The sequence below is a fragment of the Streptomyces sp. NPDC048473 genome, assembly GCF_043200155.1.
GTDB lineage: Bacteria > Actinomycetota > Actinomycetes > Streptomycetales > Streptomycetaceae > Streptomyces.
The window spans coordinates 1-55543 of record NZ_JBICXE010000027.1 but is presented as its reverse complement, the minus strand read 5'-3'; the positions used below and the strand labels follow the sequence as shown (position 1 = coordinate 55543).

Annotated in this window: 52 protein-coding genes and 2 pseudogenes (1 of these 54 cut by a window edge); 32 read left to right on the top strand and 22 right to left on the bottom strand. The window is 69.4% G+C overall.

The window, feature by feature from the left end:
* From ACGFU7_RS32835 to ACGFU7_RS32815, 5 genes are all read left to right on the top strand, one after another.
* Positions 1 to 396 carry the 3' portion of an SAM-dependent methyltransferase gene (locus ACGFU7_RS32835; RefSeq protein ID WP_393700702.1) on the top strand. The gene continues 342 nt to the left of window position 1, outside the view, so the window shows 396 of its 738 coding nt (coding positions 343-738); its start codon lies off the left edge, out of view; its stop codon occupies positions 394 to 396.
* Between the two features lie 197 nt (positions 397 to 593).
* Positions 594 to 932 carry an antibiotic biosynthesis monooxygenase family protein gene (locus ACGFU7_RS32830; protein ID WP_393700700.1) on the top strand — a complete coding sequence of 113 codons (339 nt, stop codon included), beginning with the start codon at positions 594 to 596 and terminating at the stop codon, positions 930 to 932.
* Positions 929 to 1816, top strand: a complete 888-nt coding sequence (locus ACGFU7_RS32825) for an NAD(P)-dependent oxidoreductase (RefSeq protein ID WP_393700698.1) — start codon at positions 929 to 931, stop codon at positions 1814 to 1816. Before ACGFU7_RS32830 ends, ACGFU7_RS32825 begins: the two co-directional genes overlap by 4 nt.
* The gene (locus ACGFU7_RS32820) at positions 1813 to 2769 is read left to right on the top strand and encodes an amidohydrolase family protein (RefSeq protein ID WP_393700697.1); all 957 of its coding nucleotides are present in this window, start codon (positions 1813 to 1815) and stop codon (positions 2767 to 2769) included. Before ACGFU7_RS32825 ends, ACGFU7_RS32820 begins: the two co-directional genes overlap by 4 nt.
* A complete protein-coding gene (locus tag ACGFU7_RS32815; protein ID WP_393700696.1) occupies positions 2766 to 4010 on the top strand; it encodes a cytochrome P450 in 1245 nt (414 codons plus the stop codon). Before ACGFU7_RS32820 ends, ACGFU7_RS32815 begins: the two co-directional genes overlap by 4 nt.
* A 135-nt stretch (positions 4011 to 4145) precedes the next feature.
* Here ACGFU7_RS32815 and ACGFU7_RS32810 read toward each other — a convergent pair whose 3' ends face one another.
* On the bottom strand, positions 4146 to 5354 hold the full coding sequence (locus ACGFU7_RS32810) for an MFS transporter (RefSeq protein WP_393700694.1): 1209 nt from the start codon (positions 5352 to 5354) through the stop codon (positions 4146 to 4148).
* A gap of 80 nt (positions 5355 to 5434) precedes the next feature.
* Positions 5435 to 5623: a hypothetical protein gene (locus ACGFU7_RS32805; RefSeq protein WP_393700693.1), complete on the bottom strand. Its 189-nt coding sequence runs from the start codon at positions 5621 to 5623 to the stop codon at positions 5435 to 5437.
* 509 nt (positions 5624 to 6132) lie between these two features.
* Here ACGFU7_RS32805 and ACGFU7_RS32800 point away from each other — a divergent pair.
* Positions 6133 to 7641: a glutamate synthase subunit beta gene (locus tag ACGFU7_RS32800; protein ID WP_393700691.1), complete on the top strand. Its 1509-nt coding sequence runs from the start codon at positions 6133 to 6135 to the stop codon at positions 7639 to 7641.
* A 143-nt stretch (positions 7642 to 7784) separates the two neighbouring features.
* On the opposite strand, the gene ACGFU7_RS32795 is transcribed toward ACGFU7_RS32800, so the two are convergent.
* From ACGFU7_RS32795 to ACGFU7_RS32780, 4 genes are all read right to left on the bottom strand, one after another.
* Entirely contained in the window at positions 7785 to 8252 is a 468-nt protein-coding gene (locus tag ACGFU7_RS32795; RefSeq protein WP_393700689.1) for a glycosyltransferase, read from the bottom strand.
* 701 nt (positions 8253 to 8953) lie between these two features.
* Complete coding sequence (locus ACGFU7_RS32790; RefSeq protein ID WP_393700687.1) at positions 8954 to 9775, bottom strand: hypothetical protein; 822 nt, start codon at positions 9773 to 9775, stop codon at positions 8954 to 8956.
* Between the two features lie 43 nt (positions 9776 to 9818).
* The gene (locus tag ACGFU7_RS32785; RefSeq protein WP_393700685.1) at positions 9819 to 10493 is read right to left on the bottom strand and encodes a UbiX family flavin prenyltransferase; all 675 of its coding nucleotides are present in this window, start codon (positions 10491 to 10493) and stop codon (positions 9819 to 9821) included.
* 136 nt (positions 10494 to 10629) lie between these two features.
* Positions 10630 to 12069 (bottom strand): UbiD family decarboxylase, encoded by a 1440-nt coding sequence (locus ACGFU7_RS32780; protein WP_393700683.1) that lies wholly within the window; start codon positions 12067 to 12069, stop codon positions 10630 to 10632.
* Positions 12070 to 12279: 210 nt separating this feature from the next.
* Between ACGFU7_RS32780 and ACGFU7_RS32775 the strand changes: the two genes are divergently transcribed.
* Positions 12280 to 13275 (top strand): Lrp/AsnC family transcriptional regulator, encoded by a 996-nt coding sequence (locus tag ACGFU7_RS32775; protein WP_393700681.1) that lies wholly within the window; start codon positions 12280 to 12282, stop codon positions 13273 to 13275.
* 42 nt (positions 13276 to 13317) lie between these two features.
* Here ACGFU7_RS32775 and ACGFU7_RS32770 read toward each other — a convergent pair whose 3' ends face one another.
* The gene (locus ACGFU7_RS32770) at positions 13318 to 14373 is read right to left on the bottom strand and encodes an alpha/beta hydrolase (RefSeq protein WP_393700679.1); all 1056 of its coding nucleotides are present in this window, start codon (positions 14371 to 14373) and stop codon (positions 13318 to 13320) included.
* Between the two features lie 132 nt (positions 14374 to 14505).
* On the opposite strand from ACGFU7_RS32770, the gene ACGFU7_RS32765 reads away from it, so the two are divergent.
* Together ACGFU7_RS32765 and ACGFU7_RS32760 are read left to right on the top strand one after the other, a co-directional pair.
* Positions 14506 to 15093, top strand: a complete 588-nt coding sequence (locus ACGFU7_RS32765; protein ID WP_393700677.1) for a TetR/AcrR family transcriptional regulator — start codon at positions 14506 to 14508, stop codon at positions 15091 to 15093.
* A gap of 89 nt (positions 15094 to 15182) precedes the next feature.
* Entirely contained in the window at positions 15183 to 16106 is a 924-nt protein-coding gene (locus ACGFU7_RS32760; protein ID WP_393700676.1) for a carbohydrate kinase family protein, read from the top strand.
* Between the two features lie 85 nt (positions 16107 to 16191).
* Here ACGFU7_RS32760 and ACGFU7_RS32755 read toward each other — a convergent pair whose 3' ends face one another.
* From ACGFU7_RS32755 to ACGFU7_RS32745, 3 genes are all read right to left on the bottom strand, one after another.
* A complete protein-coding gene (locus tag ACGFU7_RS32755; protein WP_393700674.1) occupies positions 16192 to 16707 on the bottom strand; it encodes a DUF6630 family protein in 516 nt (171 codons plus the stop codon).
* A gap of 336 nt (positions 16708 to 17043) precedes the next feature.
* Complete coding sequence (locus tag ACGFU7_RS32750) at positions 17044 to 17820, bottom strand: methyltransferase domain-containing protein (RefSeq protein ID WP_393700672.1); 777 nt, start codon at positions 17818 to 17820, stop codon at positions 17044 to 17046.
* A 9-nt stretch (positions 17821 to 17829) separates the two neighbouring features.
* Complete coding sequence (locus ACGFU7_RS32745) at positions 17830 to 20043, bottom strand: alpha-N-acetylglucosaminidase (RefSeq protein WP_393700671.1); 2214 nt, start codon at positions 20041 to 20043, stop codon at positions 17830 to 17832.
* A gap of 195 nt (positions 20044 to 20238) precedes the next feature.
* Here ACGFU7_RS32745 and ACGFU7_RS32740 point away from each other — a divergent pair, with 195 nt between their 5' ends.
* The 5 genes from ACGFU7_RS32740 (at position 20239) to ACGFU7_RS32720 (ending at position 26149) form a co-directional block, all read left to right on the top strand.
* Positions 20239 to 21492, top strand: a complete 1254-nt coding sequence (locus ACGFU7_RS32740) for an ROK family transcriptional regulator (protein ID WP_393700669.1) — start codon at positions 20239 to 20241, stop codon at positions 21490 to 21492.
* 201 nt (positions 21493 to 21693) lie between these two features.
* The gene (locus ACGFU7_RS32735; RefSeq protein WP_393700667.1) at positions 21694 to 22482 is read left to right on the top strand and encodes an SDR family NAD(P)-dependent oxidoreductase; all 789 of its coding nucleotides are present in this window, start codon (positions 21694 to 21696) and stop codon (positions 22480 to 22482) included.
* 141 nt (positions 22483 to 22623) lie between these two features.
* On the top strand, positions 22624 to 23589 hold the full coding sequence (locus ACGFU7_RS32730; RefSeq protein WP_393700666.1) for a hypothetical protein: 966 nt from the start codon (positions 22624 to 22626) through the stop codon (positions 23587 to 23589).
* A gap of 106 nt (positions 23590 to 23695) precedes the next feature.
* Entirely contained in the window at positions 23696 to 24847 is a 1152-nt protein-coding gene (locus tag ACGFU7_RS32725; RefSeq protein ID WP_393700664.1) for a glycosyltransferase, read from the top strand.
* Positions 24848 to 24943: 96 nt separating this feature from the next.
* Entirely contained in the window at positions 24944 to 26149 is a 1206-nt protein-coding gene (locus ACGFU7_RS32720; RefSeq protein WP_393700662.1) for an aromatic acid exporter family protein, read from the top strand.
* A gap of 20 nt (positions 26150 to 26169) precedes the next feature.
* Here the strand turns inward: ACGFU7_RS32720 and ACGFU7_RS32715 are convergent, their stop codons facing one another.
* On the bottom strand, positions 26170 to 27303 hold the full coding sequence (locus ACGFU7_RS32715; RefSeq protein WP_393700660.1) for a PP2C family protein-serine/threonine phosphatase: 1134 nt from the start codon (positions 27301 to 27303) through the stop codon (positions 26170 to 26172).
* 207 nt (positions 27304 to 27510) lie between these two features.
* Between ACGFU7_RS32715 and ACGFU7_RS32710 the strand changes: the two genes are divergently transcribed.
* Together ACGFU7_RS32710 and ACGFU7_RS32705 are read left to right on the top strand one after the other, a co-directional pair.
* Positions 27511 to 28110: an alpha/beta fold hydrolase gene (locus ACGFU7_RS32710; protein WP_393700659.1), complete on the top strand. Its 600-nt coding sequence runs from the start codon at positions 27511 to 27513 to the stop codon at positions 28108 to 28110.
* Positions 28110 to 28478: a hypothetical protein gene (locus ACGFU7_RS32705; RefSeq protein ID WP_393700657.1), complete on the top strand. Its 369-nt coding sequence runs from the start codon at positions 28110 to 28112 to the stop codon at positions 28476 to 28478. The genes ACGFU7_RS32710 and ACGFU7_RS32705 overlap by 1 nt, the downstream gene beginning before the upstream one ends.
* 8 nt (positions 28479 to 28486) lie before the next feature.
* Here the strand turns inward: ACGFU7_RS32705 and ACGFU7_RS32700 are convergent, their stop codons facing one another.
* Both ACGFU7_RS32700 and ACGFU7_RS32695 read right to left on the bottom strand, forming a co-directional pair.
* A complete protein-coding gene (locus ACGFU7_RS32700) occupies positions 28487 to 28840 on the bottom strand; it encodes a hypothetical protein (RefSeq protein WP_393700655.1) in 354 nt (117 codons plus the stop codon).
* A gap of 124 nt (positions 28841 to 28964) precedes the next feature.
* A complete protein-coding gene (locus ACGFU7_RS32695; protein ID WP_393700653.1) occupies positions 28965 to 30344 on the bottom strand; it encodes an FAD-binding oxidoreductase in 1380 nt (459 codons plus the stop codon).
* Positions 30345 to 30486: 142 nt separating this feature from the next.
* Between ACGFU7_RS32695 and ACGFU7_RS32690 the strand changes: the two genes are divergently transcribed.
* On the top strand, positions 30487 to 31047 hold the full coding sequence (locus tag ACGFU7_RS32690) for a zinc-binding dehydrogenase (RefSeq protein WP_393700651.1): 561 nt from the start codon (positions 30487 to 30489) through the stop codon (positions 31045 to 31047).
* Here the strand turns inward: ACGFU7_RS32690 and ACGFU7_RS32685 are convergent.
* Entirely contained in the window at positions 31044 to 32009 is a 966-nt protein-coding gene (locus ACGFU7_RS32685; protein ID WP_393700649.1) for an antibiotic biosynthesis monooxygenase, read from the bottom strand. The genes ACGFU7_RS32690 and ACGFU7_RS32685 overlap by 4 nt on opposite strands.
* Positions 32010 to 32089: 80 nt before the next feature.
* Between ACGFU7_RS32685 and ACGFU7_RS32680 the strand changes: the two genes are divergently transcribed.
* The gene (locus ACGFU7_RS32680) at positions 32090 to 32656 is read left to right on the top strand and encodes a nucleoside deaminase (protein WP_393700647.1); all 567 of its coding nucleotides are present in this window, start codon (positions 32090 to 32092) and stop codon (positions 32654 to 32656) included.
* A gap of 126 nt (positions 32657 to 32782) precedes the next feature.
* Here the strand turns inward: ACGFU7_RS32680 and ACGFU7_RS32675 are convergent, their stop codons facing one another.
* Positions 32783 to 32974 carry a DUF6381 family protein gene (locus ACGFU7_RS32675; RefSeq protein ID WP_393700795.1) on the bottom strand — a complete coding sequence of 64 codons (192 nt, stop codon included), beginning with the start codon at positions 32972 to 32974 and terminating at the stop codon, positions 32783 to 32785.
* A 132-nt stretch (positions 32975 to 33106) separates the two neighbouring features.
* Here ACGFU7_RS32675 and ACGFU7_RS32670 point away from each other — a divergent pair, with 132 nt between their 5' ends.
* Complete coding sequence (locus tag ACGFU7_RS32670; RefSeq protein WP_393700645.1) at positions 33107 to 33799, top strand: ribonuclease H; 693 nt, start codon at positions 33107 to 33109, stop codon at positions 33797 to 33799.
* Positions 33800 to 33973: 174 nt separating this feature from the next.
* The gene (locus ACGFU7_RS32665) at positions 33974 to 34705 is read left to right on the top strand and encodes a CDP-alcohol phosphatidyltransferase family protein (RefSeq protein WP_393700643.1); all 732 of its coding nucleotides are present in this window, start codon (positions 33974 to 33976) and stop codon (positions 34703 to 34705) included.
* Here ACGFU7_RS32665 and ACGFU7_RS32660 read toward each other — a convergent pair.
* Complete coding sequence (locus tag ACGFU7_RS32660; protein ID WP_114242908.1) at positions 34671 to 35120, bottom strand: adenylyltransferase/cytidyltransferase family protein; 450 nt, start codon at positions 35118 to 35120, stop codon at positions 34671 to 34673. The two genes, ACGFU7_RS32665 and ACGFU7_RS32660, sit on opposite strands and share 35 nt — an antisense overlap.
* 211 nt (positions 35121 to 35331) lie before the next feature.
* Between ACGFU7_RS32660 and ACGFU7_RS32655 the strand changes: the two genes are divergently transcribed.
* Genes ACGFU7_RS32655 through ACGFU7_RS32645 form a run of 3 tightly spaced genes read left to right on the top strand, consistent with a single transcriptional unit; the run spans position 35332 to position 39529 of the window.
* Positions 35332 to 36597, top strand: coding sequence for a glycosyltransferase (locus ACGFU7_RS32655; RefSeq protein WP_393700642.1), 1266 nt, complete (start codon positions 35332 to 35334; stop codon positions 36595 to 36597).
* On the top strand, positions 36594 to 38288 hold the full coding sequence (locus ACGFU7_RS32650; RefSeq protein WP_393700640.1) for a lipopolysaccharide biosynthesis protein: 1695 nt from the start codon (positions 36594 to 36596) through the stop codon (positions 38286 to 38288). The genes ACGFU7_RS32655 and ACGFU7_RS32650 overlap by 4 nt, the downstream gene beginning before the upstream one ends.
* Positions 38285 to 39529, top strand: a complete 1245-nt coding sequence (locus ACGFU7_RS32645; protein ID WP_393700638.1) for a hypothetical protein — start codon at positions 38285 to 38287, stop codon at positions 39527 to 39529. The genes ACGFU7_RS32650 and ACGFU7_RS32645 overlap by 4 nt, the downstream gene beginning before the upstream one ends.
* Here ACGFU7_RS32645 and ACGFU7_RS32640 read toward each other — a convergent pair.
* Entirely contained in the window at positions 39498 to 41012 is a 1515-nt protein-coding gene (locus ACGFU7_RS32640) for a hypothetical protein (protein ID WP_393700636.1), read from the bottom strand. The genes ACGFU7_RS32645 and ACGFU7_RS32640 overlap by 32 nt on opposite strands.
* 105 nt (positions 41013 to 41117) lie before the next feature.
* On the opposite strand from ACGFU7_RS32640, the gene ACGFU7_RS32635 reads away from it, so the two are divergent.
* The gene (locus ACGFU7_RS32635; RefSeq protein WP_393700634.1) at positions 41118 to 42278 is read left to right on the top strand and encodes a glycosyltransferase; all 1161 of its coding nucleotides are present in this window, start codon (positions 41118 to 41120) and stop codon (positions 42276 to 42278) included.
* A 1-nt stretch (position 42279) separates the two neighbouring features.
* Here ACGFU7_RS32635 and ACGFU7_RS32630 read toward each other — a convergent pair whose 3' ends face one another.
* The 4 genes from ACGFU7_RS32630 to gmd all read right to left on the bottom strand — a co-directional run bounded on the left by ACGFU7_RS32630 (position 42280) and on the right by gmd (position 47372).
* A complete protein-coding gene (locus ACGFU7_RS32630; protein WP_351197243.1) occupies positions 42280 to 43107 on the bottom strand; it encodes a glycosyltransferase family 2 protein in 828 nt (275 codons plus the stop codon).
* Positions 43104 to 43799, bottom strand: a complete 696-nt coding sequence (locus ACGFU7_RS32625) for a hypothetical protein (RefSeq protein ID WP_393700632.1) — start codon at positions 43797 to 43799, stop codon at positions 43104 to 43106. Before ACGFU7_RS32625 ends, ACGFU7_RS32630 begins: the two co-directional genes overlap by 4 nt.
* Entirely contained in the window at positions 43796 to 46057 is a 2262-nt protein-coding gene (locus ACGFU7_RS32620) for a LamG-like jellyroll fold domain-containing protein (protein ID WP_393700630.1), read from the bottom strand. The genes ACGFU7_RS32625 and ACGFU7_RS32620 overlap by 4 nt, the downstream gene beginning before the upstream one ends.
* A gap of 301 nt (positions 46058 to 46358) precedes the next feature.
* Positions 46359 to 47372 (bottom strand): GDP-mannose 4,6-dehydratase, encoded by a 1014-nt coding sequence (gene gmd / locus ACGFU7_RS32615; RefSeq protein ID WP_393700628.1) that lies wholly within the window; start codon positions 47370 to 47372, stop codon positions 46359 to 46361.
* Positions 47373 to 47486: 114 nt separating this feature from the next.
* Here gmd and ACGFU7_RS32610 point away from each other — a divergent pair, with 114 nt between their 5' ends.
* Complete coding sequence (locus tag ACGFU7_RS32610; RefSeq protein ID WP_393700626.1) at positions 47487 to 48470, top strand: GDP-L-fucose synthase family protein; 984 nt, start codon at positions 47487 to 47489, stop codon at positions 48468 to 48470.
* A gap of 114 nt (positions 48471 to 48584) precedes the next feature.
* On the opposite strand, the gene ACGFU7_RS32605 is transcribed toward ACGFU7_RS32610, so the two are convergent.
* Positions 48585 to 50132 (bottom strand): sugar transferase, encoded by a 1548-nt coding sequence (locus tag ACGFU7_RS32605; protein ID WP_393700625.1) that lies wholly within the window; start codon positions 50130 to 50132, stop codon positions 48585 to 48587.
* 335 nt (positions 50133 to 50467) lie between these two features.
* Here ACGFU7_RS32605 and ACGFU7_RS32600 point away from each other — a divergent pair, with 335 nt between their 5' ends.
* The 7 genes and pseudogenes from ACGFU7_RS32600 to ACGFU7_RS32570 form a co-directional block, all read left to right on the top strand.
* The gene (locus ACGFU7_RS32600; RefSeq protein WP_393700623.1) at positions 50468 to 51727 is read left to right on the top strand and encodes a D-arabinono-1,4-lactone oxidase; all 1260 of its coding nucleotides are present in this window, start codon (positions 50468 to 50470) and stop codon (positions 51725 to 51727) included.
* A gap of 163 nt (positions 51728 to 51890) precedes the next feature.
* Positions 51891 to 52190 (top strand): DUF1876 domain-containing protein, encoded by a 300-nt coding sequence (locus tag ACGFU7_RS32595; protein WP_393700621.1) that lies wholly within the window; start codon positions 51891 to 51893, stop codon positions 52188 to 52190.
* Positions 52169 to 52369 carry a hypothetical protein gene (locus tag ACGFU7_RS32590; RefSeq protein ID WP_393700620.1) on the top strand — a complete coding sequence of 67 codons (201 nt, stop codon included), beginning with the start codon at positions 52169 to 52171 and terminating at the stop codon, positions 52367 to 52369. The genes ACGFU7_RS32595 and ACGFU7_RS32590 overlap by 22 nt, the downstream gene beginning before the upstream one ends.
* Positions 52370 to 52426: 57 nt before the next feature.
* Positions 52427 to 52798 (top strand): annotated as a pseudogene (locus ACGFU7_RS32585) (hypothetical protein); the annotation flags it as partial.
* The gene (locus tag ACGFU7_RS32580; RefSeq protein ID WP_393700619.1) at positions 52791 to 53903 is read left to right on the top strand and encodes an XdhC family protein; all 1113 of its coding nucleotides are present in this window, start codon (positions 52791 to 52793) and stop codon (positions 53901 to 53903) included. The pseudogene ACGFU7_RS32585 and the gene ACGFU7_RS32580, both read left to right, overlap by 8 nt.
* Positions 53904 to 53966: 63 nt before the next feature.
* The gene (locus tag ACGFU7_RS32575; RefSeq protein WP_393700618.1) at positions 53967 to 54419 is read left to right on the top strand and encodes a hypothetical protein; all 453 of its coding nucleotides are present in this window, start codon (positions 53967 to 53969) and stop codon (positions 54417 to 54419) included.
* Between the two features lie 137 nt (positions 54420 to 54556).
* Positions 54557 to 55165 (top strand): annotated as a pseudogene (locus ACGFU7_RS32570) (DUF6629 family protein); the annotation flags it as partial.
* Positions 55166 to 55543 lie beyond the last annotated feature (378 nt).

Genomic DNA, 55543 nt, shown 5'->3' with positions numbered 1-55543 from the left:
CATGCCTTCGGCGGCCTGCTGTCCACCCTCGCGGCGGCGCGCAAGCACCTGGCTCCCGGCGGACGCGTCCTGATCGGTGAGGGCTTCTGGGAACGTGAACCGTCACCGGAGGCCGTCGAGATGCTCGGGGACTTCACCGGCCTGGCGACGACCTTGGACCGCGTCGTCGCCGACGGGTGGACTCCCGTCCACGGGCATATCAGCACGCGCCGTGAGCTGGACGACTACGAGTGGGCCTGCTGGGGAGCACTGGCCTCCTGGGCCCTGGACCACCCCGCCGACCCGGACAGCTCGCAGGTACGTGAGACGGCGGCGACCCGCCGCACCGAATGGCTGCGCGTCTACCGGGACATGTGGGGTTTCGTCGGTCTGGTGCTGCGTCGGACATCCGACTGACCCGGGACAAGCCCCGGTCGATCGTGCAGGCACTCCCGGGCCCCCGGGCAGGCCCTTCGGATCTCACCCGACCGGGCCAGCAAACGTGAGGGCTGCCCTCTCTCCATTGGGCTGTGGCCACGCCGGAGTTGCGTGGCCACAGGAGCCATGACTCTGTGGAGTCGTGCTCTGACAGATCTCAGCCCTCAGGAGGAGACATGCACACCGAGCAGAACGGCCGCTCGGCCGACAAGCTTTCCGTGGTGTACACGGTCCACGTCATCGAGGGCGGTGAGCAGGGGTTTCTGGACGCGTACGAGCGAATACGGAATTCCGTCGCCAGCGTCCCGGGACACATCATCGACCGGCTGGGAGAACCCATCGACGACTCCCGCCAGTGGGTGATCACCAGCGAGTGGGAGACGCCCGACCACTTCTTCGCCTGGCAACAGGGCGAGGACCATCGCGAACTGCTGGCTCCGCTGCGCGACTGGGTCGACCGGACCCAGTCGCTGCGATACCGGGTCATTCAGGAGACCGTGGGGGTGAAGTCATGACGCCCCCCACCACTGGCCCCGTCGCCGTCCTCGGGCTCGGCACGATGGGCACCGGCCTGGCTACCCGCCTTCTCGAGAAGGGCGTTCAGGTACGGGTCTGGAACCGCACCGCGGGGCGGACCGAACCGCTCGCGCAGGCCGGCGCCGTCGCCGCAGCCCATCCGGCCGATGCCGTCGAGGGCACGAGCGCGGCCATCTGCACCGTGACCGACGGCGAAGCCCTCGCCGCCGTGCTCCACGGACCGGACGGGATTCAGACCAGGGGCCCGTACCCCGGAGCCCTGGTCTGCGCCAGCACGGTCGCCCCCGAAGAGGTCGTCCGCCTCACCGGCGACATGCACTCCGTTCTGGACGTCGGCATGCTCGGCAACCGGGAGCACGCCCGCAGCGGAGAGCTGCGGCTGTTCGTCGGCGGCGAGGAACGGGTCTTCGCCGCGGGGCGCCCGCTGCTCGAACTGCTGAGCAAGGAGGTCATCCACCTCGGCGAACTCGGTTCCGGCATGCGGATGAAGCTGATCCTCAACCTGCTGATGGGCATCGAGGTGCAGGCTCTGGCCGAGGCCGTCGAACTGGCGGCGGCCACCGGACTCGACCGGCAGCTCGTCCTCGGCACGATCGCCGGCAGCGGCTTCGCCTCGCCCGTCATGGCGTTCAAGTCCAAGCGGCTGGCAGCCGGGCGCTTCGACAAGCCCGACTTCCGGCTGAGCCTGATGGCCAAGGACCTCCTGCTCGCTGCCGACCAGGCCGCGGTGGCCGGACTGCGGCTCCCTCTCGTCGCCGCAGCCGCCCAGACCCACATCCGCGCCACCGACCAGGGGCACGGCGACGAGGACTGTGTCGCGGTCGCCCACGCACTCACACCGAACCCGGGAACCCACACGTGATCATCGACATCCACGGACATCTGTCCCCACCGGAGGCCGCCCGACGCTTCCCCATGCCTCCCAGCCTGACCGACGTCGACGGAATGCTGGCCGCCCGCGCCCAGGCCGGGATCGACCTCACCATCATCGGCAGCCCGGTCGGCGCCGGCGCCATGGCGCGAGTCCCGGGCGTCGACAACTACGCCCAACCGCGAGACCGGCTCCGTGGCTTCCACGCCTGGATGTCGGGCCTGATCGCCACCTTCCCCGACCAGTTGCGCGGTTACGTGTACGCCAACCCGTTCGGCGACGACGATCATCTGGAGGGAGTCCGGGAGACGCTGGCGGATCCCGCCTTCGTCGGCCTGATCACCACCTCCAGCGTCCACGGCGAACTGGTCGGCTCCCCGCGAGCCGACTCCTTCTTCGCACTGGCCGCCGAGACGGGGGTGCCGGTCCTGGTGCACGCCCCGGCCGAACCGATCGGCACGGACCGGGTCGACGACTTCGGCTTCGTCGAGCAGATCGGCCGGTTCGGCGACGTGACCATGGGCATGGCCATGATCGCGTTCGCGGGGTGGCTGGACAAATATCCGGATCTGCGGCTGATCGGTGCCACCGGCGGCGGCGCTCTGGCGCTGCTGCCGGAACGCCTGCAGACGGCGGCGCGTCCCCGGCACTGGGGCGGGGGCAAGCCGCCGGCACCGTCCTCCACCCCGCCGGCGGCCGACCCGGGCGGCGCGCTGCAGCGCATGTATGTCGACACCAGCACGTTCAGCCCGGCGCACCTGGGCCTCAACGCAGAGGTGCTGGGGCCGGAGCGGATGCTGTTCGGCACCGACTCGCCGCCGATGTCCGTGCCCCTGGAGGAGTTCATGCACATGATCGAGAAGCTGCCGATCGACAAGGCGTCCCAGCAGCTCATCCTCGGCGGCAACGCCGAGGCCCTCTTCGACCTCAGGAGCCGTCCGTGACCACAGTGGACGATCCGGCCGCCGCAGCCGAGCGGTGCACCGCCGAGTTCCGACGGAACCCGCACCCGGTCTACGCGAGCCTCAGGGATACGGCGCCCGTCTGCCCCATGCGGCCGCCGCACGGCATCGACACGTACCTGATCACGCGGTACGAGGACGCGAGGGCGGCCCTGGCGGATCCGCGGCTGAGCAAGGACATGTACGGGGCCATGGACGCCTACCGAAGGATCTTCGGTGACTCGTCCGTATCTCTGGACGACCACATGCTCAACTCCGACCCGCCCAAGCACACCCGGCTGCGCAAGTTGGTCAGCTCCACGTTCACCCCGCGCCGCGTGGAGTCGCTGCGACCGCGGATCCAGGACGTCGTCGACACGCTGCTGGACAACTGCGCAACCCGCGAACCGGTCGACCTGCTGCCCGCGTTCGCGTTCCCGCTGCCGATCATCGTGATCTGCGAACTGCTCGGCGTACCGCCGGACGAACGGTCCGAGCTGCAACGCCTGTCCACCACGGTGGCGCAGACAGGATTCAGCAAGGAATCCAAGCTGGCCCAGCAGGAAGCGGAGGAGAACCTGTACGCGTACTTCGCGGATCTCCTCGCGCGCAAGCGCAGCCACCCCGGTGAGGACCTGCTCAGCGCGCTCACCGCGGCCGGCGACGAAAACGGCGGACTCACCGAGCAGGAGCTGATCTCGACAGCGTTTCTGCTGATGTTCGCGGGTCACAAGACAACCGCCTACCTCATCGGCAACGCCGTCCACCATCTCCTCACCCATCCTGCGCAGCTCCGCGCCGTGCAGGAGAACCCGGAGCTGATGGGACACGCGGTGGAGGAGCTGCTGCGCTACGACGGCTCGGTGGAGAGCGCGACGTTCCGCTTCGCGACCGAGGACGTACTGATCGCCGGGACGCTGATTCCGAAGGGATCCCTCGTCCAGATCGCGCTCAGTTCGGCCAACCGCGACCCGCTGAAATTCGACTCTCCGGACGAGTTCGATGTGACCCGGCCGGAAAATGCGCAAAGTGCCCATCTGGGGTTCGGGCACGGCATCCACTACTGTCTGGGAGCGCCTCTGGCCAGACTGGAGACGCAACTCGCTCTCACGGGTCTGTTCAGCCGTTTCCCGAGGGTGGCTCTGGCAGACCCCGCGCGTGAGGCGCCCTGGATGGAGGTTCCGTTCCCGGCCTTCCGCGGCCTCGCGGAGCTGCCTGTCGTGCTCAAGCCCGCTGTGCCGTGACCGGCAGCGGGAGACCGCCGACATCCCGACGTCCTGTCCGGGCCGCCTCGGAGACCCCGGGGCGGCCCGGACGCGCTCGGGGCATTGGTTCCGGACGCGGTGGGTGTCCGACGTCCCGATCGCCGCCGTGACCGGTTACGCCTCCGCCGGCAGCCTGCGCGCAGAGTACGTTCCCGCGCCCACCGCCAGCAGCATCACACAGCCCGTGAAGATCAGCCCGGCCTGGCGCAGCCCGAGCCATGTGGCCATGGCGCCGACCCCCACCACCGGCACCGAGATCCCGGTGTAGGCGACGACGAAGAACGCCGAAATGGTGCCGCCGCGATGCTGTGCCGGGGCCGCACCGCTGACCAGGGTGAGTGCCGCGCGAAAGGCCAGTCCCTGGCCGGCACCGCCGCACAGGGCCCCCAGGACGAGCAGGAGCATGGATTCGGCGATCAGTGATGACGCCACCAGCAGCAGGCCCACGACGAGGATGCCGCACCCCACGGGGAGCGCGAGGCGCGCGCCGATCCGTTGCGTCAAGGACTGCCCGACGGTCGAAGCGAGGAACACGGAGAACACCACGGCGCCCGAAACAGCCAGGTTGCGCACACCCAGCGTCTGCGCGGCAAAACTCGGCGCGACCGCCGTGAACAGCCCGAGAAGCGCGAAGCCGGCGAACGCCGCCAGCGAGGCGGGCGTGAACACACCCTTCACCTCGGGAGGCACCGAGACTCCCTGCGGCGTCAGAGGAGGCCATCGCTTCGGCTCCGCCACGGTCTCCGGCAGGAACCACGTGATCCCACAGGCCACAGCGACCAACCCCAGGTGGACCCAGAACGGCAGCATCAGCGGCCAGGGCGTGTACTGCGCGAGGAGGCCGGAGAGCAGCGGCCCGCAGCCCAGACCACCCATGTTCGCCGCGGTGGCGGCGAACCCGGCCCGCGCCTTCTGACCCGGACCGGCCAGCTCGATGACGGCCGCTGTCGCCGCGCCGCTCAGCAGGCCGGCCGCGCAGCCGGACAGCAGCCGCCCCACGAAGAGCAGAGGCAGACCGCTCTGCAGGAGGAAGCAGCCCGCACTCGCGGCCGACAATGCCATGGCGCACAGGAGCACCGGTCTGCGGCCGACCACGTCGGAGTAGTTTCCCGCCACCAGAAGCACGGTGATGACCGCGACGGCATACACGGCGAACACAACGGTCACTATCAGCTCGGAGAACCCGATCTGTTTCTGGTAGAGCCCGTACAACGGCGTGGGCAGAGTGGTCCCGGCCATCCCGATGGCGAAAACCACTGCCGCGGCCGGATAGCCCGGTCGCCGACCACCGCCTGCGTTCACTGCGCCCTCGCGAACGATCACACATGTCACCTTACGAGTGGCCCCCACCGCAGAGGCACCCGGCACGAGGTGGCGAGACGGACCGGGGGACGTGAGGTTCGTCAGTCCCAGAGCTTGTAAGTCACGTCCCGCGGCGTCTGCGATGGCCTGCCGCCGGTGTAGGTGAGTTGCAGCCGGGTGAAGTGTTTCAGCTCAGGGTGCTTCTTCCAGGACTCCGGGCGGTCGAGCCTCACGATGACGGGGTAGGAGTGGAACCTGCCTGCGGCACAGAAGGGCTGACAGTCATTCACCGCGTCGAGTCCTCTGCCCACAGCGGATGTGTGTCCCCAATCGGACCATCGAAGAGCGATGAGGTGGTTGTTGCCATCCCCGCAGGCGAGCAAGAAGTCGCCGGGGCGTACCTGCGAATTCAAGAAACAGTCGACGGCCACTACGCGAGCGGGCCCGCGTGACCCTGCGGATGCGGATGCCGGCACTACTGCTGCTGCGAGCGCTGTGGCAGCACACAGCAGGACCGCCGCTCTGAACTTGTCTCTTTGCATATCGGCTCCCCAGCTGCCTCTTCTTCGAGCCCGGGTGGCCCTCCGGGTACGCCTGACTCGCCCCGCGCTGCGGTCTGCGCGCCAGAAGCACTCGTCGGTGGTGGTGGGCGCCCTTCTTTGAGCAGTTGTTCCTGAATCGACGCTACGACCGTGCCCAGGGATGCACCACCCGTACAGGCGACAGGTGGTCGTAGTGATAGGGAGGCGTAGTCTGGCCGTAACGCCTGTGCACCGCGAGTGAGCGACGGAGGCGGCGCATGACCGACCCCTACGGCTTCCTCAAGACTCCCCGTCGGCCCGTCCCGGCGCGCCCCGTCCAGGAACGGCTGAGCGACTGGAACGAGGTCTACGCGGGGCAGGCGCGGCTTCCACTCGTGTCCGAGCAGGCGGGGCGTTGCATGGACTGCGGCATACCGTTCTGCCACAGCGGCTGCCCGCTGGGAAACCTCATCCCCGAGTGGAACGCGTACGCGAGGAAGGGCGACTGGTGGGCAGCGGCCGAGCGACTGCACGCGACGAACAACTTCCCGGAGTTCACCGGACGGCTGTGCCCGGCACCGTGTGAGGACGCCTGCGTGCTCACGATCAACGCCGATCCGGTGACGATCAAGAATGTCGAACAGACGATCGCCGACCAGATCTGGGCGCGCGGATACGCGACACCGCAACCGCCCGGGCGGCTCAGCGGCAAGACCGTCGCCGTCGTCGGCTCCGGCCCCGCGGGGCTGGCGGCAGCACAACAGCTCACCCGCGTCGGTCACACGGTCGCCGTCTACGAGCGCGCCGACCGCATCGGCGGACTGCTGCGCTACGGCATCCCCGCGTTCAAGATGGAGAAGCGCCACCTGGACCGCCGTATCGAGCAGATGCGGGCGGAGGGCACCAAGTTCCGCACAGGTGTGGACGTCGGCAGCGATCTCGACGCCACCGAGCTCGCTGAGCGACATGATGCGGTCGTCATCGCCGTCGGAGCCACGGGCCAACGGGAGCTGCCCGTCCCGGGCAGCGAGCTGTACGGCATCCACCAGGCCATGGACTACCTGACCCTGGCCAACCGGGTCGCGGAGGGCGACCACGACGTGCCTGTCGTCACCGCCGAGGGCAGACATGTGGTGATCATCGGTGGCGGGGACACGGGCTCGGACTGTCTGGGCACCGTGCTGCGTCAGGGCGCCGCCTCCGTCGTGCAGTTGGACATCAATCCGGAGCCCGGTGACACCCGACGGGACACCGAGCCCTGGCCCGTGTATCCGAAGGTCTATCGGATATCGCATGCTCATGAAGAGGCCCGGGGGCGAGAGGGCGAGGATCCGCGAGTCTTCGCCTCCGCCACCCTCAGCTTCGAAGGGGACCGGTCCGGCCGGGTGCGCGCGCTGCGCCTGGCAGAAGTGGAGCCCGAGGGCAGAAGGCCGCGGCTGGAGACGGAACAGGTGATCCCGGCGGATCTGGTCCTGCTCGCCCTCGGCTTCTTCGGCCCCGAACGGGGCACCGGCCTGATGCGGCAGCTCGGGCTCACGCTGGACGACCGGGGAAACTTCGCCCGGAATGCTGCCTTCGCGGCCGAAACGGCGGAGTCGGCCGAGCGGACATCCCGCACCGGGACCGGCGGGGTGTTCATCGCCGGTGACGCGGGACGCGGCCAGTCCCTCGTGGTGTGGGCCATCGCCGAGGGACGGTCCGCCGCGGCCGCGACGGACCGCTATCTGAACGGCTCCACGGTGCTTCCGGCGCCCATCGCCCCACAGGACCGGCCCCTGGTCGCCTGAGCACCTCCAGGACACCAATGCCGACCTGAGGATTCCGTCACGAGAGCACGAGAGCACGAGAGCACGAGAGCACGAGAGCACGAGAGATCGAGAGATCGAGAGATCGATGGTGAATTCTGACCACGGGCAGCGGCGCATTTTCCTCAATGGGCGAGCTGAGCAATACGGTCGGCCAGCCGTTCGAGACCATCGGAGGGTGGCGCCACTGTCTTTCTTCGGCCGGCGCCGAGCGCTCTGCCGATCTGCTCTCCCAGCACTGCCGGGTCAAGGCTCGCAATCATCTCGCACACTCCCCGCTCCGCGAACTGGCCGACCCGTTCCGCCTGATCGTCAATGCCACGGTCCGCCGGATACGCCAGCACCCGTGCACCGCTCGCTGCGGTCTCATTCATCGAACCGTAACCGCCCCGGCACAGCACCACATCGGCGCAGCCGAGCAGATCCGGGACACCGATGCCGCCACGCTGCACTTGAAGAGCATGCGGGAACCGGCCAGGAATACTCACCTGCCCCTGCATGAGCGGACCCACCACCAGAACCACCAGCAGAGATCCGGCCTCGACGCGCTGAAATGCTTTGAGGCATGCCTGAATGAATTCCTGCGAATCCATCCCGCTTCCGCCGCCCCGACATCACTACACAGACGTTCGTATCGGCCTCGGCGCCGAGCCGCACCCTCGCCTCCCCTTCTGTGAGAACAGGCTGCCGATGCACCGGCCCGGTCCAGATCACCTCCGAACCGGTCTCCTCCAGCATCGCGCGCAGCTCCGGATGCTCGTCAGGAAACTCCGGCACATAGATCAAGTCCATGTAGGGGGCCGGAGACTCCTGCCCGAAGTGGAAAGTCTCGGGATCCCGTCGGGGGCGCAGACACAGCACCTGCGAGATCCCCTGCGCATCGGCCACCTTCCGCAACGCGGGCCACGCAATGTGGTCGTACACCAGAACTGCGGGCTGAAGTGCCGCAAGAGCGGATCCAATGGCCTCATCCACCGCCCGTGAAATCCGGGCCGGAAACATACGGACATCGGGAATGCAGGGAAGTGCCAGGCTCGGAAGATCATCAGCAACTTCCCTGAGCGCCGCACATGGGCTCATGACCACGGGCGTGATATCCGCGTGCCGTTGCCGCACGTACCGTGCGAGCGCCGTCTGTCGAGAAACATGCCCGATGCCCGTGTAGTTCACAGCATGAAATGCCACCACCGGTCCGCCATTGTCGATCATTTCCCGGATACTACGCACGGGCTCCCGTGGCGAGCTGTGAACTCGCGGGCCGTTGTGTCTGTGTGAGGAGTAATCACAGGCCGGGTCAGCGGTCTTCGTCACCCCGTGGGATGCGCGACAGGGGGATCCAGTAGCGGGATTCCTGCTGGACCACGCCCTGACAGTGTGCGCGCAGCCGCCGGGGCCACCGGTCCTGCCATGCCTGCCAGATGAAGAAGTGCAACGCCACCAGGACGATCACGGAGAGCACAGCGGTGGCCAGCGTCGCCGCCATCACACCGACGACACTCTCGGGGCCCTGTTCGGGACCGGTGTCGCGCTCGCCGAAGACGCTCCACGCCAGCAGCAGGCAGGTGCTGAGCGTGACCCATCCCGCCACGATCAGACCTGCGGCGCGCGGCGCGCGCCGGGCGCGGTTGTCGTGTCGCGTGCGGTAGGACGGCAGGTAGCCGGACAGCCGCTCCGCATGGGCCGCACAGGCTGTCCTGAAAGCGGGATGAGCGGCGAGCGCCCACACCGTCACAGCGTGTCCGGCGGACCACGAACCGAAGGCGAACTGCCACGCCTCCAGGACCAGCGGATGCTCCGCAGACTGCACACCCTCCTGGTCCGCCTCGGTGGACGGTACGAGCCGTGCGTCCTGGTCGAGCCGTAGCAGCCCTGCCGCGGTCAGTGACCGCAAGGCCGTCTCGGCCGCTTCACGCTCCCTTCCCCAGGACGTCGACTGTTCGTATCCGGGCCCGATCAGCCATGTCGCGTGATACACATCCAGCTCTCCCGACACGATCAGCAGCTCCGTCGCCCGCAGACCGCCGCGGTGACTCCACAGCGCCAGGGCGCCTATGCCCAGGTTGAGAATCACCAGGAGCCCGCTCGTGCTCAGGACGAGCCACCACACACCATCCATGTGGACAGGAATAGACGATGCTTCCAAGCCTGACCAGAGCGCGTCAGTAAGTCCCGTGCAGCCGTGACCGGTTCTGCGCAGCACCCACTCCGCTTTCTCGATGTCGATGGACCACCCGGTCGCGGGCGTCGGACAGGCCCGGCCACCGCTCCGCGATGTCCGCAGTGGCGGCCGGGAGCGGGAACTGGTCGAGGATCCGCATGACGATGTGGTCCACGAGGTCGCCGATGCTGCTCGGGGTGTCGTAGAAGGAGGGCATCGGCGGGACGATGCGGGCTCCCATGCGGGAGAGGGCGAGCATGTTCTCCAGATGGATCTCGTTCAGTGGCGTTTCCCGGGGTACGAGCACCAGCGGGCGCCGCTCCTTGAGAGTGACGTCGGCTGCGCGGGAGATGAGATTGTCGGCGAGGCCGTGCCGTACTGCCGAGAGTGTCTTCATGCTGCACGGGACGATGACCATGCCGGCGGCCGGATAGGAGCCGGACGAGATCGTGGCTCCCAACTCGCCGAACTTGTGGGTCACATCGGCAAGTTCGGTGAACTGCCTGCTGGTATAGGGAGTCTCCACCTCGATGGTGGAGCGTGCCCAGGTGCTCAGAACGAGATGGGTTTCCACCTCCGGCACCTCCCGCAGGACTTCCAGCAGACGGACGGCGATCGGTGCCCCTGTGGCGCCGGTGACTCCGACGACGAGGCGAGTGGGTGGTGCGGCTGTCACAGCGGACTCCTGTTGCGGCGGGACGAGGACGGACCGGCCGGGAGGGGACGCGGCCACGCCTCCCCGCGATGGGACGGCCGCCTCCCGGTGGCGGGGGAGAGGGGGCAGCGCTGCCTCCCCTCCCGGTGCTGTCGGCTCAAAGCGACAGGACGCCCTCCCAGCGCCTGCGCAACCCCGCGCGGGCCTCCTCGTCGAAGCGGTTGGCCGCGGGGTACCGGTCCTTCCACGCGAACGGCTTGGTCGCGTCGATCAGCACGATGCCCATCGACAGGTCACCGGCGGCACGGCGATCGGGCGAGAGCCGCGGATCGATGGCAGTGGTGGGCGCGCGCAGTACCTGGAGGGACTCGGACGGGTCGACGCGGGTGAACATCGCCCACAGAACGTGGTTGATGTCGGTGATATCGATGTCCTCGTCGACCACGACGAAGTACCGCTCCATGCCGCCGGTGCGTTTGCGCCCGGCCGCCGCGAGCAGCGCGTGCATGGCGTCCCCCGCGCCGGTCTGCTCGATGGAGACGACCATCAGGAGCTGCCGGGCGTAGGCCCACACCCCTTTGATGTTCTGCACACCGGAGGCCTCCAGGTGGTCCCAGGTCACCGATGCCGAGTACAGGGGTACGGCCTGGTCGCCGGCCGGGACGGTCGGGAGCATCGGCGGGGCACCCAGGATGATCGGATCGTTCCGGTGCAGGATCCGGGTCACCCGGACGACGGTCTCCTGGCCCGAGTGCGTGTAGTAGCCGGTCCACTCCCCGAAGGGGCCCTCCAGCACGGACTCCTCGTGGAGCGGCGGCATCTCGCCCTCGATCACGATCTCCGCGTGCGCCGGGACGGGAAGGCTGCTGCCCTCGGGGTACAGGACCTCGACCCCCTGTCCACGGAGTCCGCCGGCCAGGTCGTACTCCGACATCCCCGAAGGTGCGGCGATCGCTGCGGCGGTCGAGAGGATCGGGTCCTGGCCCACCACCACCGCGATCGGGCAGGACCGGCCGCTCTCCCAGTACTTCTCGGCGATGGCCCTGGCGTGCCGGTTGCCGAGCATCCACAGTGAGAGCCGGTCGCGGCCCTGGACGCAGGCCCGGTACGTGCCGATGTTCACCCAGCCGCTGTCGGGGTCGCGGGCGATGACCATGCAGGCGGTACCGATGTAGCGGCCGCCGTCCGCGTCGTGCCACTGGGGTGCCGGGAAGATACCGAGATCCACGTCGTCGCCGGTCAGGACGTTCTCCAGGACCGGGCCGGTGGTGACCTCGACCGGAGGGATCGGTTCGATCCGCTTGCTCAGGTCTTTCCAGGCCCGCACGATGTCCAGCTTCGCAGTGCCGGGCGGCAGCCCGAGTGCCACTGCGGTACGGGCGGCGGTCCCCATGAAGTTGGTGAACACCCGGTACCCCGCCGGAAAGCCGGGAATGTTGTCGAACATCAGGGCGGGGCCTTCCTTCTCCGCCATCAGTTCGGTGATGCCTCCGATGTCCAGATCCCGGTCCGCGCCGTCGATCCGGAGGACCTCGTCCTTCCCGAGCGTCTCGGCCATGTGGTCGATGTAGTGCCGAAGGTCACGGAATGCGCTCATGTGCCGTCGGGGGGCGGGCGATGCGCCCACGCCTCCCGTCCTCCTCTTCGTTGACGGCGGCAGCTGCACCTGGAGCAGCGCCGCAGGGGGTGCAGTTCCGCGCGGACGGTGACCGCGCGGCCTGCACACCGAGGATCCGGATCGGCCTGGACCGGGTGCAACGAGTCCACTCCCGCATGCCGGTTTTCACGCTGGTTAGACTCTGAATGCATGGAATCCCTCGATCTGCAGCTCATCCATGCACTGAAGATTGACGGCCGTGCGCCGCTGCGCCGGATTGCCTCGGTCCTGGGCGTCTCGGACCAGATGATCGCCCGCCGCTACGCCGGTCTGCGCGAAACGGCCGGTCTGCGCGTCGTGGGCCGGCTCAACCCCAGGCCCGTCGGGCAGTCCGTGTGGGTGCTGCGGCTCCAGTGCGTCCCCAGCGCTTCGCTCGGTCTCGCCGAGGCTCTGGCCCGGCGGGAGGACACGCGATGGGTCAAGCTGGCCTCCGGCGGAACCGAGATCATCTGCCACCTCGCGGTGCACAGCGACCGTGACCGGGACGCGCTGCTGATGGACCGGATCCCCGCGAGCCGCCGGGTCACCTCGGTCACCGCGCATCGCCTGCTGAGGCTGTTCAAGGGCGGCCCGACCACGTGGGACGGCCCCGCATCGGTCCTGAACCAGGAACAGAAGGACGCACTCACCCCCTCGTACCCACCACCCGACGCCCGGTCAACGTCGGTGGAACTCACGGACCTCGACCACGTCCTGCTTGCCGTGCTGGCCCGCGACGGCCGCACCTCGCATGCCGCGCTCGCCGTCGAGGCCCGCTGCCACGAGTCGACGGTGCGCCGCCGCATCGCGCACCTGCGTACAGCCGGAGCGCTCTTCTTCGTCCTGGACATCGACGAGCGCACCCTCGGCAACCCCGCCGGTACCGCCCTGTGGATGTCGGTGCGGCCCTCGCAGCTCGCGGCTGCCGGCGCCGCACTGGCTGACCACCCAGAAGTGGCGTACGCCGCCGCCACGACGGGACCTGCCAACCTTCTCGCCACCGTCCTGTGCCACGACGACGAGCACCTCTACGACTACCTCACCGACCGCATCGGAACACTCCCGGGCATCGACACGGTCGAGACGGCCCCGATCATCCGCACCCTCAAACACACCGGAACCGTCGCACGGAAACGGGGTCGGCCGGACGCAGGAGCGTACGAATGAACGCTCCTGCGCGCGGCGTGCCGGAGCGCTCATTCTTACGGTTCAGGTGGTCAGGGTCTGCCTGAGCCAGTCGACCATCGTGGGCAGGACTTCGGGGAGCTTGGAGATGGCGCAGTGTCCCGTGCCGGGGACGAGTTCGACCCGGGTGTCACGGCGGCCCTGGAAAACGAGGGTGTCGTGCTGGGGGACATGGACGTCGTCGGTGCCGTTGATGACGAGCATCGGGGCGTGAACGTCCTGGTCGAGCAGCGGGCGCAGGTTGAAGCGGGCGAATGCGTCGGACTGCTCCTCCGGGTTCGGGGGCCGGTCGAAGCCGAGCGCGTTGCCGACGATTCCCTCCATGCCGAATGCGAACCCGCGGCCGGGTGCGAACGAAGCCTCCACGGGGCCGCCGAGTACCACGGAGGCGTCCACCGCGCCCGAGAGGCCGGTGCGGGCCGAGTAGTAGCCGCCCATGGAGATGCCGAGGTGCGCCACCTTGCCGTTGCCGAGCCTGCGGGCCTCGGTGATCAGGCCCTCGATGATTTCGGTGCCGCCGTCGTGAGTCATGGGGAGGTGGCTGGTCTCGCCCGTGCCGGCGAGGTCGAAGGTGACGATCCGGGTACGGGACTGAAGTGCGAGTGGCACCCACAGCGGATGGAGGTCCATCTTCCAGGAGTCCACTCCTCCGCTCGCGAGTGTGACGGGTGCGTCGGCGGGCAGGCCGGGTGCGGCCAGGACATGAATCGCGACCCGGGCCGTGCCGCCCTGGTGGGGGACTGTGAGGACCCGGCGCTCGAAGTCCACCGGGAAGCCGGTCGAGGCCAGTTCGTACTGCTCGGCCTGCCGGGCCAGCGCGGTGCGCTTGGGCTCGTCGGCCAGCGTGGGGAACTTCGCCCAGCCGTAGGCGAGCGCCGTCAGGTCGTGCCGGCCTGCGGCGGCGTAGCGGGCGGCGAGCTGCGACCACTCGTGGACCCAGCCGGCCGGTGCGTCCGGCCACATGTCCTTGATCGTGGCGCGGGTCGCGTCGACGTCCTGGGCGGGCAGTCCGAAGCCGAGCATCTGCGGATAGCGCTCGGTGAACAGATCACGCGGATCCAGCGGCCATACGTACGACATGTCGAACTCCTAACGCGGCAGCGTCACCGCGGGTGAAGCTAAAAGCATGAAATCTTGCGTTAAGAACCATGACTCACGCCGACGATAAAAGCAAGAAACTTGGCGTTAATATGGATGTGAGGAGTGATGCACATGACCGAGGACGAGATCCGGCGCCGCCCTGGCGGCCGGGGCGCACGTGTCCGCCAAGCCGTGCTCGACGCTGCTGTGGAGGCACTGGTCGAGAACGGCGTGAACAGGCTCAGCTTTGCCGATGTCGCCGCTCGGGCCGAGGTGAACGAGACCTCCGTCTACCGGCGTTGGCGCACGCGGGAGAATCTGATCACCGACGCGCTGCTCGCCGTCAGCGACCGGCGTGTACCGGTGCCGGACACCGGTTCGGTGCGCGAGGACCTGTACCTCTTCGCCACCTCGGTGGTGGAGTACCTCAACAGCCCCCTCGGCAGAGCCCTCGCCCGCGCGGCCGTGATCACGGTGGAGGATCCGGAACTGGCCGCGGCCCGCGAAGTGTTCTGGCAGTCGAGGATCCAGTTGGCGGCCACGATGATCGAACGCGGAATCGACCGGGGGGAACTCCGGACCGGGGTGAATCCGCGCGTGGCCCTCGAAGCCCTGATCGCCCCCCTTCACAGCAGGGTGCTGCTGACCCGGGAGCCCCTTGACGAAGATCTGCCGCGCGTCCTGGCCGACCTGGTCCTGGACGGGCTGGGGGCTCCATGACCCTGGTCGTCGGCAGTCGCTGACTCCTCGCCCGGCTCAGGTAGCCACGCCATACTGGGCCGCGGCGGGAACAGAGAGGCGGAACGGTGATGCAACAGCACGCGGATTACGACGTCTTGGTCGTCGGAGGCAGCGGGGTGGACACCATTGTCCGCGTCGACTCCCTGCCGGTTCCGCTCGCCGACTCGGTCCATGTCGGGCCGATCGAGGAGTGGCCCGGCCATACCGGAGGGAATGTGGCCCTCGGGACCCGGGCGCTCGGCCTGAACGTCGCGCTGCTCGACTGCATCGGCGACGACTGGACGGGCGCGCAGGTGCGTGAGCGGCTGGCCGCGGGGGATGTGGAGTTCGCCCCGCTGACTTCCTCAGCGGGCACCCGCCGCGCGGTCAATCTGGTGGACGCGACCGGACGCCGGATGTCCTTCTACGACGCCCGCGACCCGGCCGACCTGCGGATGCCCCGGGACTTCTACCTTCCCCGGCTGCGGCGCACCCGCCACGTCCACCTCTCCATCATGAATTTCGCGCGCTTCCTCTACGACGACATCGAGGATCTCGGCGTCCCCGTCTCCACGGATCTGCACGACTGGGACGGGCTGGCCGAACACCACCGGGAGTTCGCGCTCCGCTCCGACCTCGTGTTCCTCAGCGCGGCGGGCGCGAGCGAGGATGCCACCGCCCTGATGCTCGAGATCTTCCGCAAGGGCCGCGCGGACACCGTCGTCGTCACGGCGGGGGCAGACGGCTCCTACGTCCTCACCCGGGACGGTGGCTCGGTCCCGCACCACATCCCGGCAGCCGTTCCACCCGCACCGGTGGTGGACTCCAACGGCGCGGGTGACGCCTTCGTCTGCGGCTTCCTCTACGGGAGACTCGCGGGCCGGGACGCCCTGGAATGTGCCCGACTGGGCGCCGTAGCAGGTGCTCACGCCTGCACGGCTCCTGGTTCCACCGCCCTCATTGACCAGGAAACCCTTCTGGCGTCGGATCAGGTCCGGAGCAGGAGTCGGTAGACCTCCGGGCGGGCCCGGACGCCGCGGGCAGCGACCCACCCCACGCGTTGCCCGCGGCGGCAGCCGAAACGATGAAGCGGAAAGCCTAGGTTCCGAGACTCCGGGCGGTGAAGCCCGCGCGATGCGCGAGTGCTGTCAGCTCCTCGGCCCGCGCAGTACGCAGACACACCACCGGATAGCAGTCCGAATCGATGTCGAGAACGGCAAGCGTCGCGCCGACGTCGCGGTAGTGCCGACCGCAGACCTCCAGGAACTCATGGGTCGGCAGGAACATGTCGTCGGCGTCGAACAGCACCCAGGGATCCACGGACGGGCGGGAGGCGAGCCTCCCCAGCTGGGCCCGGATCTCGTCCGGTCCCTCTTTCCAGTCGAACTCCGCGAGCAGCTGGTGCTCGTCGAGGGCATCGACGAGCGCAATCCAGGCGAGGTCCGGGATGGGCTCGTCGATGCCCCGGTCCGCCAGTCGGTCCGCATGGGTTCGCACATAGCGCCCGGGATCGTCGTGGGCGTGCAGTACCCGCTCGGCGACGGCCGGATGTGCAGGCGCCAGAAGCGAGGCCGTTGCTGCCAGAGACGTGCGGACAGCGTCGGTTCCGGACATGGTGTGCACTCCTTCAGCAGCCGTGCGGCTGCGGCCGATAACGGGGTGAGAGCGCGCACTTCGGCGCCCGTGATGAAGCCTGACACAGGGGTATGACAACGGACCTTCCGCAGATCACGCCGACGAGGCGTGATCGGAGCGTGGAGAGACGGGGAGACGGACTGTCAGTGGCTTCGCAGAGAATGTCTTCCATGCTGCAAACGCTGCCCTTGCCATTGCCCGACTCGCTCGTGGACCACCACGGCATCGACCTGTGCGCGCTCTACTCAAAAAGGGTGGGGAGTTCAGGCGTACGACGTTGCGGCCGACGTCCGCCATCAGGGCGATGACGGCGGCTCACGACTCGGCCACCACGATGTAGAGCGTCACCGCCGCAAGGAATGGGCCGCCTGCGAGGTGGTCCAGCCAGCTTCGTGCGCCTTCCTCGGTGAAGTATCCGGCGGCGACGGCGCGTTGTGTGGTGCGCTCCAGACCGAGGACCCTGTCGGCGGCCTGGGCATCTCGGAAGACGGAGGTGACCGGCAGAACCGTGGGTACGGTGAATCCGGCTTCTGCCGACAGCCGGGCGAGCTGCCTGCCGATGCGGGCGTTACGGATGACCTCGTCCGTGACGTACTGGGTGTAGGCGCGCGAGAGACCGCTGTCCGGATGGTCGACAGTGAGGGTGTCCCAGTCGGGCTCGCCCATCACGAGCCGTCCGCCCGGCCGTAGCACGCGGCGGATTTCGTGGAGCGCTTGGACGGGGTCTGTGATGTGTTGCAGTACGCGGTCGGTGCGGGCACGGTCGGCGGTGCGGTCCGGCAGCGGCAGGTCGTGGATGTCGCCGCGCCGAACCGTGACGGTGTGCAGGTCGCGGGTACGTTGCTCGGCGGTGTCGACCGTGGCCTGGTCGTGGTCGACACCGATCACCTGGCCTGTCGCGGTGACGGCCCCGGCGAGCGCGCCGAGATCGGTGCCGGGACCGCAGCCGAGGTCGAGGACCGTGTGCCCGGGCCGGAGTTCGAGTGCGTCGAGCATGCGGCTCTTGTAGGCGCGGCCCAGGTCGGTCGCTGCAAGCCGGTCGAGGTAGACGACGGAGTCGGGGGCGAGGGTCTCGAATGCCGATGACGTCATGGGTGCCAGTCAATCAGTCGCCGGCAGGGATGTGCGGACGGTGTCGGCCAGCGCCACCGGGTCGCCCGTGGGCTTCACCGGGTAGCTCCTGCGCTCCAGGTTCCAGGCGTTGTCCCGCTCGAACCAGTCGATCGCGGCCGGCGGCTGCCCGGTCACCAGGGCCGTGTCGAGGGAGTCGAGGTAGAGCGTCCAGCGCTTGGCATAGAAGTCGCGGACCAGGCCGGACCATTCGCGGTTCGCGTAGTCGCGCAGCCCGCCGGACTCGCTGCCGGACCGATGGCCCCAGGTGGTGAGGATCGAGCGGGCGTCGAATTCCGCGGCGGCCCGCTCGGTATCGGTGCTGCCCCAGGACCTGGCGTCCTTGAGCCAGGGCCCCAGCATGAACCGCCGGTCGGTGGCCAGCAGCCGGTCGAGCAGGGCGAGGTCCTGCTTCCACTCCGTGGTCCGCTGCCGGTACAGGGCGAGGTCCTTCCCCTCGTACGCGGACTTGATCTGTGGCAGCAGCGTACGGCTGCGGTTGGCCAGGGCCTGTCGGGCCACATCCACCACATCGAAGCGGTACGCATCCGACTTCCTCAGACCGGGGGCGACTTGGAGCAGCTCCGTGAGCGCCTGCTGCACCGTCGACGCGTCGTACCGCATCGACGACGGGCTCCAGCTGGCCGCCGTGCCGACGGTCAGTCCGGGGCGTGCGGTGAAGAGGCTGTCCTGGGACTCGCTCCAGGTGCCGGACGGAGTGCTGTAGGGGCCGGTCCGCAACAGTTCCCACGCCTTGGCGGCATGCGGGTCGGCGCCTCCGTAACGTCGTTCGGCGTAGTCGGCGAACCAGGCCGAGTGGTCCAACGGGGCTTTGCGCCAGGCGAGTTCGGTGAAGAGCTCGTACGCGACGGGGTTGCCGCCGGTGCCTTCCGGCAGATACGCGATTCCCCGGAGCGCACTGTCCGGTTTTGTACGCCACTCATTGAACCGGGCTGTCCAGACAGCGGTGTTGGCCCCGATCGTGGTGTGGCCGCCGAAGTTGGGGATCGTCCCGAAGGCATAGGGGGCGCCGTGCCAGGCGGCCTCGCGGTCCAGGCCGTTGTAGCGGTCGGCGAGGCCGTCGACGATGAAGAGCTTGCTCTTGTCGACCGCGTCGATGAGCTGCGTGGAGGGGTTGTTCTGCCAGCCGAGCAGGACCCAGGTGGCACCCGGGTGGGCGGTCTGCAGGGCGTTCATGACGGCCTTGGCCGCGTCCCCGATGGGCACGTTGCCCGGCCTGCCGCCTTCGTGCAGCAGATCCATCTTGTACATGGCGGAGTCCCCGAACAGCTTGCGCTGGTGACGGTAGAAGGCCTCGGCGACCTTCGGGAACATCTCGCTGCGCGGGTCCAGCCAGTCCGGCCGTTCGAAACCGACCCAGCCGCCCTGCGGGACCACGGGGCCGGTGGGGTTGCGGTCCGTGAACCCGGGCGGGACCGTGCCGTAATAGCCGGGCAGGACCGGCGTCATGCCGAGTCGGCGCAGCCGGTCGGCGATCCTGCGGCCGAGAGCGGCGCGCTGATCCAGCAGCTTCTCGCTGACCGGGCCGCCGAACCCGGACATGTTCTGCATCAGCCACCACGGCTGGTGCGCCGGGCCCGGAATCCAGGACGTGAGCTCCTTCTTCGCGTATCCGAACTCCTGGAAGGTGTCGTAGTACACGGCGTCCGCGCCCATCTGCACGAACACCTCGTTGACACCGTGCAGTGCGAGGACGTCGATCTGCTTCTCGTACGAGGCCCAGTTCCGGTACGCACCGGAGTAGCCGTCGTCCGTGTCGTTGAGGGCGAACCGGTGCGGCACCGAAGCGTCCTGGCGGACCGTGCCGGCGGGCGCCGGGAGCCTCCTCGGAAGCTTCGACGTGCTGTCGCCGGGCCAGCCGATGTCCACCTTGGCCGTGTACTTCAGGTACCAGTTGACGCCGCTGAGGAGCACTGCGGGACTGGTGCCCTGGATGCGCACGTGGCCCGTGGTGCCGGAGACGGCGAAGTAGTCACCGGATGCGGGGCGGCTCACCGGCACGAGGTCGAACTGCCCGGCCTGCTGGGGGAGAAGGCGGCGCAGCGCTGCCTCTGCCGGTCCGGAGGCGAAGGCGGGCCTTTGTCCGGGGGCGGCTTCTGCGGGAGCGGCAGGAGTGCTCAGCACCGCGGCCGGCACAGCGAGGGCGGCCGTGCACGCGGCGAACCAGGATCTGAGGCTTCTCAAGGTTTGACCTCGTCCGATGAAGGGATGCGGGGGCTTGCCGGAGGACATGGTGCGGACGCGCATGAGACTTACTAACGGAGCATTCGTTAATATGGGTGGCGTCTGCCGCGGTCGTCAAGAGCGCCGACAGCCCGGCTTCTCGAAGCGCTGGGTACAGTGCCGACAGCACGGTCGGGCAAGGGAGTTGACGCACATATGCCAGTCCGGAAATCAGCGGCCACCGGTCCGCACGTCCTGCGCCGGATGAACGTCGCCGCGGTCCTGGCCGCACTGCGGGAGGGGGACGCGCCCACCGCCCGCGTCACCGACCTGGCCTCACGCACCGGACTCTCACGGCCCGCGGTGACCAGGGCCCTGACCGAACTGAGGGACTGCGGCCTGGTGGAGTTCACCGCGGCCGCCGGGCCGCAGCAACTCGGCCGTCCCGCTCAGTACGCCAGGTTCCGTGCCGAGTCGGGACATGTCGCCGGCGTCGACATCGGTCCGCACAAGGTGCTGGTGATGATCGCGGACCTGGCAGGTCAGGTGGTGGCCACCCATCGTGCAGCCGTGGACGGGGGAGCGGCCGGGCCGCAGCTCTTCGCCACCGTCCGCGCCGCACTGACGGCGGCAGCGGCCGAGGCGGGCGTGCCGCTGTCGAGCCTGTGGGCGGTGAGTACGGGCACCCCGGGCATCGTCGACCGTGAGCGGGGCGAGGTGCTGCTCGCTCCCAGCATTCCCGACTGGGCCGGGCTGCCCGCGGTTTCGCTGCTGCGCGACTGGCTGCACTGCCCGGTGTCCATCGACAACGACGTCAACCTCGCAGTGCTCGCCGAGCGCTGGCGCGGAGCCGCGGCCCCCGCCGAAGCGGGCAGCGGCGATGACACCGGTGTGTGCACCGACTGCCTGGTCTTCGTCCAGTGGGGGCGGCGTATCGGCACCGGCATCGTCATCAACGGCCGGCCCTACCGGGGGAATTCGGCCGCCGCCGGTGAACTGGGCTTCGTCGACCTCGTCAGTGACCCCGAACCCCCTTCCGGACCGCGACCGGCCGACGGCATGGGGCCTTTCGAGCGGCTCGTCGGCGCCGAGGCCATTCACCGGATGGCCCTGGAGGCCGGCGCTCCCGTCGGCGACGCCCATGACGTTGCGCCGCTCTTCGCAGCGGCCGAGGCGGGGGACCGGGTCGCCGTCGAGGTGGTGGAGCGCGTGGCCGCCCGGTTCGCCCGAGGGCTCGCCGTACTTCTGCTGGTTCTCGATCCGGGCCGGGTCATCATCGGCGGCGGGGTGTCGCGAGCGGGGGAGGTCCTGCTCGGCGCTGTGCGCAGGCATCTGCGATCGCACACCCTGGTGCCGGTCGAGCTGAACGCATCGGTGCTCGGCGAACGAGCCGTTGCGATGGGCGCGGTGCGCCATGCCCTGGACGTCGCTGAAGAACGCGTGACAAGAACACACCAAGGTGTCACGTAGCAGCGAGGGGGGGTGGTGTACCGCGAGGGCCGGGATCACGTCAACAGCCTCGTTCACCCGGACGGCAGGCCTGCGTCACTCTGCTGCTGTCCGGGCCGCGACATCACTGCCGGCCCCGGAAACGCTGAGTCCGGCGTCTCTCCCTCGCGCGGGGCGCCTGATCTCGCCGCCGCCGGTGCCGTTCGTTGCCAGGAGACCGTGATGGATCTGTATCTGACAGACAAAGTGGCCGTGGTCACCGGCGCCGGCAGGGGCATCGGCTTCGCCGTGACGCAGGCGCTCGCCGACGAAGGCGTGCGTGTGGTCGCCGCATCCCGCACCCCCACCGAACCCCTGTCCGACCTGGCGGCGCGCAAGGACGTTCACTTCGTGCAGGTGGACCTCACCGATCCCGACGGCCCCGCGCTACCGGTCGCGGAAGCGGTCGCCCGGTTCGGCGGGCTGGACATCCTGGTCAACAACGTCGGGGCCGTACGCCCGCGAGCGGGCGGCTTCCTGTCCGTCGGCGACGACGACTGGACCTGGGCCCTGACGGTCAACTTCCTCACCGCGGTCCGCACCACGCGCGCCGCCCTGCCACACCTGGTCAAGAGCGGCTCGGGCTCCATCGTCACGGTCAGCTCGGTCACCGCCTCCCTGCCCGACCCCTCGGTCATCGACTACTGCGCGAGCAAGGCCGCGCTGACCAACTTCTCCAAGGCCCTGTCCAAGGAGGCCGGCCCGCACGGGGTACGGGTGAACACCGTCAGCCCCGGACCCGTTGCTACGGATCTCTGGCTGGGGGAGGGAGGCATCGCGGCCACCGTCGCAGCGGCCGACGGCACCGCACCGGACGCCGTCGCCCAGGGGTTCGCGGCTCAGGCGGTGACAGGGAGGTTCACCCGGCCGGAAGAAGTCGCCGATCTGGTACTGCTGCTGGCGAGCAGCCGTTCGGGCAACGTCACCGGATCGGACTTCGTCATCGACGGAGGGCTGATCACGACCTTGTGACGGGAGTCCCCGGCCCGGTACCGATGCCCTTCACTTGCGACGGTGTCACCGAATTGATGAAGCTATTCATGCCTGACCACCGAAATCTGTACGGGTCCGGGTTTTCGTGGACGAGGCCCCTGAACGGGAACGGGGCATCGCATGCGACAACCACTCGGCCGACGCGCCCTGCTGCTCGGCACCGGTGGACTGCTCGCGGGATCCACAGGCTGCTCGGCAACCTCCCGGACAGCCGCCGGCTCGTCCACGTCCGTATCCCCGTCCGCGCCGCTGTCCCCGCTCGCGTCCTTGCCCGCGACCAAGGCATGGCGCCCCGACCGCGGCGACGTGGACCCCGCCGTGAAGCTGCGCGCCGTACAGGTGGTGGAGGCGATCGGTGCGTGGCCCGCCGGGCAGGGCGGTGCGGCGGCGGCGAGAAGACGGGTGGCCGCGCTGGGGGCGGCCCCGTCGCTGGTGGACCGGGCGGGTCCGCTGCGGCCCGACGCGGGCGAGGCCGCGCTCCAGGTGATCGACGCGCAGTACGGCGGGATTCTGGCGGACACTGCCAGTGTGCTGGTGGTGTGCCGGCAATGGACCCCCGGGCATGCGGGCGGAACGACCGTCGACGTACGGCTGAGCCGGGCGCGGCCCCGCTGGGAGGTCACCGCGCTCCACCCAGGCCGTCCCGGCGCCGCCGCGGCGGCGCTGCCCACGGCGGCGCGGCGGGTGCTGGACAACCCGCGGATCGGCCTGCCGCCCGCGGCGGAGGCGGACATCCGCAGTGGGCGCATCCATCCGGCCGTGCTAAGGGCCCTGCTGCGACTGGCCGGTACGTACAGGATGGACGTCACCGTGTTCCGCTCCGGGCATCCGTTGTACGTGTTCGGCACCGACCGGCCCAGTGATCATCCACCCGGCCGGGCCTTCGACGTATGGCGGATCGACGGGCACAAGGTCGTCGATCCGGCCACTCCGCACCGGTTGACCGAGTCGTTCATGCGGGATGCGGCGGCGGCCGGCTCGTACAACGTCGGCGGACCGATCCAGCTCTCCGGGGGTGCGACGGCGAATCAGTTCTTCACCGACAACACCCATCACGACCATGTGCACGTGGGATTCGCGAGCTGACGCCCTGTTTCCGGCGCCCTGCCGGTGTACGTACCCCGGCAAGGTGCCGGAATCAGGCGGAAAGTGGGGCTGTGGGCAGGGGGCGGGCCTGCCTAGGCTCGACCCTATGCGTGTACTTTTCGCCTCGACCAGCGGATCGGGCCACTTCCACCCACTCGTCCCCTTCATCGACACGTGCACGGCACGGGGCGACGACGTCCTCGTCGTCGCGCCGCCGGGACTCGAAGCCTTACTGGCGGCCCGGGAACAGCCGTACCGCATCGGAGGGGAGCCGCCCGACGAGGAGCTCGGGCCGGTGACGGCGCGCGTGCTGGAGCAGCCCCCGGGCGACGGCGTGTCCATGATGGTCAGCGAGGTGTTCGGCCGGCTGTGCACCGCTGCGATGCTTCCCGCCCTGGAGGAGACCTGCCGCGAGTGGCGGCCCGACCTCGTGCTGCACGAGGCGTACGAGTTCGCGTCGGTCGTGGCCGCCGAGCGTCATGGAATCCCGCACGCCCAGGTCGCCGTCTCCGCTGCGCAGTTCACCCGGTCCACTGACGCACTGCTGAGACCCGTGCTCGACTCGTACGGCCCCGGCATCGCGGAACGGCTCCGCGCGTCCCCGTATCTGACGCGCCTGCCGGCTTCCCTGGACCCCTCGCCCTATGCCGTGACCCACCGCTACCACGAACCCTTTCGGCCGGGAGTACTGCCGGACTGGTGGGGCGGAGTCGAGGAACCGCTCGTCTACCTCACCCTCGGCACCGCGGCGGGCGCCATGCCGTCCGCCACCGGCCTGTACCGGGCGGTGCTGGAGGCGGTGAGCGCACTGCCGGTGCGCGTACTGCTCACGACGGGGCACGGCACCGATGTGTCGGGGCTCGGGCCGATTCCGCCCAACGTCCATGTGGAGGCGTGGGTGCCGCAGGCCGATGTCCTGGGCAGCGCCGCCGTCGTGGTCTGCCACGGCGGGTCGGGGACGGTCTTCGGCGCCCTGGCGGCAGGCGTCCCGGTGGTCTGCGTCCCCCTCTTCGCCGACCAGCCCGTGAACGCCCGGCTGGTGACCGAGGCAGGCGCGGGGAGAACCGTCATCCCGGCCGTGGGACCGGCGTACGAGCCGGCGGTGCTCGGACCCGATGAAGTTTCCCGTATCCGGTCGGCCGTCGAACCGGTACTCAAGGAACCCTCGTACCGGGCGCGGGCCGAGAGCCTGGCCGACGAGATGCGGGCCACTGCCACGGGCAGGGAACTGATCGGCACCCTCGAACCGCGTTCCTGAGCCACAACAGCCACAGCTCCGCCATCGGCACGTCCGTACGGTGGGGTTCGGTGCGCCGAGGCGCTGTGGCGGCGTACAGGCGGGCATGGGAAGGAGATGGCACGAGTATCCGAACCCGTGATCAAGCTCGTCCGGCGTACGACCGAGCCTGTCGGAGCGCAGACCCTGCGTTCCACGGCAGCGTCCGTCATCGCCTACGTCGTGGCAGTGTGGACCCTTCCGCATCCGGCACCGCTCACGGCACCGCTCACCGCACTCCTCGTCGTACAGGTCACCCTCTACGCGACCCTCACCACGGGGATTCGCCGGGTGAACTCCGTCATCGTCGGGGTGCTCATCGCCAGTGCGCTCAGCTCCCTGGTGGGACTCAGCTGGTGGAGCCTCGGACTGACGATCTTCGCCTCGCTGATCATCGGGCGGCTGGTGCGGGTCGACGAGTTCGTACCCGAGGTGGCGATCAGCGCGATGCTCGTACTGGGCGTCTCGCAGGTCGCCTCCACAGCCTGGGACCGCGTGCTGGAGACACTGATCGGCGCGGGCGTGGGACTGCTGTTCAACCTGCTCTTCGCGCCACCCGTGTGGGTGCAGTCGGCGGGCGCCTCCATCGACAGTCTGGCCCGCGCAATGGGACAGATGTTCCGTGCGATGGGAGAGGACGTGGGCGGTCACATCTCCGTCCAGCGGGCGGCCGACCGGCTCCACGAAGCGCGCCGGCTGGACCATGACATCGTGGAGGTCGACGCCTCGCTGCGGCAGGCCGAAGAAGGCCTCACCCTCAACCCGAGGGTCCGGCAAGGGCTGCTGTACCGCGTCGTGCTGCGTACCGGTCTGGACACCCTGGAGATCTGCGCCGTGGTGCTGCGGGTGCTGTCACGCACCCTGACGGACCTGGCCAAGGCCCGTACCGAGGAGACGCTGTTCCCCGCCGACGTGGCCGAATCCCTCACGGAGCTGTTCGGACAGATGGCCGGTGCCATCGAGAGCTTCTCGGAGTTGATCACCACCCCGGTCGCGGAGAACGGCGAGGAGGCGGAGGACCGGCTCGCCCGCGCACTCTCCGGCAGCCGCGCGACCAGGGACCGGGTGGCGCACCTGCTCCTCGAAGACGTTCAGGAACATCCAAGACAGTGGCAGTTGCACGGTGCGCTGCTGGCCGAGGTCGACCGGATTCTGGACGAGCTCGACATCGACAAGCGCACGGAACGCCTGGGCAAGGAGCTCGACCGGCGCTCGGCGCAACTGCACGAACGCCATCCCTGGCTGCGTGCCGTATCGCGCCGGCTGCGAGGCGGCCGGACCTGAAGCGGAGCGGGCCGATGGCGTCACCCGGGGGCCGGAAGCCGTTCGATGGCGACCAGCGCCGCATCGTCGCCCAGGCGGCCGCCGGCGTGGCGGACAAGGTCGGCACACAGAGATTCCAGCAGGGAGTTTGGAGCCTGCCCGCACCGCGATGCGGCCCGTTCCGGGAGCGGATAGAAAGCCCCTGACCGGTCCCGGGACTCGATGACACCGTCGGTGTACAGAAGCAGGGTGTCGCCGACGTCGAAGGCGAACGTCTCCGCCGTGTGTTCGGTGACCAGCAGGTGCGTCAGACCGAGCGGCGGGGCGGGCGCTCGTACTTTGAGCGGGATCGCCTCTCCCGCGCGCAGCAGGAGCGGCGGTGGATGACCACAGCTGACCAGCTGGAGCTCGCCGACGGTATCGGGGATATCGAGAAAGGCCGCGGTGACGAAGGACTCCGCAAGGTCCTGATCGTCGTCGCCGTCCCCGCCTTCGTGAACGGTGCCGTTCTCGTCCAGCGCGATACTCGCCTCCAGATGCGCCACCAGATCGGGCAGCTGCGACTCCTGGCGGGAAAGAGCGTGGAAGGCGCCCAGGACGCTGGCTGCCTCGCCGATCGCGGCCAGTCCCTTACCGCGTACATCACCGATGATCATGCGGGTTCCGTCGGTGGTGCGGGCGGCCGCGTACAGGTCGCCCCCGATCTGCGCCTCCGCCTCCGCAGCCAGATAGACCGAGGCGATGCGCAGGGGGCCACTGCGCCTGGGCAGCGGCCGCAGCACCACTCGTTGCGCCGCCTCGGCCACCGAACGCAGCTGGGTCACCGCCTGCTCGTTCTGTTGTCTCAGATGGGCGAAGAAGGTGACGAAGACGGAGATGATGACGAGCGCGATGATCTGGTAGGTGTGATTGAGGTCGTTGAGACTGGTGCGCGTGATGGCCACCACGGACTGGGCCAGCACGGCGACCGCACAGACGAAAGCGGTCATGCGCGGCCCGGTGAACGAGGCCGCCACCGCGGGCGCCGCCACCAGGAACGGGCCGAGATGGACCTCCGGTGGCGCCATGATGTCCACGGCCGTGACGAGGGCGATCAGCGCGAACGGTATCGCCACGAGTGTGTTCCTGCGCTTTCGGGACTCGCGGAACGACTGCAGCAACCACCGGGAAGCCATGCTTCCGGGATACCTCAACCGGTCCGCCACCGCTCCTCGTGCGGCTGATCGGCCCCGACCGGCACATCCGCCCCGTCACTCTGTGTTGCGCAGCACCCACTCGGACAGTCGGCCGTTTTCACTGCCCCGCTTCTCGTGTCGCGCTGTTCGGGCCGGGCCTGGCAACGCTGAGCCCACCAACCGCTCACTCGACGAAGAGAGAACAGCATGACGGGCTCAGCCTTCCTCACCCCGCGGGTACGGATACGTGGGCGTCGCGCGCGGACCGTCGCCGTGGTGCTCACCACGGCCGCCCTTGCCGCGGCCGCCGGACCCGCCACGGCCGACGGCGGTGCCGAGCCGGCCGGCGCCAGGCCCACGGTGGTGGTAGTACACGGCGCGTTCGCCGATGCCTCGGGCTGGAACGGTGTGGTGGAACGCGTGCAGCGTGACGGGTACAAGGTCATGGCCCCGGCCAATCCGCTGCGCGGGCTCGCCGGTGACTCCGCGTACATAGCCAGCGTGCTGACGAGCATCAGGGGCCCGATCGTGCCGGCCGGGCATTCCTACGGCGGTGCGGTGATCAGCAGCGCTGCCGCGGGGAACCCGCAAGTGAAGTCGCTGGTGTTCGTGTCCGCGCTCATGCCGGACAAGGGGGAGAGGCTGTCGGATCTGAGCGCGAAGTTCGCGGGAAGCGAGCTGAATACGGCTCTGAAGCAGGTGCCGTTCCCGGAGGCCGGCGGCAAGGAGGGGGCCGACCCGTACATCCAGCCCGCCAAATTCCACGACGTCTCGCGGCGGACGTGCCGTCGGGCACCACAGCCCTGATGGCCGCCACCCAGCGCCCCGTCAACGGAGCCGCGTTCATGGCCACGGCGGCTGTTTCGGCGGCCTGGAAGCCCATTCCGTCGGTCGCCACCCGGGACAAGGCCATCGCCCCGGATCTCGAACGTTTCGAGGCCAAGCGCGCCAAGTCGCACACCGTCGAGGCCGACTCCTCCCACGTCGCGATGCTGACGCACCCCGATGTCGTCGCCGACCTCATCCGGCAGGCCGCCGGAGACGGAACACCCGCGAAGTCGGCCATGGCCCCGACGGGCACCAGCACCCTCGTCATGGCCTGCCTCGGCGGCCTCGCGGGCGTAACCGTCCTGGCGGGCGCGGGCCTCGTGGCGACGGTCCGGAGGCGCCGGTAACGGCACGTCTACGGAACCAGCCGGGACTCCGACAGGCGGGGCGACGGCGGTGCCGCGCCGTCCAGCGTCGCGGAGTGCAGGGCGGCGTGCTCCTCGCGGGACACGACCGACCGGCCGCCGCGCAGAGTGAGCCGGCGCCCCTGCGGGGTCGTCCAGCGCACCTCGGCGCAGTCGCCGACCACAAGCACCTCGGGATCCGGCACCGGCTCCCCACTCTGCTCCGTATCCACCTCGGGATCCGGTACCGGCTCCCCGCCCGCTTCCGCGCGGTAGACGTAGCTGATCAGATCGATGCCGCCCCGCTCCTCCGTGACCGTGATCCGGTCCCCGTGGGCGTGCGTGACGCGCAGTGGACTGCTCATGTCCCAAGTCTCCCGGGTACGGCTGGAAAGCGCTTACCGCAACCGCGGTCCTGCGCCGGACGAACGTCAACAAGAAGAAGACGCAGAGTGAGTGACGAGGCATTCCTCCGCTGAGCGGAGCGCCTCATGGGGTGAGGTAGGTGTGGAAGACGCCCTCCGGGTCGTACCGCGCCCGCAGACTCTGCAGCCGTCGCCAGTCGCGCGCCGTGTACGACCGCTCCGCGCGGGCGGGACCGGCGCCGAGGTCGGCCTCGGCGATGTAATGACCCGTCCCGAGGGGCTCCACGGCACGCATCGCCTCGTGCAGCCAGCGGGCGTTGATGTCATCCTCCGCGGGGTCGTCCCAGATGGCGTACGGGACGACGTAGCTCGATCCGAGCACCGAGAACGCCATGTCGCGCAGCAGTTCCTCATTGTGCGACGCGGGCGATATGGGTGCCAGGACGAGGGAATTGCCGGAGGGAGCCGTCGCCACCGCTTCGCTGAGCCTGGACAACAGCGTTCCGAAGTCCGACTGCGACCACAGGGTGTCGGCCGCGTAGCGGTGATCCGCGGGCCATATGTCGCCGGAGGCTTTGTAGAGGGAATCGGGGGAAATCGGCTCGTCCACCTCACGGAAAAGGGCTCGATCGGCGAAGGGGCAGTTCCGGAGCGGTCCGAGGGTCTGGACGGCCTGCTCGCGCGAATCCGCGAAAGCGGTGGCGGCGACGGTGATCACCTTCGGCCGCGGCCTCGTTCTCGTCATGGGCGGGGCGGCCGTTGCGAGTACGAGGCTCAATTCCACGGTCGGCTTGAGTTCATGCGCTGTTTCGGTGGCCCAGTTCGTCACCTCTTCGAGATCCGCCAGGGGAAAGGCATACGTGGTTGACATGATCGCCCCGGGAAGCCGGTGCAGACGAAGGCGAAAGCGGGTGACGACGGCGAAGAAACCCGGACCCGCCCCGCGCGCCGCCCAGAGCAGGTCGGGATTCTCGTCCTTGTTGCACCGGACCGTTTCACCGTCCGCCGTCACGGCTTCGATTTCGTAGACGCTCCGACAGGCCGGCCCCAGGGCACCGGAATTCCACCCGAGACCTCCGCTGAGGAGATAACCGCCGACGGCGACCGACCCGCAATGCCCCGTGGGAAAGGAAAAGCCGTGCTTTGCGAGTTCCGGAGCGAGTTCGCTGCCGGTTACGCCGGGCTGCACGGTCGCCGTCGCGGAAGCCACGTCGATGTCGCACCGCCGGAGCCGGGAGAGGTCGATGAGCATGCCGTCGGAACGGACGGAGGACCCGCACCAGCTGTGCCCGCCCGCCCGTACCGCGATGCGGAGTCCGCGGGAACGAGCCAGCCCGATGGCCTCGGGAACATCCCGCTCCGAAGCGGCACGGACGATCAGCTCCGGGAATCGCTCGGGCTTGAGTCCGTTCCACACCATGCCTGCCCGGAGCGCTTCGTAATCGGAATCGCCGCGCTGGACGAGCTCCCCTTCGATTTCTCTGGCCAGTTCTCTGTCGCGCATCACGGAACTCCCGGACTTGCACGGGCTACGGCCGCGAATGAAGCTGAAGATGCCGGTGCGAGTACCCCACTGGCGCAAGCGAAGACAAGACCAGTTTACCGGCCGCCTCAAAAGCTCGCGGCCGGAGTCTCTTTCATGAGAGATGGCCATCGAGACCATGAGAGCCTTTGTCCTCAGAAGAGTCGGCGAGGTCGGAGTCATCGAGAAACCGGTCCCCGAACCCGGCCCCGGCGATGCGGTTGTGCGCACCACACAAGCCACGGTGCGGCGGATCTTGGAGTTGACCGACGGTCAGGGTGTGGACGCCGCGATCGAAGCGCTCGGCACCCCCCGGACCTGGGAGGCCACCTTCCGCGTCACCAAACCGGGCGGACGCATTTCCAATGTCGGGTACCACGGCGACATACCTGAGCCGCTCCGGATCCCGCTGGAGCCCTTCGGGTACGGGATGTCGGGCAAACAGGTCTACGGTGGGCTGAACTGCGGGGGCCGGGAGCGGATGCGGCGGATTTTTCGTCTGCTGGAGCACGGCAAGGTGGACCCGACGCTGATGACCACGCATGAGTTCGGCTTCGACGAGATCGAGCGGGCTTTCCGGATGATGGAATCGAGAGAGGACGGGATCATCAAGCCGCTGATCCGTTGCGATCCGGACCGGCTCGACCGACGCGCTTCGTCGCCCACGCCGGAGCTTGCCGGCTAACTCGTGGTCAGACCGAAGACGGTGATGATCACCAGGCAGCACACCGCAACGACCGCGGCGCCCGCCACATGGACGCCGATGGATCGCGCCCGGCCGGGCAGCAGCCAGAAGGCGAGTGCTCGATTGACCAGCGGCATCAGCAACCAGGTCAGCACACTGACACTCAGTACGTTGCTGATGAACAGCGCGAGATACTCGGGCATTTTCAGGTGGTTGAGCCAGTCACCGACCGTCAGGTTCAGGACCATCACCGTGGGATACAGGGCCAGTACCACGGACATGGCCTGCTTCCAGTTGGGCGGAACCCCTTGCCCCGTGCCCTCGCCGAAGCGGAACCAGCCGCCGAACGCCGACCCGATCTTGCGCACGTCGTAGGAGCCGAAGTAGTCGCGCCCCTCCGCCAGAAGCTTTTCGCGGGCCTCGGAGCCGAGCCAGGTTTCGAGGTGTTCGCGCGTGTCGAAGCGGAAGGCAACCACCCAACGGTCCTGAACACCCTTCACCGGTTTGAACAACTCCGACCCCATGAAACCGGGATGCCTCTCCTGTTCCTTGAGGATCTTGTCCTGCCAGTGCATGAATTCCCGCTCGCGGCCGGGCCGCACATCATGCGAGATGACCGCCGTGACGACATCCTCGGTCGGCGTACCACCGGCAAGCACCTCTTGCGTGGGGGTCCCATCGAACAGCGGGCGGCCCTCGTCGAGGAGTTGCCGACGCGCGTTCGAGTCCAGCCACTCGGTCAGCTGCTCGACACGGGAGAAGCGGAATACGACGACCCACTCGTTCTCCTCACCGGAGGCCGGCGGGTACATCTCCGTTCCCTGGAACCCGTCAAAGCCTCGCACGACCTCGTTGGTCTTCTCCTGCCAGCGCTTGTAGTCGTCATCCCGGCCGGCCCGGACCCTCTGGGAGGTCACGACCGTTGCGCTGCCCCCGGGGGCACGGCTTGCACGGGTACTCATGCGGAGTAGTCTAGTTCTCAAGGGAGTTATCGGACAAATGGGGGAAATTTTATTGCCTCGGTGAGCGGGAGGATCTTGAGATGGGACACAAGGAGTTCATGGCCGAAGCGGTTCGACTGGCTACCGAGTCCGTCGACAACGGCTGGGGCGGACCGTTCGGCGCGGTGATCACCAACGACGGCGAGATCATCGCTCGCGGGCAGAATCGTGTACTTCTCACGGCCGACCCGACCGCGCACGGTGAGGTGGAAGCCATCCGCAAGGCCGTTCAGCTGATCAATCCGGAGGCGCCCAGTATTTCCGAGGAGTATCAGGACGCGTACACCCTGGAGCTGGTGCCTCGCCCCGAGGGTTCCCCCGACGTAGTGCCCGAGCGCGCTCGTATGCTGCAGGGGTGCACGATCTACACCAGTGGCGCTCCGTGTCCGATGTGCATGAGCGCCATCTACTGGTCCCGGATCAGTACCGTCTACTACAGCTGTGACTGGAAGGCGACTCAGGAGATCGGCTTCGACGATGCCTTCCAGTACGAAGACTTCGCGAAGCCCCCGGACCGGCGGAGCATCACTCTCGAACAGCTCCACCCCGAGCTGGGGGCCACGTCCTACGCGGCGTGGGCGAACAAGGCGAACAAGCACCCGTACTGAAGCGGCTCGGAACGGGAACCCGATCACTGCGCTGTCGGCCGGGTGGCCGACGGCTTGCCACGCACTCATGGAAGAGCGGCAAGCCGTCGGCCGTTTGCGTGAGACAGGTACTACGTGAGACGGGTACTACTTCGGCGGGCGGATGTTCCCGCTGCCCATGTTGCCCTGCTGCTCGATCTGGTCCTGCAGCTTCCGGGCCTTCTCCTGGAGCCGCTGGCGCTGCTCAGGGTCGGTGGTGCGCTCAGCGGCCTCGTTCATCTGCCGGGCCTTGTCACGCAGCTGCTGCGCACGGTCACCGGATTCACGTGCAACGCTCATCATCGCTCCTTGTGCGGTTGGGAAGAGCTTGCTCCATCAGAGAACCAGCGTCGCCGGTTCGCCGCACCTCGAATCGTCACTCAACGTCACGGTGTGCCGTGGGGGCGGTGCGGCGCTGGCATGATCAAGGGCATGAACGAGAGCATCATCGCCGCGTGTGACGGGGCATCGAAGGGCAATCCGGGGCCTGCGGCCTGGGCGTGGGTCGTGGCCGGTGCGCACGGGCGACCGGAGCGCTGGGAAGCGGGACCACTGGGGACCGCCACCAACAACGTCGCCGAACTCACGGCGCTGCAGGAGCTGTTGGAGTCCACGGATCCGTCTGTGGCGATCGAAGTACGGATGGACTCGCAGTACGCGATGAACGCCGTGACGAAGTGGCTGCCGGGGTGGAAGCGCAACGGCTGGAAGACCTCGGCCGGAAAGCCGGTGGCCAACCGCGACCTGGTGGCCCGTATCGACGCCCTGCTGACCGGCCGGACCGTGGACTTCGTCTATGTGCCCGCCCATCAGGTGGACGGAGATCCGCTCAACGCCCTCGCCGATCAGGCGGCCAGCGAGGCCGCGGTGGCGCAGCAGCGGGCCGGTACCGCGCATGGCTCGCTGCTGCCGACGCCCGCTCCGGCCCGGGCGACCGAGGGACGGAGCAAGGGTGCTCCGGCGAAGAAGGCAGGGGGAGCGGCACGTTCCGCACGCTCCGGTGGAACCATCCGGGCCAGGTTCGCCGGCCGCTGCCACTGCGGAAAGCCTTACGCGGCACAGGAGATGATCGCCAAGAACCCGAACGGCTGGGGCCACCCGGAGTGCCGCACCGCGCCCGCCTGAGGCACGGCCCGTCGGGCCTGCGCACCCGGTGCGGGCCCGGCGGGGCATGGATCGCCGGCCGGGGCGGGCGAGTGGCCACGCGAAATGGGGTCCGCGTGCCATGATGCGGCTCCGACGGCAGCGTCCGCAGTGCTCTGCCGATGCCGCCGGCAACGGCGACACGCTGGGGGGCGTATGGGAAGCACGGGCACGGTTCTGCGCGAGTTGCGCGGTGCGCAGAAGACGGCCAAGGGGGTGTCGCTGTACTCGCGGTACGTGAACCGCCCAGCCGGACGGGTGTTCGCGGCAGGCGCCTGCCGTATCGGACTGACACCCAATCAAGTCACGCTGATCAGCGCGGCATTCACCTTCTCCGCCATCGCTTCGGTGGCTCTCGTCCGGCCGTCCTGGGGGCTCGCGGTCGCGGTGTACGCGGGTCTCGCCATCGGCTTCGCCTTCGATTCGGCCGACGGGCAGCTGGCCAGGCTGACCGGCAGGGGAGGTCCGGACGGCGAGTGGCTGGACCATGTCGTGGACTGCGCCAAGATGATCCTCGTACACACCGCCGTGCTGATCTCGTTCCAGCGGTTCTTCGATCTGCCGGCCCAGGGCTGGCTGCTCCTGCCGCTGGGCTTCCTGTTCACCGCCGTGCTGACCTTCTGCGCCGGGCTGCTGCGCGAACAGCTGGGCAAGGCGGCCGCCATGCCCGCGGCGGGCAGCGGTGCCGCGGTCCCGGTGTCCCGGGTGCGGGCCGTGGCACTGCTGCCCGCCGACTACGGGGTGTTCTGCCTGGTGTTCCTGCTGCTCGGTGACCGGACCGCGTTCCGCATCGGCTATGCGTTGCTCGCCGTTGTGCACGCACTGTTCCTGGTGGCGTTCCTCGCCAAGTGGTTCAGGGAGCTGAAAGCGCTCCGGACTGCGGACTGACGAGCGTGTCCAGCGCCCGGCGCAGCTGGGTGCTGGACGTGTGCACGGTGTACGGGAAATAGACCACCTCGACACCGACCTCGGCGAAGTCGCGCTCCAGCCGCTTGCCCTTCTCCGTGTCCCGCCAGTCGTCCCCCTTGAAGATGACGTCGAACCTGACCTGTTGCCAGGTCTCGACCTTGTCGGGCACGGTCTCGACGAACGCCGCGTCCACGTAGCGGACACTGCGTACGATCTCCAGCCGTTCCGGCAGCGGAATCACCGGCTTGTGGCCCTTGGCGAGCGCGGCCATCTCGTCCGAGACGACGCCCGCGACGAGGTAGTCGCACTGGCTGCGGGCATGCCGCAGGATGTTGAGGTGCCCTATGTGGAACAGGTCGTAGACCCCCGGCGCGTAGCCGACCCTGTGCACCATCCGTTCTCTCCCCCCACGGTGAACGTGATGTCCGTGTCCAGCAGCCGTTGTCCGGACATGGCATCCGGTGCTGCGGGATATCGGTATCGGTGTTGATGGTGCAACGACCTTACTGTGAAGACCACTTGCGCATCTCGTGAACGGATAAGCTCACTTTTGGGACTGTTCCTTGGGGGGAACACAGAATGTTCCGGGGGGAAGGCGAGCGTCCATGTCCGATGCCGATCGTCACAAACCGTTCGAAGGCCGCACTCTGCTGGTCGTCTCGACCAACTACGCACCGGAGCTGACGGGCATCGGCCCGTATGCTGCTCAGCTCGCCGAGCACTGGGCCGCGTCCGGGGCCGAGACCCATGTACTGACCGGTATGCCGCACTACCCGTCCTGGCGTACCGAAGCGGAATACCGGGGCGTGTGGCGGGTCGCCGAGAAGCGGGCCGGGGTCACCGTCCACCGGCGCAGACACTATGTGCCGCCCCGCCAGTCCGCCCTGCGCAGAGCGGTGTTCGAGGCTACGGTGCTCGGGCACGGTCTGCTGTCGCCGCCCGTATCGCGTCCGCCGGACGCGGTGATCTCCCAGATGCCCAGCCTCGCGGGCGGTGTCATCGGGGCCCGGCTGGCCCGCCGCCACCGAGTCCCGCACATACCGGTCGTGCAGGATCTGATGGGCGCCGCCGCTGCGCAGAGCGGCATCCGGGGCGGGGGCCGGGCGGCGGCCGTCGCCTCGGCGGCCGAACGTTACGCGCTGCGCGGCGCCGCCCTCGTCGGAGTCATCCACGAGAGCTTCGTCCCGCGCGTCACCGCGTACGGCGTGGACCCGGGGCGCATCCGTACCGTCCCCAACTGGTCGCATGTGCGGGCCCCTTCGGCCGACCGTGCCGCTACCCGGGCGAGACTCGGCTGGAGCGAGGGCACCCCAGTGATCCTGCACTCCGGGAACATGGGGCTCAAACAGGGCCTGGAAGTCCTCGTCGACGCGGCCCGGCTGGCCCCGGAGATACGCGTCGTGCTGATGGGGGACGGGAATCAGCGCGAGGCGCTGCTGGGACGGGCGACGGGCCTGCGCAACCTCGACTTCCTGCCGCCGGCCGGCGCCGAGGAGTTCACGGACATCCTCGCCGCCGCCGATGTGCTCGCGGTGACCCAGCGGGCATCCGTGCTCGACATGAGCGTCCCGTCCAAACTCACCTCGTACTTCGTCTCGGGCCGCCCCGTCGTCGCCTCGGTCGCCGACGGGGGAGGCACCGCCCAGGAGGTCCACCGGTCCGGCGCCGGGATCCTCGTCGCACCGGAGGACCCCGCCGCGCTGCTGTCAGCCGTACGCAAGCTCGTCGAAGCACCGGCCGGGGCGGACGCACTCGGCGCCAACGGACCGCAGTACGTCGCACGTCACCTGAGCCGGGAGGCGGGCCTGGCCCGCTTCGACGTACTGCTCACCGAGGTCCTCGCCGACGCACAAGGGAGACCACGCCGATGACCCAGCCGATCCGCGCCCTGGAGGACCAGGACGAACCCGCGCTGCTGAGGGACCAGTTCCGTCAGCTCCTGCGCTACCGAGCACTGCTCGCCTCCGGCGTGGTCCTCGGACTGCTCGGCGGCGGCTGGCTCGCCCTGAGCGGCGAGGAGAGCTACACATCGACGGGCGAGGTGGTCGTACGCTCCGCCGCCTCGGACCCCTTCGCCGCGGGCGCCTCCGCCGACAAGGGCATCAACATCGGCTCCGAGCGGCAGACCGCCGTCAGCGACACCGTGGGCACCCTGGCCGTCGGCACCCTGGCCAGGCACGGCGACCGGGTGGAGGTCGGGACACTGCTGTCCGGTCTCCAGGTCACGAACCCGCCCAACACCCTCGTACTCCGCTTCTCCTACACCGGCCGTACCCCCGCCCTGGCGAAGGCGCGGGCCGAGGCGCTCGCCGACGCCTATCTGGAGATCCGCAGACAGCGCACCGAGGACAGCATCGCCAACATGGCCGACGGCTACCGCGCTCAACTGAAGCCGCTCACCGAACAGCGCGACCAACTGGCGGCGGAGCAGGCCGGGGCGAGCAACGACGTGACCAGCGCACGGGCCAACCTCGTGGTCTCGATCTCCGAACTCAGCAGGAAGATCTCGGAGTTGCGCGCCCTGGACACCACCCCCGGCTATCTGACGAAGAAGCCCGTCGCGCCCACGGACCCCACCGGCGCCGGGCTGCCCCTGCTGCTGGGACTCGGCGGTGTCGTCGGGCTCGCGCTCGGACTGCTCCTGTCGTGGGTACGCCTGGTCTTCGACCCGGCCGTCCGCTCCACCCGGGAGCTGGTCCGTTCGCTCGGCGCCCCGCTGCTCGGCACCCTGCCGAGGGAGCGGGCATCCGCCGGGGCGCTGCTCGCCATCGGGCGGAGCGGGAGCCGCCTCGCCGAGGAGTACCGGGCGGTCGCCTTCCGGCTCGCCTACGACCCGTCGTTCGCCCAGCGCCGCAGACTCCTGGTCACGGCCCCGCGCGGGGACAACGACGCGGCGGCCACCGCCGCGGTCAACCTGGCCGCCGCCTTCGCCGAGATGGGACGTGACGTACTCCTGGTCGAGGCCGATCTGCGTACCCCTTCGCTGGCCAGGGACCTCGGCCCGGCCGTGCAGGGCGCCGGGCCGCGCTGGGCATCGGAGGGCGAACGGGCCTGGCCGTCGGACAGCCGGATGAATGTGGACGTACCCGGGTCGGGTGCCTTCACCCTGATAGCGGGCCGGCGCACGGACAACGTCCCGCGTGCCCTGACCTCCGCGCCCGTCGGACGGATCGTCGCCGAGGGCGGCCGGCCGGGCGCCGTCGTCATCGTGCTGGCCCCGCCCGTGCTGTCGTACGCCGATGCCGTCGCGCTGATCGACCGGGTGGAGGGCGTCGTGGTGGTCTGCGACCCGCGCGAGGTGCACCGCAGCGACCTGGAGCGGATCCGCGAGATCATCGGGGCGGCCGGCGGCTCCGTGCTCGGCGCCCTGCTGCACCCCGGCCGAAGCCGCTACGAGCGCCGGGCCCGCAAGAAGGCCGGCAGGCGCCGTACGGGCAGTGGCCGGTCCGGCTCCGCGTCGGGCCGGGGCGACGGCGGCGGCCGCGGCGGCCCGGAGCACACCGGTGACCCGGCCGAGACGCTCGGCCTGCGCACCTTCGACTCCACCGCGGGAAACAGATGAGGGCACGGACCGCGATCGTCTGCTCGGTCGCGGACCAGGGCGTGGCGGCGCTCACGAACATCCTGGTGCTGGTGGCCGCCGCCCGGCTCTCCACCGTGGCCGACTTCGCCCGCTTCTCGGCGGTCTACCTCGTCTTCACGGTGCTGCTGGGGGTCTCCGGTGCCTACACCGGGCAGCCGCTCGTGCTGCGGCGCGGCGAGAGCGACGAGGTACGCGGCGCGTGCCGGTCGGCGGTCACGTTCACCCTGATCGCCGCCGCCGCGCTCGGCGCCCTGCTCGCCGCCGTCTGCCTGATGCTGCCGGGGGCCACCGCACGTGCCTTGACGATGCTGGGACTTGTCCTGCCGGTGGTCCTGGGGCAGGACACCATGCGTTACGCCTTCTCCACCCTGCACCTGCCGCACCTGGCACTGGCGGGCGACGTACTCAGACTGCTCTGTGTGCTGGGCGCGCTGGCCGTGCAGCCGTACGGTGCCCCGGCGGCCCGGCTCGTCACCGCATGGGGGCTGTCCGCGCTCCCCGCCCTTCTGCTGTCGGCCGCCCTGCTGCACCGCAGAGTGGCCGGTACGCCCATGCGGCTCAAGGTCCTGCTGCGGCGAGGGCATCTGGGGCGCCGCTTCGTGGTGGAGTTCGGGGTGGGCAACGCCATCAGCCAGCTCTCCGTGCTCGGACTCGGCATGGTCGGCAACCCGCTGGTGGTGGGCGCCCTGCGCGGCGCGACCACTCTCTTCGGGCCGCTGAACGTGCTGTTCACCTCGGCCACCGGCTTCGGACCGCCACTGCTCGGACGGCTCGCCTCCGAACGGCGCAGGGTACGCGCCGCGGCGACGCTCGCCGCCGTCCTGGCTGCCACCGCCGCCGCCTGGGCCACCGCACTCGCCCTGCTGCCCAACCGAATCGGCCGCCATCTGCTCGGCGACACCTGGCCCACGGCGGCCGCCGTGCTCCCGGCGACCGGCAGCCAGTACGCGGCGATGGCCGTCGGTACCTGCGGGCTGCTGGCGCTCCGGATGCTCGACCCCCGCACCACCCTCTCCATCCAGGTGGTCTTCTCGCTCGCGGCCGTCGCCTTCCTCACCTGCGGGTATGTGCTCGGCGGGGTGCCGGGCGCGGCCTGGGGCCTGTGCCTGGGGTCCGTCTGCAAGGCGGTGGCCACCTGGACCCGGGTGGCCCGGCTCCGACGCCGCACCACGGTGGAACAGGCACCCGTCAGCGCGAGCGCGGTCCGCTCCGGCTCCTGAAACTTGTGATCAGCAGCAGACAGAGCGCCGCGATCGCCAGTTTCCCGACGGACTGCAGCAGCGGTCCGCGCAACAGAATGAAGGTGTATCCGGCGATCAGCGGTGCGGCGATGGCCAGAACGCTGCCGGGGCCCGGGCCGTCCCGGGACACCGCCCGAGCGTAACGCCGGTCGGTGCGTGCGGCGACGTACCCGATGAGTGCGAGACCGCCGACCATGCCCGGAGCACCGAAGTCGACCCAGAGCTCGGTCCACAGCGGCGCCGACAGGTTGGTCATGTTCATCCCCATCCACTGGCCGACGCGCACTCCCGTATCCTCCGGCTTGCCGCTCCACACCGACCGGGGCACGAAGAAGAGGGCGGATCCGGCCAGTTGACGCCCATAGGTGTGGCCGCGGGTGTCGACCCAGGCAATGGTGTTGGCGAACATCACCGTCTGGTCGTAGTCCTTGGTGGCCAGCGGCTCGAAGACCGACGACGAATCCACCGGCCGGTACCCGGCGCTGTCGTAGCGGAACCGGTCCGCGTACGGGAACAGCACCAGCGCCCCGACCACCCCCATGGCCAGCACCGACCGGTACATTGCCGCGCTGCTCGGGAACGCGGTGAACAGGAGCGAGACCAGTACGGTCAGGAACCAGTAACGGGCATTGGAGACCGGGTTGTTGACGATGACGTTGAGGATCAGCAGCGCAGACCAGACCAGAACCGTCGAGGGCGAACGCCGGGCCCTGCGCGAGGTCACCAGCCGACGGGTGTAGAAGAGCAGCCCCAGCAGCGCGGGAACCGTGCCGAAGCCCTTGAGGAAGGCCGATCCCACATTGGACTGGGTCGACACCACCCCGCTGACCGCGACCGAGGCGCTGATCTCCTGGCGGCTGGTGAAGAAGATCGCGGGGCCGCCGAGCTTCAGGATGTAGTAGCCGCTCGCCGCGAAGGCCAGCACCACCAGCAGCCTGAGCCGCCCCCGGTGCGCGGTGGCCGGACCGCTCCCGGAGCGTGCGGTGGCCCGGCGGCGCAGCGGCCGCCGGGACGCCAGCAGCGCCCCGAGGTCGAACGCGGCGCACCCCACCAGGATCAGCGCGACCGCCGTCACCAGATCCGACCGCGGCCCGACCGTCGGGGTGGGGGTCTGCCCGATGACCGCCTGCGCGAACGGCGCCACCCCCATCGCGATGTACACGAACATCCAGAACACGCCCTGCAGCAGACGCCGCCGCGTGGACAGAATCATCGTGGCGAGCCGGGCCCCCGCGTAACACGTCAGTACGAGCTGCAGCCAGTACGAGGTGTCCCGGACGCCCGTCCCCGGCTGCGCCGCGATCACCGCGGGCAGGAAGCAGACCAGGCCGAGGATGAGAGGCACGGCCAGCGCGCGCGACAGCATCGCCCAGGACATGGGCTTCGCCGGCGGGTGGACCGGGTCCAGTGGGCCGTGCTCCGGTACGGGTGCGGACGGCGTTGCCTCGTGCACGGACGTCATCTGCTCCCCGTTCCGTGGACCTGTGAACACTCTAACGAATCAACCCACTTGGGGGGTTTGGATGACTAGTCTGTAAAAGGTCGGCCGAGGTTGAGGGGAACCCTGGTGAAGATCCTGCACGTCGTCACTCTGCACACCCCGGACCATGCGTTCGGCGGCCCGACCAGGGTGGCGCTCAACCTGTCGAAGGCCCAGCGGGCCGTGGGCGACGACGCCCGCATCATGGCCCTGGGCGACGGCTTCGAAGGCCGGCTGCCGCGCGAGGTCGAGGGAGTACCGGTCCATCTCTTCCAGGCCCGCCATCTGCTCCCCATGTTCGAGGTCAGCGGCATCACCTCCGGCGCACTCCTGTTCGCCGCCCGGCGCATGATGCGCGGCGCCGACCTCGTCCATGTCCATCTGATGCGCGACCTGGTGACGCTGCCCGCTGCGCTGCTCGCGCTGGCCTCCCGCACCCCCCTGGTCGTCCAGACCCACGGCATGGTGGACCCGACCGAGAAACGGGTCGCCCAGCTGACCGATCTGCTGGGGGTACGCAAAGTGCTGCGCCGAGCCGACGCCGTGCTGCACCTCACCGAGATGGAACGCCTCGATGTGAACGCCGTTGCCGCACCGGTGCCGTTGACCCGCACCGTACGGCTGGTCAACGGCGTAAGGCCGCAGGAACCGGGGCCCGCCCGCGAGCCCGGGCGGCCGCCGACGGTCCTCTTCCTGGCCCGGATCCAGGAGCGCAAGCGCCCGGAGGACTTCGTCGCCGCGATGCCGACGGTCCTGGCCGAGCACCCGGATGCCCGGTTCGTGCTGGCCGGTCCCGACACCGGGGCGCTGCCCGCAACCCTCGAACTCGCCCGCCGACTGGGGGTGATGGACTCCCTCGACCAGGTGGGACCGCTCGACCACGAGGAGGTCCTGGCGGCAGGCCGGCAGGCCGATGTGTACGTGCTGCCGTCGATCGAGGAACCCCTGGGCGTATCCGTCCTCGAAGCGATGTCGGTCGGCACACCCGTGGTCATCACCCGCACCTGCGGCCTCGGCCCCGATGTCGCGCGGGCCGGGGCGGGCCGGGTGGTCGACAGCCGTGTCGGCGAGGACGGGAAGAACGCGCTCAAGGTCGCCGGGGCCATTCTGGAACTCCTCGAACCCGAGGCCAACGCACAGGCCGGGAAGGCCGCTTGGGACCTGGTCAATGAACACTTCACCATCGAGGTCGTGACCCGGACCCTCCGGCGGACCTACGAGGACGTGGTCCGCCGGAAGGGCCGTTGAGTCAAACGGTCTTCCCCTCACGGGACTTGAGCGCGATCTGCCAGCGGTAGAAGCTCATCGCCAGCGCGAAGTCGAATCCCGCCCGCCCGTCGAGGAAACCCCGCCGGTACACATACATGTACGCGAACGACACCAGGGGCTTGAAGGGCGCCTTGTGGAACAGCTGCCCCTGGCGCGACTTCACCCTCCGCACCTGCTCCTTGACCTCGGGGTGGTGCTCCAGCCACGCCTCCCAGTCCGAGTACCGGTTGTGCCGCTCGAACCACGCGGTGACCGGATCGAGGTCCTGGTGCTCGATCGGATTGCGGAGGGAGCCGGCCGACTCGGCAACCGGCTGGTAGTGGCCCTCGACCTCGCCGATGCCCGGAGCTTCGAGATCCCCGACCTCCGGGTACCGGCAGCGGGTGCGGTCGGTCAGTGACCGCTTGCGGATGGTGTAGCCGTGCCGCAGCCGCTTCCCGGAGAACCAGTAACCCAGCGGTATGTCGTACGCCGCGGGCTTCGGCGCGCCGGGATCGGCGAAGATCTGCCGCAGTTCGGCCAGCAGACCGGGGCTGAGCCGCTCGTCCCCGTCGAGCAGCAGAATCCAGTCCAGGTCTGTGCGGACATGGTCCAGGCACCACTGTTTCTTGCGCGGATGACCGCCGTCCCAGGTGTACGTGATCACCTCGGCCCCGCACTCCTCGGCGATCTTCGCCGTGTCGTCCGTACTGTGCGAGTCGACGACGACGACCGCCTCGAAGTGGCCGAGCACCGACTTCACCGCCTCGGCGATGTTGAGCCCCTCGTTCTTCGTGGGGATCGCCACGGCTATCGGCAGCTTGCTCATCCGTGGTCTCCTTCGGGCAGCCAGGCGTAGCAGCCTGTGGAGGTGAAGGCGCGGGCCGCCGTCGGGACGGTGATCCCGGCCCGCTTCCCGGAGGCGGAGGAGCCCGACACCAGGCTCTTGCCGTTCGCCCCGGTGATCTGCCAGGTGCAGTTCTTGGTGGGAGTGACGTCGTGGTAGCGGCCCGGCCGGATCTGCTCGTCCTTGTACGTGCCGTCCGCGTACCCCCGCGAGGCCTCCCGCACCAGCTCCTTGTGCTGGGTGCAGAGGTGTTCGACGGCGGGTTCCGCGTCGGCGATCTCCCCCGTCACGATCGCGCCGACCGCCGTGTCCCGGTCGACCTTGACGAGGTACGTCAGCTTGTCGCAGGTCTCCTGACCGGTCTGGAGCACGGCCGCCGGGTCCATGCCCCTGGGCACGCGGTCGACCAGATACTCCTTCTGCTTCTTGTTGAAGGAGCCGGTGGCCGGGGTGAGTTCATCGGTGGGCAGTGTCGGTGGTTCGCTCGTCCGCGGAGCCGAAGGACCACTGGACGCGGTGGCGCCGGGACCGGCCGACGGGGCTGCGACAGGGGCCCGGGTGGCGGACGGCCCTTCGCCGCTCGCCGCTTTGTGCCCGCCGGAGGACGAGCCGCAGGCGGCCAGCGCCGCCGTCAGTACGACGACGGCGGCGCCGGCCGGGAACGGATACCTCATCCACCCGTCCTCAGGGCGTAGTGGGCACTGACCTGCGAGCTGCTGAGTGCGGTCGGGTAGACGGCGGTCTCGTCGATCTGCCCGGCGAAGAAGTTGCTCGTTGGCTGGTTCGGCCAGTTGCTCAGGTTGTCCCCGCCCACCCTCCAGTAGCCGCTGTAGCTCTCGTTGCCGGTGTACAGGGTGCTGGAGGCGCGGAGCTGCCCGTCCACGTACAGCGCCATGCCGCCGGTGCCCTGCGTGGCGACGACATGGTGCCAGGCGCCGTTGTTGTAGGCGGCGGGCGTAGTGATGGTTCTGGTGCCGCCGCTGTAGACGCCGAAGATCAGCCGTCCGTCATTGCGCATGTACACATGCTTGTCGTACTGGTTGCTGTTCTGCAGGGTCAGATTGCCGAAGCCGATGATCTTCCCTCCCCTGGTGGTCGTCGTCTTGATCCATGTCTCCACCGAGAACCTGGTGGGCTGCGCATGACGCTTGTTGCTGTACGCGTACTGGCTCGATCCGTTGAAGCCGATCGCGGTCGAGGCACCCGCGACAGCGGCAGGAGTCTGGCGGTAGGCGGGGGAGTTGCGCAGGAATCCGTTGTCCAGCCCATTGCCGGTGTCTCCGGCGAAGGTAGACGTGCCTTCGTCGTACCGCCAGTACAGCGAGGCACCGTCCGCCAGCACCCTGGCGGGGTACTTCCCGGCCGCGGATGCCACGGTGGCGGACAGGGCGGGCGACTTGGCACTGGTGTTGGTGCCGTCGCTCGCACTGATCCGGTACGAGTGGGTCTCACCCGCGGCCACGTCCGTATCGGTCCACCTCAGCTGCGGCCGGTCCCAGAACAGCGAGTATCCGGTCGTGGTGTACACCGGGGTGCTCGCACCGTCCTTGTAGATCCGGTAGGTGAGCTCCCCGTCGTCGGTGTCGAAGCTCGTCTGCCAGTTGACCTCCACCTTGCCCGCGGCGACCGTGGACAGGCTGACGTTCGGCACCCACGGTGCCCCGGTGTCGGGACCGTCGGCGAACCGGGTGAGGCCCTGCTGCGCGGAGCCGTTGACGGTGGTGAACTCGCCGCCCACCCACAGATAGTGATGGCCGCCCTTGTCGGTCTGTGCCATCACCCGCGGTCCCACCGGCTCCCCGATGCCGTCGTTGGTGTCCGGGAACCAGGGGAGCAGCTTCGGGTCGTCGACGGACTGGGCCAGCAGATGCCTGCGGGGCTGGTCGGGAAACTCACCCATGCTGGCGCAGTCGTGCGCGTGACTCCCGCTGTACAGAACGCCGTTGTGTACGAGAACGGCCTGGGTGGCGCCCAGGCAGGTGTCCCGCCAGCGCTGCTCGAAGTTGCTGAGGTTCAGCGCGATCCGGCCGTCGAAGACACCGCCTCCGGTGCCCTCGTTGGCGGTGTAGAAGCCGGTGGCGTCCGTGGTCAGGTCCTGCACCGTGGAGGTGTTCGGAATGAAGCCGGCCGGGTAGCTCTTGGCGACGGCCCCGGTGGTGGCGTCCACGACGGCCAGTGCGTGCGAGGTGGTGCCGTTGACGGTGAAGAAGTCACCGCCGATCAGCACGTGCTTCTGGTCGGGCGTCAGCTCCACGGCCCGGCCCACCTCGTCGGTGTTGGCCGTCCACGGCTTCAGCGCGGCGCCGGTGGTGACCGCGGCGAACTTGTTCCGGGTCTGCCCCGCCACTGTGTTGAAGTCACCGCCCAGATAGACGGTGTCGGCCGTGACGGCCAGCGCCCGTACCGTCGCGGAGACGGAGACCTTGAAGTCCTGGCGTGGGGTGCAGGTCGTGGTGTCGATCGCGGCGATATTGCTCACCCCGACCCCGCTCACCGCCCCGAACTGCCCCCCGACGTAAAGGGTCTTCTGGTCGGGGGAGAGGACGAGGGCCCGTACGGTCGCCGTCCCCGACGAGAGCGTGAACGACAGGCTGCAGCCGGTCGGTGCACCGGTCGCCGCGTCGAACGCGGCGAAGTTCACCGCGGGCTGTTCGGAGGTTCCGGCGGCCGCGTCCGGCGGCCGGACGGTGGAGAAGGTCCCGCCGGTGTACACGACACCGGCGTCCGACGCGGCCATCGACCAGACGATGCCGTTGGTCTGCCAGGTGGTGAGGTCGTCCGCGGTCAGGGAGACCGGGGGTGTGAGGGCCGCGGCCGGGGAGCCCCCGGACGCGGCGGCGGTCAGGGCTCCGGCGAGCAGGCAGAGCGCGGCGGCCGCGGCACGTGCCCTGCCGCGTCCGTTGGGTCTGCGCCCCGTACTTCCGTTCATCATTCAGCTCCGAAGGTGAGAACGAGCTGCGGCCGGAAGGCCGCGGTTCCTGCCTCGTCCGACCGGCGGCAAAGACGGTGCGTCCCGCTGCCGGCAAGCACGAGTGAGTGGTCCGGGCCCGGGGCCCGGACCGGTGCGGACGCGCTCGGGTCCACCGGGCAGCCGGTGGAGGCCGAGGTCGTGCCCGTGTTGGTCCCCGGCACGGTCGTGGGGTGCGACGGCCGGGTGTTGTGGGTGATTGCCGGACCGGTCCACGTAACGGTGACCGGCAGGGCGGTGCGGCTGTCGGATGTGCCCGGATGCCTCATCGGTCCACCCGCACGGCGGCTCCGGCGAGTTGGTCGGACAGCTGACGGATGTCCGCGTCGACCATGATCCTGGCGAGCTCCTGCGATTTCACGGCCGGTTTCCAGCCGAGCAGTTCCTCGGCCTTGGCGGCATCACCGATCAGCGCGTCGACCTCGCTGGGGCGCTCGTACTTGGCGTCGTAGCGGACGTGTTCCCGCCAGTCCAGGCCGGCGTGCGCGAAGGCGTACTCCAGGAACTGCCGGACGCTGACACCCTCGCCGGTGGCCACCACATAGTCGTCCGGGTTGTCGCACTGCAGCATCCGCCACATCGCGTCGACGTACTCGGGGGCGTAGCCCCAGTCGCGCACGGCGTCGAGATTGCCCAGGTGGAGGTGGGTCTGCAGACCCGCGTTGATCCTGGCCACCCCACGAGTGATCTTCCGGGTCACGAACGTCTCACCGCGGCGCGGGGACTCGTGGTTGAAGAGAATCCCGTTGACCGCGAACATCCCGTACGCCTCGCGGTAGTTGACAGTCGCCCAGTACGAGTAGACCTTGGCGACGCTGTACGGGCTGCGCGGATGGAACGGGGTCTTCTCGTTCTGCGGCGGCGGGGTGGCGCCGAACATCTCCGACGAGGACGCCTGATAGATACGGGTGTCGATTCCGCTCGCGCGGACGGCCTCCAGCAGCCGGATGGTGCCGAGACCGGTGATGTCACCGGTGTACAGCGGAGCGTCGAACGAGACGCGGACGTGTGACTGCGCACCCAGGTTGTAGACCTCGTCCGGCCGGATGTCGCGCAGCAGATTCACCAGCGCGACCCCGTCGGCGAGGTCGGCGTGATGCAGGACGAACGAACGGTTCTCTTCCTCCGGTCCCTGGTAGATGTGGTCGATCCGCTCGGTGTTGAAGCTCGACGAGCGGCGTATCAGTCCATGGACCGTGTACCCCTTGTCGAGCAGCAGCTCGGACAGGTACGAACCGTCCTGTCCGGTCACGCCGGTGATGAGCGCGGTCTTCGCCACGGCTCCCCCCTCTGTGTTCGCCTGAAAGGCTGTTGGTTCTCACCGAAATATCGGAATTGAGCGATCTGCGGCAAAACATCACCGCGGCCTGCGGCTGCTGGCACAATCCGAGCCATGACGACTGATTTCCCCGGCCCTCCCCAGGAATTCGTCCGCCCCCTCCTACGACCCGGCGCCCGCATATTCGTCGCGGGCCACCGCGGTCTGGTCGGCTCGGCGGTGGTACGCCGCCTCACCGCCAGCGGACACGAGGTGATCACCCGCGATCGCGACCGCCTCGATCTGCGCGACGCCGCGCGGACCGAGGCATTTCTCCGCGAGGTCCGTCCGGACGCCGTGGTGCTGGCCGCCGCCAAGGTCGGCGGGATCATGGCCAACAACACGTATCCGGTGCAGTTCCTCGAGGACAATCTGCGCATCCAGCTGAGCGTCATCGCCGGAGCGCATGGAGCCGGGGTCGAGCGGCTGCTCTTCCTCGGCTCGTCCTGCATCTACCCCAAGCGCGCCCCGCAGCCGATCCCCGAAAGCGCCCTGCTCACCGGCCCGTTGGAGCCGACCAACGAGGCATACGCGCTGGCCAAGATCGCCGGAATCGTGCAGACCCAGTCCTACCGCCGGCAGTACGGCGCCTCGTACATCAGCGCCATGCCCACCAACCTCTACGGCCCGGGCGACAACTTCGACCTGGAGACCTCGCACGTACTGCCCGCGCTGATCCGCCGCTTCCACGAGGCGCGACGGGACGGCTCGCCCGCGGTCACGCTCTGGGGCTCCGGCAGCCCGCGCCGCGAATTCCTGCACGTCGACGATCTGGCCGCCGCGTGCCTCCTGCTGCTGGAGCGTTACGACGGCGAGGGGCCCGTCAACGTCGGCTGCGGCGAGGACCTGACGATCAGCGAACTCGCCGAAACCGTACGTGGTGTGACGGAATATCAGGGCTCCGTCGAATGGGACACATCGAAGCCCGACGGCACCCCGCGCAAGCTGCTCGATGTCTCCCGGCTCACCTCCCTCGGCTTCGCACCGCAGATTCCGCTGCGTGACGGGATCGCCCGTACGTACGCGTGGTGGCTGGAGCGGCAGACCGCACAGGTCTGAGCGGACCCGACGGGCCGGCCGGCGCGGGCCGGCCGCCGCAACGCGACGGCCGCCCGTCCCTCCGGCCCCGCACGGCCGGTGGTTTCGCACTCTTCGCATCGACGGCCGCCGCTCTCAGTACGCCCCGCGGCCGTCGGTGACGGCGCGCAGCGTACGGGCCATGAGTCCCATGTCCGTGGCCACCGACCAGTTGTCGACGTACCACAGGTCGAGCGAGACGGTCTCCTGCCAGGACAGGTCCGAGCGCCCGCTGACCTGCCACAGGCCGGTCAGCCCCGGCCTGACCGCGAGCCGCCTCAGCTCGCGCTCGTCGTAGTGGGACACCTCGTCCGGCAGCGGAGGCCGTGGACCGACCAGCGACATGTCGCCCCGGAGCACATTGAGCAGTTGCGGCAGCTCGTCGAGAGACGTCCGGCGCAGCAGACGGCCGATCCCGGTCACCCGGGGGTCGCGGCGCATCTTGAACATCGGGCCGTCGTTCTCGTTCGCCGTGATCAGCTGCGCCTTGTGGCTCTCGGCGTCCACCACCATCGTCCGGAACTTCCACATGGTGAACGGCCGGTTGTCCTGCCCGTGGCGGATCTGGCGGTGGAAGACCGGCCCGTTCGAGCCGAGCCGCACCGCCGCCCCGATCAGGAGCAGCAGGGGTGCCAGAACCAGCAGACCGAGTGCGGCGCCGGTACGGTCCACCACGGCCTTCAGGGCCATCTGCGGTCCCCGGCGCAGCGGCGGCGCGATGTGCAGCAGGGTCAGCCCGGCCGCTGCGGACGGCCGTACCCGGCCGGCCGCGATGCCCGAGAGCTCCGACAGCACGGACAGCGGAAGTCCGCCGTCGTGCAGCCCCCAGGAGAGCCGGCGCAGCCGCTCCTCGGAGAGCTGCGGCCCGGGCACCACCAGAGCCAGGTCCGCGTCATGGGCGAAGGCTCCGCCCAGCACCGTCGACGCATCGTCGTCGGCGGGTGCCGGTGCGAGCCGGCCCGGCACCTGGACCTCGCACTCCAGCGTCGCGGTCCCCACCGGTATGGCGGCCACGACCGAGTACGGATGGTCCGCCCGGGAACCGAGCAGCTGCACCGCGCGTTCCACACCCGGAGCCTCACCGACCACCAGTACCCGCCGGACAGCCCGCTGCCGCCGCCCCGGCCAGGGCAGCCGCCGCACCCCCCATATCGCGATGCCCACGAGCAGGCCGGGCAGCAGTGCCACGACCGCCGTCGCGGGATCGGCCGAATCGCCGGTCATGGTCCGCAACACGGCGAGTACGCCGATGAGCAGCAGCCAGTCGCCGGTCGTGCTCAGTACCCCCGGCGGGTTGTCCGGAGGCCGGTCCGCGTACCGGCCGCGCGCGGCCCGCATACCGGACCACGCAAGCGCGGCCACAGCCGCGGCGACCGCGGCCCGCGACTGCCCGCCGGCCCGCAGGACGAGCCATGCCGGAATCCCCAGGCCGAGAAGTTCGGCCCCGATGACGACCGGCAGACACCGGCCTGTCCTTCTCTTCGTCGCGGCCGGTCCTGAACGTTCGCGCTGTACGGTCGGCGCCCTCCACAGATCGTCGAGTTCCTTGCTGCGAGGCCGATTTGAAGCAGTCCGTGGACGCGGCGCCCCCGCCAGTCCCACAGGTCCTGATCTGTCCGAATCGGGTAGCTCGACATGCCCCATGAACCCCCCAGTCACAGTTGCATCGCCACAAACGGGGCGCATCCGCCGATCCCATGGACTGACGGATGCGCCCTCGCTCGGTGCACGATATCCACACACGTGCCATTTCGCTGGAGTTCCAGTGAAGTTCAGACATGCACACTGACTCGGAACTCGTCCCGTTCCGTGCTGGATCTCTTGGTCTGTGGGTGACTGTTCGCATTTGGAAGGTGCCGGAATCGGATGGTGTGCGGACATGTACGTCACCAGTTGCATGGTCTCACCAACAGGTTCGTCTGGGAGGATGCACCGTCGGGATCACGCCACCCGGCCATGAGTGAAAGTGGGGACGTGCGGTGACTTCCGCGGAGAAGAACTGGGCCGGAAACATCACGTTCGGGGCGCAGCGGTTGAATATGCCCCGCTCCGAGGCCGAGCTGCGGGAGACGGTGTCCGCCTCTGCCGCGGTGCATGCGCTCGGTACCCGGCACTCCTTCAACTCCGTCGCCGACACCGGCGGCGATCTGGTGTCGGTGGCCGGGCTGCCCCGGAGGGTCGAGATCGACCGGGAGGCCGGGGCGGTCACCGTCGCTGCGGGGCTGCGCTTCGGGGAGTTCGCCGGCGTACTGCACGAGAACGGGTACGCCCTGCACAACCTCGGTTCGCTGCCGCACATCTCTGTTGCCGGGGCCTGCGCGACCGGAACCCACGGTTCGGGAGTCGGTAACAGTTCCATTGCGGGGGCCGTCCGGGCGCTGGACATGGTCACGGCCGACGGCCGGAATGTGTCACTGAGGCGCGGCGACGCGGATTTCCCCGGAGCCGTGGTGGCCATGGGCGCGCTGGGCGTCGTGACCGCGCTGACGCTGGACCTGGTGCCCGCCTTTGACGTACAGCAGTGGGTCTACGAGGATCTGCCGGAGTCCCGGCTCACGGGCAGTTTCGACGAGGTGATGTCGGCCGCGTACAGCGTCAGCGTCTTCACCGACTGGCGGGAAGGGCCGCTCAATCAGGTGTGGCTCAAGCAGCGGGTGGGCTCCGAGGGGCCGCAGCGGGCGCCCGAGGAATGGTTCGGTGCGCGGCTCTCGGACGGGCCGCGCCATCCGATCGGTGGGATGCCGGCCGAGAACTGCACCCGTCAGCAGGGCGTTGCCGGACCGTGGCACCGGCGCCTTCCGCACTTCCGCCTGGAGTTCACCCCCAGCAACGGGGACGAACTGCAGTCGGAGTACTTCGTGGCCCGGCAGGACGCGCCTGCGGCGTACGAGGCACTGGGCCGGCTCCGTGAGCGGATCGCCCCGCTGCTGCAGATCACCGAGATCCGTACCGTCGCCCGCGACGATCTGTGGCTGAGCCCGGCGAGCGGCAGGGACTCGGTGGCCTTCCACTTCACCTGGGTGCCGGACACAGCCGCCGTCACACCGGTGCTCGGGGCGATCGAGGAGGCCCTGGCACCGTTCGGTGCGCGGCCGCACTGGGGAAAGGTGTTCACCACCGACCCCGGGACACTGCGCAGGCTGTACGGGAAGTACGCCGACTTTGAGCGGCTGACAGCCAGGTTCGACCCGGAGGGCAAGTTCCGCAACGACTTCCTGGCACGCCACTTCCTGAGGTGAGCCGTCTTCCGCAGCGGTGTCCCGGCCGCCCGGTCCTACTTCGGCGGTGTGATCCCCGTAGGACGAGCCGGAACGCGCGAACGGACCCGGCCGGGTGGATCCTGGTGACAGGACTGCGTTGTGGCGGCGGACCGAGGCCGGGCGCGGTCGCAGGAGGTGCGCGATGACTCGCACGCTGGAGTGGAAGGTCCGCGTCGGTCTGTCCGAGGACGACGGTACGACCAGAGCCGAGGCGGTGCTGGACACCGGCTCCGAAAAGCTCGTCGGACACGGGGTCGCCCGCTGCAACCCGCAGGACGTGGACGTCCCCGCCATCGGCGACGAACTCGCGGCGAGCCGCGCCATGAAGGATGTCGCCGCGCAGCTGATGAAGGCCGCCGACCAGGAACTGGAAACGGTCGGAGCGGGACCCGCGAGCGGGCCCGTCGCACCGCCGTACGCATGGTCCGACACCACGGCCTGACCGCCGAGGAGGCACTCACCGGCGATCAGGCCGAACCGGCCGCAGTGGCGCGGGCCGCCGAAGCCGCGGCCGAGGGCACCCGTCCGGCTTCCGGCCTGTCGGCGACGCCCGAGTACCGCGAACACCTCGCACGGGTGCTGATCCGGCGCGCGGAGCCGGCCGCGGCCGGGATGGAGTGACAGGTGAGGGGACCGGCGACCGGGGCGATCGGAGCGGACGCGCCGGGGGACGGACCGGGCGAGCCGCGCGCCCAGTCACCCCCCGTCGTCGTACGGACGTCCAACCGCACCCGGGAAGTCCACGACGCACTGAAACGGCGCTGCCTGTACCACTGGTTCGACCACCCGGGCTTCGACCGTGAACTCGCGATCGTCCGCAGCCGCCAGTCCCAGGTGACCGCCCCTCGCGCCGCACAAGTCACCGCCGTGGTGCAGCAGTTGTGCACCCAGAATCTGCTCAAGCTGCCCGCAGTGGCCGAAACCATCGACTGGGCCGAGGCCCTCGACGCCCTGGCGCTGCCGTACGTGGACGCGTTCGTCGAAGGGCACGGCCCGGATGCCCTGGAACGGCTGGCGGCAGTGGTGCGGGGGGCGGTGGCCGATGCGTGAGATCCTTCCGGCGCTCAGCCGCTGGTACACCGCCGGGGAGCCGTTCGGGCTCGCCACCGTCGTCGCGGTCAGCCGCAGCGCACCGCGCGGCCCCGGCGCGGCGATGGCCGTGGGCCCGGACGACGAGGTCGTGGGCAGCGTCTCCGGCGGCTGCGTCGAGGGCGCGGTCTTCGAACTGGCCAAGGAGGTCGTGGAAACGGGCCGGGCCCAGCTCCAGACCTTCGGCTACAGCGATGAGGACGCCTTCGCCGTCGGCCTCACCTGCGGCGGCGAGATCACCCTCCTCGTACGCCCCGTGACGGCGGCGTACGACACCTCCTTCGGCGAGGTCGCCGCATCGGTCGCCGGGCACCGCCCGGTGGTGGTCGCCACCGTGACCGACGGACCCGCCCCGCGCGGCGCCGCTCTCGCCGTCTGGCCGGACAGCGTCTCCGGATCGCTGGGCGCGAGCGGCCTCGACGCCGCCGTCACCGCCGACGCACGAGGAGAACTCGCCCAAGGCGCAACCGGCTTGCGGCACTACGGCCCGAACGGCGAACGGCGCGAGGACGACGTCACCGTGTTCCTCCAGTCGTTCGCCCCGCCGCCCCGGATGCTGGTCTTCGGCGCGATCGACTTCGCCGCGGCGGTGGCAAGGATCGGTGCGTTCCTCGGCTACCGCGTCACCGTCTGCGACGCACGCCCCGCCTTTGCCGACCCCCGCCGGTTCCCGGACGGTGCGGAGGTGGTCGTCGACTGGCCGCACCGGTATCTGCGTGACACGGAGACCGACGGGCGGACCGTGATGTGCGTACTCACGCACGACCCGAAGTTCGATGTCCCGCTGCTGGAGGTGGCGCTGCGCACCCCGGCCGCGTACATCGGCGTGATGGGCAGCCGCCGGACCCACGAGGACCGCCTGGCCCGGCTGCGCGAGACCGGTCTCGGCGAAGCGGAACTGGCGCGACTGCGCTCGCCCATCGGCCTCGATCTCGGCGCGCGTACCCCCGAGGAGGTGGCCGTCTCGATCGCGGCGGAGATCGTCGCACTGCGCTGGGGCGGCACCGGCAGCCCGCTCACGGACACGTCCGGGGCGGTCCACCCGACGAGGCCGAAATCCGTGTGACTTCGTGACCCCTGTGATTCATGACCCTGTGATCAGTGTGAGGAGCAGACCATCAAGGGCTCCGTGAAAGAGCGCGTGGGACCGATCACCGTGACGTACCGGGGCACGGCGACCTTCCTGGAGGAGGACGAGCCGGCCCACCGCGTGGTCCTGTCCGCCCGGGGCAACGAAGTACGGGGCCAGGGCACACCGACCGGTCACGACGGAGGGACGACGGTCGCCGTGACCACCGACCTGACCGTCACCGGACGGCCGGCCCAGTCCGGCCGCGGGGTCATGGTCGATGTGAGCGGAAAACTCATCGGCCGGTTCGCCGACTGCCTGTCGCAAAAACTGTCGGCCTCGGAAGAACCGTCCACTGCTGCTGCCGTCGCCGACGGTACGGAATCCGCCGCGTCCGACAGCACGCAGATGCGCAAGGCCGAGCCCATCGATCTCCTGCGCACCGCAGCGGCCCGGTGGCCGGACGCGCGGCAGGATCCGTTGCCGCGATCGCACGCGCCGCACCGGTCGTGATCCTCGCCCGCCGCAGCTGCACCCGTTGGCGCTGCGGCGGAGTGTGCCGGTCGTGTCACATCGGGCGCCTGCCGGGAGAGCCGTAGCGTTGCGCATGGAAGAGACCGATGCCACGATGCCGGGTCCAGGGGGGAGCCATGTGCTGGAGTGCGACCGCCGATCTCGTCGCGGGAACCGGCATTGCCGCCGTCGGAGTGGCGTGTGTCGCGCACGCGCGCCGGGTTTGTGACCTGCCGCTCGCGGCGCTGCCGCTGCTCCTCGGGGCCCATCAGATCATCGAGTCCGTGATCTGGCGCTCGGGCGGCGGCACCGGGCCCGCCACCCTTGCCTGGGCCGTCATCGCCCTTCCGCTGCTGCCGTTGTGGGTTCCGCTGGGTGTGCTGTGCGCCGCGCCCCCGCACGCCCGACGGTGGCTGCTGGTGCCCCTCGCGGCCGGAATCGCGACCGCCGTCCCGCTTGCATACTGCCTGGTGACCCGCCCCGTCACCGCCGAGACCCGCGGGCACACCCTCGGCTACGTCCTCGACCTTGCCAACTCCGGGCTGCTCGTCGGTGGGTACCTCCTGGCCACGGTGGGCTCACTGCTCCTGTCCGGGGACCGCCTGCTTCGCCGGCTCGGCGTGCTGGTCGCGGTCGGGGCCGCCGCATGTGCGGCGCTGTGGCGACTGGAGTTCGTCTCGACCTGGTGCGCCTTCGCGGCGGTGTGCTCGGTGATCCTGCTCGGCTGGACCCGTCGACGCCCCGCGGAGCGGTACGCCGCAGATCTGGCGCAGGGCCCGGATGCGAGGGCCGGACGTGTGGTCTGTTGCGTGCCGGTAGAGGTGTTCCAGAAGCCGGACCGCGTCGTTTCCGGTGGCGAGGATCCTGGTCTTGGGCTTGGTGGGGTTCTTGCCCAGGCGGACCGGCCGGCCGTAGCGGAGCCCCCAGTCCTCGTCGACCAGCTCGTCGAGAAGGTGAGGGGACGTACTGGCGACTTCTTCGAGCGCGGCGCGGACCGCCTCGGTGATCAGCTCCAGGCGGGTCAGGTCGCGCACCGCGGCCAGGACGTGGGTGGAATCGGTTCGCTGCGTGGTGCGCTCGCGCACCAGTCCGGCCTCCTTGAGACGGGCCAGCGCGAGGTCAAG

Excerpts from the sequence above, each read along its gene's own strand:
- ACGFU7_RS32700 (WP_393700655.1), bottom strand. The coding sequence starts at position 28,840 with ATGAGCAGTCCACTGCGCGTCACGCACGCCCACGGGGACCGGATCACG.
- ACGFU7_RS32780 (WP_393700683.1), bottom strand. The coding sequence starts at position 12,069 with ATGAGCGCATTCCGTGACCTTCGGCACTACATCGACCACATGGCCGAG.
- ACGFU7_RS32655 (WP_393700642.1), top strand. The coding sequence starts at position 35,332 with ATGTCCGATGCCGATCGTCACAAACCGTTCGAAGGCCGCACTCTGCTG.
- ACGFU7_RS32775 (WP_393700681.1), top strand. The coding sequence starts at position 12,280 with ATGGAATCCCTCGATCTGCAGCTCATCCATGCACTGAAGATTGACGGC.
- ACGFU7_RS32715 (WP_393700660.1), bottom strand. The coding sequence starts at position 27,303 with ATGGCTTCCCGGTGGTTGCTGCAGTCGTTCCGCGAGTCCCGAAAGCGC.
- ACGFU7_RS32795 (WP_393700689.1), bottom strand. The coding sequence starts at position 8,252 with ATGGATTCGCAGGAATTCATTCAGGCATGCCTCAAAGCATTTCAGCGC.
- ACGFU7_RS32725 (WP_393700664.1), top strand. The coding sequence starts at position 23,696 with ATGCGTGTACTTTTCGCCTCGACCAGCGGATCGGGCCACTTCCACCCA.
- ACGFU7_RS32720 (WP_393700662.1), top strand. The coding sequence starts at position 24,944 with ATGGCACGAGTATCCGAACCCGTGATCAAGCTCGTCCGGCGTACGACC.
- ACGFU7_RS32650 (WP_393700640.1), top strand. The coding sequence starts at position 36,594 with ATGACCCAGCCGATCCGCGCCCTGGAGGACCAGGACGAACCCGCGCTG.
- ACGFU7_RS32640 (WP_393700636.1), bottom strand. The coding sequence starts at position 41,012 with ATGACGTCCGTGCACGAGGCAACGCCGTCCGCACCCGTACCGGAGCAC.
- ACGFU7_RS32690 (WP_393700651.1), top strand. The coding sequence starts at position 30,487 with ATGGCCATCGAGACCATGAGAGCCTTTGTCCTCAGAAGAGTCGGCGAG.
- ACGFU7_RS32670 (WP_393700645.1), top strand. The coding sequence starts at position 33,107 with ATGAACGAGAGCATCATCGCCGCGTGTGACGGGGCATCGAAGGGCAAT.
- ACGFU7_RS32830 (WP_393700700.1), top strand. The coding sequence starts at position 594 with ATGCACACCGAGCAGAACGGCCGCTCGGCCGACAAGCTTTCCGTGGTG.
- ACGFU7_RS32610 (WP_393700626.1), top strand. The coding sequence starts at position 47,487 with ATGACGACTGATTTCCCCGGCCCTCCCCAGGAATTCGTCCGCCCCCTC.
- ACGFU7_RS32580 (WP_393700619.1), top strand. The coding sequence starts at position 52,791 with ATGCGTGAGATCCTTCCGGCGCTCAGCCGCTGGTACACCGCCGGGGAG.
- ACGFU7_RS32605 (WP_393700625.1), bottom strand. The coding sequence starts at position 50,132 with ATGGGGCATGTCGAGCTACCCGATTCGGACAGATCAGGACCTGTGGGA.
- ACGFU7_RS32695 (WP_393700653.1), bottom strand. The coding sequence starts at position 30,344 with ATGCGCGACAGAGAACTGGCCAGAGAAATCGAAGGGGAGCTCGTCCAG.
- ACGFU7_RS32800 (WP_393700691.1), top strand. The coding sequence starts at position 6,133 with ATGACCGACCCCTACGGCTTCCTCAAGACTCCCCGTCGGCCCGTCCCG.
- ACGFU7_RS32595 (WP_393700621.1), top strand. The coding sequence starts at position 51,891 with ATGACTCGCACGCTGGAGTGGAAGGTCCGCGTCGGTCTGTCCGAGGAC.
- ACGFU7_RS32770 (WP_393700679.1), bottom strand. The coding sequence starts at position 14,373 with ATGTCGTACGTATGGCCGCTGGATCCGCGTGATCTGTTCACCGAGCGC.
- ACGFU7_RS32630 (WP_351197243.1), bottom strand. The coding sequence starts at position 43,107 with ATGAGCAAGCTGCCGATAGCCGTGGCGATCCCCACGAAGAACGAGGGG.
- ACGFU7_RS32675 (WP_393700795.1), bottom strand. The coding sequence starts at position 32,974 with ATGAGCGTTGCACGTGAATCCGGTGACCGTGCGCAGCAGCTGCGTGAC.
- ACGFU7_RS32730 (WP_393700666.1), top strand. The coding sequence starts at position 22,624 with ATGCGACAACCACTCGGCCGACGCGCCCTGCTGCTCGGCACCGGTGGA.
- ACGFU7_RS32825 (WP_393700698.1), top strand. The coding sequence starts at position 929 with ATGACGCCCCCCACCACTGGCCCCGTCGCCGTCCTCGGGCTCGGCACG.
- ACGFU7_RS32625 (WP_393700632.1), bottom strand. The coding sequence starts at position 43,799 with ATGAGGTATCCGTTCCCGGCCGGCGCCGCCGTCGTCGTACTGACGGCG.
- ACGFU7_RS32740 (WP_393700669.1), top strand. The coding sequence starts at position 20,239 with ATGCCAGTCCGGAAATCAGCGGCCACCGGTCCGCACGTCCTGCGCCGG.
- ACGFU7_RS32620 (WP_393700630.1), bottom strand. The coding sequence starts at position 46,057 with ATGATGAACGGAAGTACGGGGCGCAGACCCAACGGACGCGGCAGGGCA.
- ACGFU7_RS32645 (WP_393700638.1), top strand. The coding sequence starts at position 38,285 with ATGAGGGCACGGACCGCGATCGTCTGCTCGGTCGCGGACCAGGGCGTG.
- ACGFU7_RS32660 (WP_114242908.1), bottom strand. The coding sequence starts at position 35,120 with ATGGTGCACAGGGTCGGCTACGCGCCGGGGGTCTACGACCTGTTCCAC.
- ACGFU7_RS32665 (WP_393700643.1), top strand. The coding sequence starts at position 33,974 with ATGGGAAGCACGGGCACGGTTCTGCGCGAGTTGCGCGGTGCGCAGAAG.
- ACGFU7_RS32750 (WP_393700672.1), bottom strand. The coding sequence starts at position 17,820 with ATGACGTCATCGGCATTCGAGACCCTCGCCCCCGACTCCGTCGTCTAC.
- ACGFU7_RS32755 (WP_393700674.1), bottom strand. The coding sequence starts at position 16,707 with ATGTCCGGAACCGACGCTGTCCGCACGTCTCTGGCAGCAACGGCCTCG.
- ACGFU7_RS32735 (WP_393700667.1), top strand. The coding sequence starts at position 21,694 with ATGGATCTGTATCTGACAGACAAAGTGGCCGTGGTCACCGGCGCCGGC.
- ACGFU7_RS32590 (WP_393700620.1), top strand. The coding sequence starts at position 52,169 with ATGGTCCGACACCACGGCCTGACCGCCGAGGAGGCACTCACCGGCGAT.
- ACGFU7_RS32710 (WP_393700659.1), top strand. The coding sequence starts at position 27,511 with ATGACGGGCTCAGCCTTCCTCACCCCGCGGGTACGGATACGTGGGCGT.
- ACGFU7_RS32790 (WP_393700687.1), bottom strand. The coding sequence starts at position 9,775 with ATGGATGGTGTGTGGTGGCTCGTCCTGAGCACGAGCGGGCTCCTGGTG.
- ACGFU7_RS32705 (WP_393700657.1), top strand. The coding sequence starts at position 28,110 with ATGGCCGCCACCCAGCGCCCCGTCAACGGAGCCGCGTTCATGGCCACG.
- ACGFU7_RS32680 (WP_393700647.1), top strand. The coding sequence starts at position 32,090 with ATGGGACACAAGGAGTTCATGGCCGAAGCGGTTCGACTGGCTACCGAG.
- ACGFU7_RS32685 (WP_393700649.1), bottom strand. The coding sequence starts at position 32,009 with ATGAGTACCCGTGCAAGCCGTGCCCCCGGGGGCAGCGCAACGGTCGTG.
- ACGFU7_RS32765 (WP_393700677.1), top strand. The coding sequence starts at position 14,506 with ATGACCGAGGACGAGATCCGGCGCCGCCCTGGCGGCCGGGGCGCACGT.
- ACGFU7_RS32760 (WP_393700676.1), top strand. The coding sequence starts at position 15,183 with ATGCAACAGCACGCGGATTACGACGTCTTGGTCGTCGGAGGCAGCGGG.